Origin of the sequence: Streptomyces sp. NPDC127097, from assembly GCF_042724075.1 — a bacterium.
Classification (GTDB): domain Bacteria; phylum Actinomycetota; class Actinomycetes; order Streptomycetales; family Streptomycetaceae; genus Streptomyces.
This window is the reverse complement of the sequence record NZ_JBHXFI010000039.1, coordinates 1-40,414: the sequence shown is the minus strand read 5'-3', so window position 1 is coordinate 40,414 and position 40,414 is coordinate 1. Positions and strand designations below refer to the sequence as shown.

General features: G+C 73.1%; 25 protein-coding genes. 12 read left to right on the top strand and 13 right to left on the bottom strand.

Annotated features, from left to right (window positions below):
* Positions 1-94: 94 nt before the first annotated feature.
* The 4 genes from ACFWJW_RS25895 to ACFWJW_RS25880 all read right to left on the bottom strand — a co-directional run bounded on the left by ACFWJW_RS25895 (position 95) and on the right by ACFWJW_RS25880 (position 5,667).
* Positions 95-910, bottom strand: a complete 816-nt coding sequence (locus ACFWJW_RS25895) for a hypothetical protein (protein WP_387245885.1) — start codon at positions 908-910, stop codon at positions 95-97.
* Positions 911-1,234: 324 nt separating this feature from the next.
* The gene (gene prfB, locus ACFWJW_RS25890) at positions 1,235-2,341 is read right to left on the bottom strand and encodes a peptide chain release factor 2 (RefSeq protein ID WP_387245883.1); all 1,107 of its coding nucleotides are present in this window, start codon (positions 2,339-2,341) and stop codon (positions 1,235-1,237) included.
* Between the two features lie 156 nt (positions 2,342-2,497).
* The gene (locus ACFWJW_RS25885; protein WP_387245881.1) at positions 2,498-3,766 is read right to left on the bottom strand and encodes a serine/threonine-protein kinase; all 1,269 of its coding nucleotides are present in this window, start codon (positions 3,764-3,766) and stop codon (positions 2,498-2,500) included.
* Positions 3,767-4,005: 239 nt separating this feature from the next.
* Positions 4,006-5,667 carry a protein kinase gene (locus tag ACFWJW_RS25880; protein ID WP_387245879.1) on the bottom strand — a complete coding sequence of 554 codons (1,662 nt, stop codon included), beginning with the start codon at positions 5,665-5,667 and terminating at the stop codon, positions 4,006-4,008.
* 513 nt (positions 5,668-6,180) lie between these two features.
* Here ACFWJW_RS25880 and ACFWJW_RS25875 point away from each other — a divergent pair.
* From ACFWJW_RS25875 to ACFWJW_RS25855, 5 genes are all read left to right on the top strand, one after another.
* Entirely contained in the window at positions 6,181-9,753 is a 3,573-nt protein-coding gene (locus ACFWJW_RS25875) for an FtsK/SpoIIIE domain-containing protein (protein ID WP_387245944.1), read from the top strand.
* Positions 9,754-10,347: 594 nt separating this feature from the next.
* On the top strand, positions 10,348-11,679 hold the full coding sequence (locus ACFWJW_RS25870) for an ABC transporter substrate-binding protein (RefSeq protein ID WP_387245942.1): 1,332 nt from the start codon (positions 10,348-10,350) through the stop codon (positions 11,677-11,679).
* 163 nt (positions 11,680-11,842) lie between these two features.
* Positions 11,843-13,210: a carbohydrate ABC transporter permease gene (locus tag ACFWJW_RS25865; RefSeq protein WP_387245877.1), complete on the top strand. Its 1,368-nt coding sequence runs from the start codon at positions 11,843-11,845 to the stop codon at positions 13,208-13,210.
* Positions 13,207-14,118, top strand: coding sequence for a carbohydrate ABC transporter permease (locus tag ACFWJW_RS25860; protein ID WP_387245875.1), 912 nt, complete (start codon positions 13,207-13,209; stop codon positions 14,116-14,118). Before ACFWJW_RS25865 ends, ACFWJW_RS25860 begins: the two co-directional genes overlap by 4 nt.
* Before the next feature lie 417 nt (positions 14,119-14,535).
* Positions 14,536-15,495, top strand: a complete 960-nt coding sequence (locus ACFWJW_RS25855) for a class I SAM-dependent methyltransferase (protein ID WP_387245873.1) — start codon at positions 14,536-14,538, stop codon at positions 15,493-15,495.
* Positions 15,496-15,631: 136 nt separating this feature from the next.
* On the opposite strand, the gene ACFWJW_RS25850 is transcribed toward ACFWJW_RS25855, so the two are convergent.
* The gene (locus ACFWJW_RS25850; protein WP_387245871.1) at positions 15,632-16,318 is read right to left on the bottom strand and encodes a class I SAM-dependent methyltransferase; all 687 of its coding nucleotides are present in this window, start codon (positions 16,316-16,318) and stop codon (positions 15,632-15,634) included.
* 249 nt (positions 16,319-16,567) lie between these two features.
* Between ACFWJW_RS25850 and ACFWJW_RS25845 the strand changes: the two genes are divergently transcribed.
* The 3 genes from ACFWJW_RS25845 to galE all read left to right on the top strand — a co-directional run bounded on the left by ACFWJW_RS25845 (position 16,568) and on the right by galE (position 23,141).
* On the top strand, positions 16,568-20,194 hold the full coding sequence (locus ACFWJW_RS25845; protein ID WP_387245869.1) for a CDP-glycerol glycerophosphotransferase family protein: 3,627 nt from the start codon (positions 16,568-16,570) through the stop codon (positions 20,192-20,194).
* A 264-nt stretch (positions 20,195-20,458) separates the two neighbouring features.
* Positions 20,459-22,111 carry a glycosyltransferase family 2 protein gene (locus ACFWJW_RS25840; RefSeq protein ID WP_387245867.1) on the top strand — a complete coding sequence of 551 codons (1,653 nt, stop codon included), beginning with the start codon at positions 20,459-20,461 and terminating at the stop codon, positions 22,109-22,111.
* 52 nt (positions 22,112-22,163) lie between these two features.
* The gene (galE, locus tag ACFWJW_RS25835) at positions 22,164-23,141 is read left to right on the top strand and encodes a UDP-glucose 4-epimerase GalE (protein ID WP_387245865.1); all 978 of its coding nucleotides are present in this window, start codon (positions 22,164-22,166) and stop codon (positions 23,139-23,141) included.
* 83 nt (positions 23,142-23,224) lie between these two features.
* On the opposite strand, the gene ACFWJW_RS25830 is transcribed toward galE, so the two are convergent.
* The 4 genes from ACFWJW_RS25830 to ACFWJW_RS25815 form a co-directional block, all read right to left on the bottom strand.
* On the bottom strand, positions 23,225-23,884 hold the full coding sequence (locus ACFWJW_RS25830) for a class I SAM-dependent DNA methyltransferase (protein ID WP_387245863.1): 660 nt from the start codon (positions 23,882-23,884) through the stop codon (positions 23,225-23,227).
* A gap of 56 nt (positions 23,885-23,940) precedes the next feature.
* On the bottom strand, positions 23,941-24,213 hold the full coding sequence (locus ACFWJW_RS25825) for a DUF1876 domain-containing protein (RefSeq protein ID WP_018091225.1): 273 nt from the start codon (positions 24,211-24,213) through the stop codon (positions 23,941-23,943).
* 122 nt (positions 24,214-24,335) lie between these two features.
* The gene (locus ACFWJW_RS25820; protein ID WP_387245861.1) at positions 24,336-24,716 is read right to left on the bottom strand and encodes a hypothetical protein; all 381 of its coding nucleotides are present in this window, start codon (positions 24,714-24,716) and stop codon (positions 24,336-24,338) included.
* Between the two features lie 186 nt (positions 24,717-24,902).
* A complete protein-coding gene (locus ACFWJW_RS25815) occupies positions 24,903-26,897 on the bottom strand; it encodes a glycosyltransferase family 2 protein (RefSeq protein WP_387245859.1) in 1,995 nt (664 codons plus the stop codon).
* A 395-nt stretch (positions 26,898-27,292) separates the two neighbouring features.
* Between ACFWJW_RS25815 and ACFWJW_RS25810 the strand changes: the two genes are divergently transcribed.
* Positions 27,293-29,596: a CDP-glycerol glycerophosphotransferase family protein gene (locus ACFWJW_RS25810; protein ID WP_387245857.1), complete on the top strand. Its 2,304-nt coding sequence runs from the start codon at positions 27,293-27,295 to the stop codon at positions 29,594-29,596.
* A 362-nt stretch (positions 29,597-29,958) separates the two neighbouring features.
* Here ACFWJW_RS25810 and ACFWJW_RS25805 read toward each other — a convergent pair whose 3' ends face one another.
* Positions 29,959-30,582 (bottom strand): TetR/AcrR family transcriptional regulator, encoded by a 624-nt coding sequence (locus ACFWJW_RS25805; RefSeq protein WP_387245855.1) that lies wholly within the window; start codon positions 30,580-30,582, stop codon positions 29,959-29,961.
* A 137-nt stretch (positions 30,583-30,719) separates the two neighbouring features.
* Between ACFWJW_RS25805 and ACFWJW_RS25800 the strand changes: the two genes are divergently transcribed.
* A complete protein-coding gene (locus tag ACFWJW_RS25800) occupies positions 30,720-31,655 on the top strand; it encodes an ABC transporter permease (protein ID WP_387245853.1) in 936 nt (311 codons plus the stop codon).
* Positions 31,648-32,451, top strand: a complete 804-nt coding sequence (locus tag ACFWJW_RS25795) for an ABC transporter ATP-binding protein (RefSeq protein WP_387245851.1) — start codon at positions 31,648-31,650, stop codon at positions 32,449-32,451. Before ACFWJW_RS25800 ends, ACFWJW_RS25795 begins: the two co-directional genes overlap by 8 nt.
* 89 nt (positions 32,452-32,540) lie before the next feature.
* Here ACFWJW_RS25795 and ACFWJW_RS25790 read toward each other — a convergent pair whose 3' ends face one another.
* The 3 genes from ACFWJW_RS25790 to ACFWJW_RS25780 form a co-directional block, all read right to left on the bottom strand.
* Positions 32,541-37,502, bottom strand: a complete 4,962-nt coding sequence (locus ACFWJW_RS25790; RefSeq protein WP_387245849.1) for an NAD-glutamate dehydrogenase — start codon at positions 37,500-37,502, stop codon at positions 32,541-32,543.
* Between the two features lie 488 nt (positions 37,503-37,990).
* Positions 37,991-38,653, bottom strand: a complete 663-nt coding sequence (locus ACFWJW_RS25785) for an HAD family hydrolase (protein ID WP_387245940.1) — start codon at positions 38,651-38,653, stop codon at positions 37,991-37,993.
* Positions 38,654-38,747: 94 nt separating this feature from the next.
* Positions 38,748-39,254 carry a DUF6912 family protein gene (locus tag ACFWJW_RS25780; protein WP_387245847.1) on the bottom strand — a complete coding sequence of 169 codons (507 nt, stop codon included), beginning with the start codon at positions 39,252-39,254 and terminating at the stop codon, positions 38,748-38,750.
* A gap of 298 nt (positions 39,255-39,552) precedes the next feature.
* Here ACFWJW_RS25780 and ACFWJW_RS25775 point away from each other — a divergent pair, with 298 nt between their 5' ends.
* Positions 39,553-40,377 (top strand): Rv3235 family protein, encoded by an 825-nt coding sequence (locus ACFWJW_RS25775; protein WP_387245845.1) that lies wholly within the window; start codon positions 39,553-39,555, stop codon positions 40,375-40,377.
* The last annotated feature ends 37 nt before the right edge of the window (positions 40,378-40,414 follow it).

Here is a 40,414-nt window from a genome sequence, read left to right as displayed (position 1 = left end):
CCGCGCGGTTCGGGGGCGGCGGCGGCGCCGGCCCCCCGGGGGGGCCGGGCCCGCGGCCCGGGCCCGCGCCCCTCCAGCTGTGACGTGCGGGCGATCAGGCCGCCGCGGCGCCGCCGCCGTTCTTGTTGATCAGGCGGGGCAGCATACGGAAGCCCACACCGCCGGCGATCATCGTGGCCGCACCGATGAGCAGGACGGTGGTGCCGGAGGAACCGGTCTCCGCCAGCTCGCCGCCCTTGGCCTGCTGCTTGGCCTGGCCGGGGGTGTCAGCGATCTGCTCCTTGCCCTGGCCGGGCTGCTCGATCGGCTTGGAGCCCTCGTTGTCCGGGCCGGTGCCGGTGTCACCGATGGAGGCGCCACTGTCGCCGGTGCTGCCGGAGTTGCCGGTGCCGCCGGAGTTCTGGTTACCGCCGGTGGTGCTGCCGGTGCCGCCGGTGGACTGGTCACCACCGGTGCTGTCGTCGCCACCGGTCGTGCTGCCGGTGCCACCGGTGGACTGGTCACCACCGGTGGTGTCGTCACCGCCGGTCGTGCTGCCGGTGCCACCGGTGGAGTCGTCGCCACCGATACCGCCGGTGGAGTCGTCGCCACCGGTGCTGTCGTCGCCACCGATACCGCCGGTGCTGTCGTCGCCACCGATACCGCCGGTGGAGTCGTCACCACCGATCTCGCCGCCGGTGCTGTCGTCGCCGCCGGTACCGCCGGTGGTCTCGTCGCCACCGGTGTCGCCACCGGAGTCGCCGCCGCCGATGATCCCGCCGATGATGCCGCCGATGATCCCGCCGTCCTGGCCCGGGGTCTCACCCGGGCTGGCCGCGGAAGCCGCGCCGGCGGCGGTGAGCGACGCACCGGCCGCGATCACCGCACCGGCCGCAATGCGCGCTACGCGCAGCCGCGTCTTCTTCGTCATGTACTGCTACCCCCAGTAGCTGAACTCGTCATTGGAGCACCGCTGTACGGGGCGACGAGCCGATGCCGGGGTACGCGAGTTTCAGCTCCGCGCCGTGGGGCGATCCGCCCCCATCCCCGTTACCGCACGCGCCCCAGACATACGCATGCCGCGCTCAGCCTTCCCAGTTCCGCGACTATCGTCAAGGTCGATTAAAGGCCGGATGCCCGAATTACCAAGTGTTGGGCGGTACATGGACATACGACTGTGACCAAACCCCCACAGCAAAAACAACTACCTCCCCAGGGGAGGCAGTTGTTTCACCTTCGGACGGGGGCGCCCCGTTTACTTTTCCTGCTGCTTCCGCCAGCGGATTCCGGCCTCCAGGAAGCCGTCGATATCGCCGTCCAGCACACCGGTGGGGTTGCCGACCTCGAACTCGGTCCGCAGGTCCTTGACCATCTGGTACGGGTGCAGGACGTACGAACGCATCTGGTTGCCCCAGGAATTGCCGCCGTCGCCCTTGAGCGCGTCCATCTTGGCCTGCTCCTCCTGGCGGCGGCGCTCAAGGAGCTTGGCCTGGAGGACGTTCATCGCGGTCGCCTTGTTCTGGATCTGCGAGCGCTCGTTCTGACAGGAGACGACGATGCCGGTGGGGATGTGCGTCAGCCGGACCGCGGAGTCGGTGGTGTTGACGCCCTGGCCGCCGGGGCCGGACGAACGGTAGACGTCCACCCGCAGCTCGGACTCGTCGATGTCGATGTGGTCGGTCTGCTCGACGACGGGCAGCACCTCGACGCCGGCGAACGACGTCTGGCGGCGGCCCTGGTTGTCGAACGGCGAGATGCGCACCAGGCGGTGCGTGCCCTGCTCGACGGAGAGCGTGCCGTAGGCGTACGGCACCTGCACGGCGAAGGTGGTCGACTTGATGCCGGCCTCTTCCGCGTACGAGGTCTCGTAGAGCTCGGTCTTGTAGCCGTGCCGCTCGGCCCAGCGCAGATACATCCGCTGGAGCTTCTCGGCGAAGTCGGCGGCGTCGACGCCACCGGCCTCGGCGCGGATGTTGACGACCGCCTCACGGGAGTCGTACTCGCCGGACAGGAGGGTGCGGACCTCCAGCTCGTCGACCGCCTTGCGGACGGCGGCCAGCTCGTCCTCCGCCTCGGCCCGGGCGTCCTCGTCGCCCTCGGCCTCGGCGAGCTCGAAGAGCACCTCGAGGTCGTCGACCCGGCCGCGCAGGTCCTCGGCCTTGCGCAGCTGGCCCTGGAGGTAGGACAGCCGGCTGGTGATCTTCTGTGCGTTCTCCGGGTCGTCCCACAGGGACGGCGCCGCGGCCTGCTCCTCGAGCACGGCGACATCGGCCCTCATCTTGTCGAGGTCCAGGACGGCCTCGATCGACCCCATGGTCGAGGAGAGGGACTTCAGCTCTTCGGATACATCGACGACTGCCACGCACCCAGCCTAACGGCTGCCACCGTCAGCGTGACCCGGCCCCGGCAGGCCGGACCCGCCCGGAGCCGCCGCCACCGGGCCCACGACGGCCCGGACGCCGGTCACCGCGCCGGTCACCGCCGGGGCCCGGCGCGGCCGCCACGGGCCCGGGGAGCGTTACGGAGTGTCGGGTTCCGACTGGTGGACGCCCGGTGTGGCGCCGTCCGGCTCGTCGTCGGCCGAGACCAGCCAGCCGCCCAGACCTGCCGCCACGAGCGCCGCGGCGGCGGCCGCGCCCAGCTTGATCCGGCGGCGGCGCACCGCCTCCGGCGCCGCACGGTGCCGGGCCGAGCCCGCCCGGCGCTCACCGGCGGCGCGCGGGGCCCGCGCGGTGCCGTGTGCGCCGCCCGCCAGCTCGTCCGGGCCCGGGACCCGCATGCTGGTGTGCGTCTCCCGGTTGGAGTCGGGGACCGCGCCCTGGACCAACGGGACCGCGCCGCGCGGCGGGGTGGCCTCGGCCGGCGCCGCCGACGGGTAGTACGCCTCCTCGCGGGCGCCGGCGCCCTCCTGCTCGCCCTCCGGGTCGTCGTCGTCCGGCTCGTCGATGTCCAGCGGCGGCATGCCCGCCAGACCGGGCAGCAGCTCGCGCAGCCGGGCGGCGAGCTCCGGGGCACGCAGCCGGGAGGCCGGCGCCTTGGCCAGGCACTGGAGCAGCAGCTGCCACAGCTCGTCGGGGATACCGGGCAGCGGCGCCACGCTCTCGGTCACATGGCGGCGCAGCACCGCGCCGGGGTGACCGCCCCCGAAGGGCGTGAATCCGGCGAGCAGCTCGTACAGGACGGTCGCCAGCGCGTAGACGTCCACGGAGGCCCGCGGCGGCAGGCCCTCGATGATCTCCGGGGCGAGGTAGTCGGGGGTGCCGATGACCTTGGTCGCCCTGGTCCGGCGCGGGGAGTCGACGAGCCGGGCGATACCGAAGTCGGTGAGCAGCGCGGGGTGCGCGCCACCGGGGCCGAGCGGGCCCTGCATGTTCAGCAGGACGTTCTCGGGCTTGACGTCGCGGTGCACGATCCGGGCGGCGTGCGCGGCGGCGAGCCCGTCGGCCACATCGGCGGCGATCGCGACGGCGGCCTCCGGGGCCAGCCGGCGTTCGCGCTCCAGACGGGTCCGCAGATCGGTGCCCCGTACGAGCTCCATGACCAGCGCCAGGTCATTGCCGTCGACGACGAGATCACGGACGCCGACGACATGGGGATGGTCCAGGCCCAGCAGCGCCGCCCGCTCCTGTACGAAGCGGCCGACGAGCTCCTGGTCGGCCGCGAGCTCCTCACGCAACAGCTTGATGGCCACGGCCCCTTCGGGACCCTCGCCCAGCCATACCGTGCCGGCACTGCCGCGCCCCAGGATCTGGTGGGCGGTGTACCGGCTGCCGATCTTCCGTGCCAAGACTGCTCCGACGTGTCGGGCCCCCGAGCGTCCTGCGGGGGCTGAGGTTGGCGTCAAAGCTACGCGGATGCCAGGGGGTTCAATGCCCCGGACGGTGGCAACCTTCACTTCTGTGAGCGAAATTCTCCGCCGGAAGTCGACAAATCCACTGGGTGGGTCTTACGGCGCCTCCGCGGACCGGCACCGCCCACGACAGCGCGCCGCCCGCGGGCTCCGGGGAGCGCGCGGGCGGCGGGCGGTCAGCGGCCGATTTTCTCGACGAACCGCTGCACTTCGTTGAAGACGTGCCCGACCTGGGAGAAGAAGCCCCTGGTCGTGCCGATCCACTCCTGGAGCGGGGTCAGCTCCCAGATGAGCCAGGCCGCCACGAACAGGAGTATCAGCGTGAACAGACAGCCCTTGAGGCAGCCCAGGCCCGGGATCTTCATCGGGTTGGCGCTGCGCTGACGGGGCTCGCGCCGGGGCCTCGGCTCCGGCGCGGGCGGCCGCTGCGGCTCGTAGCGCTGCGGCGGCGGCTCCCGGCGCCGCTGCGGGGCCGGCGGCTGCTGCTGCGGCGCCTGCTGGGCGTACGGCACCGGAGCGGGCTGCTGCCGGTACTGGGGCTGCTGCGGGCGCTGCGGCGGCTGCTGCGGGGCGGCCTGCCGCTGCGGACGGCGGCGCAGCGGGTCCTCACTGGGGTCCAGGTACTGCACCTGGGTCTGCTCGTTGCGGTCGCGGGCGGCGCGCAGCTGGGACTCCCACGGGTGGGGCCCGTCCGGCTCCTGCGGCCCGCCGGCCGGTGCGCCCATGGGCATCGGCGGCATCGCCCGCGTCGGATCGCCCTGCGCACCGGGACCACCCGGACCACCCGGACCGCCCGTGGAGGGCAGCACGCTGGTCGCCGCGGCCGGGTCGTACGAACCGGCGCCCGATGGCAGCACCTGGGTGGGGTCGGCGTCGCCGCCGGCCTGCCCGTCGGCGCCCGTCCCGGGCACCGTGGCGGGCGCCGGGTCGGGGGCGAGCAGCGCGGCCACCCCGAGCGCCGCCTCGGCCTCGGCGGGCCGGGCGTGCACCCCGATGCCGGCCGCGACGGTGCGCAGCGCCCGGGCGAGGTTCTCGGCGCTGGGCCGCTCCTCGGGCCGCTTGCGCAGACAGCGCTCGATGACCGTCCACAACGGCTCGGGCAGCGTGCCGGGGCGCTGCGGCTCCTCGCTGAGGTGCCGGTGCAGCACCTCCAGGGCGGTTGACCCGGCGAACGGGGGACGGCCGGTGACCAGCTCGTACAACAGGATGCCGGCGCCGTAGATGTCCACGGCGGAGGTCTGCGGGCGGCCCTCGGCGGACTCCGGCGCCACATAGGCGGGCGTGCCGACGAACTCGTGGGTGCGGGTCAGGCCCGGGGAGTCGGCGAGACGGGCGATGCCGAAGTCGGTCAGCATCGGGTGCATCTCGCTGCTGCCGTCCGAGCCGGCCAGCAGGACGTTGGCGGGCTTGAGGTCGCGGTGGACGACACCGTCGGCGTGGCTGGCCGCCAGCGCGTCGGCGATCTGGGCGGTGAGCAGCGCGGCGGCCACCGGGCTGAAGGGCCCGTTGTCGCGCAGATAGCGGTGCAGGTCGGGGCCGTCGACCAGGTCCATGACCAGCGCGAGCAGATCGCCCTCGACGACCAGGTCGCGGGTGCGGACGATGTTCGGGTGGGTGAGCCGCAGCAGGACGGAGCGCTCCCGCAGGAAGCGCATCACCACGTCCGCGTCGTGCGCCAGCTCCTCCTTGAGGACCTTGATCGCGACGGTCTCACCGGGCTCTCCTGCCACGGCGGCCTCGGCGCCCGCCGTCTCCCGCTGGCGGGCACGCCAGACGGTGCCCGTGGCGCCGCGTCCCAGCGGCTCCTCGAGCAGGTACTTGCTGCCTACCGGCCGCACGTCATGCGCTCCCTGGTCGTGGTGAATCCCTTGCCCGGCCCGCTGGGTCAGCTGATCATCTCCGCGCGGCCCGTCCGACCCACTGTAGTGCCGTCGCACAAGCTTTTCGGTCCGGCGGCCCAGGGCGGGCTTGTGGGAAAGACGCGGGTTCGGGACGGATGGTTGCCTGCTGCCCCCGGGAGGGCGTCTGCCGCCCCGGACGGTGCGGACGGTGCCCGCGCGTGGCCCGTGCGGAGACCTTCCGAGCTGACCACGGCGGTCGAAATCCGGCCGGGCACGGCGCGCAAGCAGGCACTTTTTCGCCCTTAGAAGACCAATCAAGATCACTGAACGGCGGTCGGCGGGCGCGTTGTCAGTGGCAGGTGCGAGGATGCATCCAGCACGATGCGGTGGGGGCGCGCGGCCCTTGTCGCGACGTGCACTTGGGACTTGTACGTGCCGATGTGCCCGGGTGCGGTGGGGGGAGTCAGCGGGCCCCCTGCCAGACCTTGGCAGAAGGGACCGTTGACGGCGATGCAGATCCGGCTGACCGTCCTCGGGCCGCGCAGCGGCCACACCACCCGGGCCTGCGATGTGCTGGTCACGGCCCCTGCCGGGACCGCGCTGGCGGCGGTGGCCGGCTCGCTCGCCGCCTCCGTGGCGGGCTCGGGTGCGGATGTCGGCGGTGCGGGCGGCGGCAGCGGCCCCGTCGTCCTGTATGCCGGATCCGAACGCCTCGATCCACAGCGCGCGGCCCTCGGCGAGCCCCCACTGATCGACGGCGCGGTGCTCTCCGTCCAGAGCCCCGGCCCCGCTCCGGCCCACGGCCTGCCGCACGGCTCCGCGCGGCTCCGCGTCGTCTCCGGGCCCGACGCCGGCGGCGTGCATCTGCTGCACGGCGGCCAGATCCGCATCGGCCGCTCCGCCGACGCCGACGTCCCCCTCGACGACCCCGATGTCTCCCGGCTGCACTGCACCGTGACGGTCGAACCGGACGGCTCGGTCTCCGTAGCCGACCTCCGCTCCACCAACGGCACCGTCGTGGACGGCACCGACCTCGGCGAACACCCCGCCCCCCTGCCCCCCGGCGCCCTCCTCCGCCTCGGCGAATCCGCCCTGCGCCTCCAGTCCGCCCCCGGCACCCCGGACGCCGCCCTGCCGACCGCACCGGATGGTGAGGGGCATCTGCGGATCACGCCGGGGGCCGCGGGCACGGCGGAGACCGCGGGAATCACGGGCACGGCCGTGGCGGGCCAGGCGATGGAGTACGGGGCCGCTGGTCCGCGCGGGGCCACTGCGGCCGTGGGCGGGGCGTATACGGGGGCGGGATCCGCGCAGGCGCCGGACGGGTCCGGGCAGACACCAGGAGCCGTGCAGGCACCGGGCGGAGCCGCATACGCACCATCCGGGTCCGCACACCCACCAGCCGGATCGGCACACCCACCGGCCGCGGCCTCGCAGGCTCCGGCCGCACCGGGCCGCCGGGACATCGCCCCGGGCCACCGGGACACCCCGGGCCGCCGGGACACGCCCCTGCGCGGCACCCCGGCCGGATACGGCAACCCGGGCGGAGCCGCATACGCCCCGGCCCCCGGCTCCGACGGCTCCCGCCGGGCCGGCGCCCCGTTGCCGGACACTTCCACCGGCCACGTCTACGACCGCACCACCGACGGCGGCAGCCCGTCCGCCGGCTGGGGGCCCGGCGTCCGGGAGCCGGCCGACGGCTTCGGGCCTGCCACCGGCCAGCAGCGGACGCACGGCGGGCAGCAGTCTTTGGCACCGGCCGACGAAGGCTCCCGTAAGGGCGGGCGGCGCGGCGGTATCGGGGCCTGGGCGCGGCGGCTGGCCGGCGGCCGGCCCGCCGTGGAGCGGCCGGACGAGGGCCGCCCGTTGGCGTACGAACCTGCCGGTGGCCCCGGGGCCACCGGCGCGGACACCCTGGACGCCGCCCCCGGCGCGGAGGCGCTCGCCGGGCCCGCCGCCGAGGAACGCTGGCCGGACGCCGCCGCGATCCTGCTCACCGCGCTGGGCCCCGGGCCACGGCTCTGGGAGCGCGGCCCGGACCACCCCGACGCGCTGGCCGTCCGGCTGGGGACGGCCGCCCGCAGCGGCGGCCGGGCCGCGCTGCCGGTCACCGTCGAGCTGCGCCGGGCGGGCTCCCTCGGCCTCGCCGGACCACGAGCGCGGCTGACCGGACTGGCCCGCTGCGCCCTCGCCCAGCTCGCCGCCCTGCACTCCCCCGGCACCCTCGACATCGTGCTGATCAGCGCGGACCGGGCGCGCCCGGCCGAGGAGCGGGTGGCGGACTGGTCCTGGCTCGGCTGGCTGCCGCAGGTCCGTCCGGAGCGTGGCCAGGACTGCCGGCTGCTGCTCGCGTACGACCAGGACCAGGCCCTGGCGCGCACGTCCGAGCTGGTGCGCCGGCTCGACGACAGCCCCCTGGGCCCCGGCTGGGCCGACGCCGAGCGGGCGGAGATCGCCGCCGCCGCGGCCCGCCACCAGGGCCCGTACACCCTCGTGGTCGTGGACGGCGACCCCGGCACCTCCGCACTGCGCGAGACCACCGCCCGGCTCGCTGCGGCCGGGGCGGCGGCCGGTATCCACCTGCTGTGCCTGGCCGAGACCCCGGCCTCCTCCCCCGCCTTCCCGCTGGCGGCGACGTACGAAGCGGCCCGGACGGCGTCGCCCGCCTTCGGGGAGTGCGGGGCGGTCGCGGTGCTCAGCGGCGATGTCGCCACGGCGCTGCGCGTCGTCCAGCCGGGCTCGGGCCCCAACGGCACCGTCGCGACGGTGGACGCGGTCTCCGGCGCCTGGGCCGAACGCTTCGCCCGGGCGCTGGCGCCGCTGCGCGAGACCGACGGGACGGCCACAGCGGCCGGGGGCGGTGCGGCGGTGCGGGTGGCCGTCCCGCTGCCCGATTCGGCGCGGCTGCTGGACGAGTTGGGGCTGGCCCGCGCCACCCCGGCGTCCCTGATGGCCCGTTGGGCCGCCGCCCTGGACACCGACCGTCCCGGCGCCGCCGCGGTCCTCGGCGCCGGCCCGCACGGCCCGCTGTACGCCGATCTCGCCGCCGACGGCTCGCACCTCCTCCTGGAGGGCGCGGCGGCCACCGGCAAGACGGAGCTGCTGCGTTCGCTGGCCGCCTCGCTCGCCGCCGCCGACCGGCCGGATCTGCTGTCGATGGTGCTGGTTGACGGCGGCGGCAGCGAGCGCGGCGAGGGGCTGCGGGTGTGTACGGACCTGCCGCATGTCACGACGTATCTCGCCGCCTCGGACCCGGTCCGGATGCGGGAGTTCGCCCAGGCGCTGTCCTCGGAACTGAAGCGCCGGGCGGAGATACTCGCCGGCACCCCGTTCACCGAGTGGCGCAGCAAGCATCTGCCGGCGCCGCGCATCGTGGCCCCGCGACGCTCGACCGAGGGGGGTCACGGAGAGCAGGAACCAATCACTCTCCGTAATCGTTGCCGTAACAAGGAGGAAGAAGGCGGCACCCCGGCGGACCCGTCAACGACCGGCACCCTACGACTCCGCCCCCGCAGCGGAACCCCCGGCGGAGCCCCCACCGATGGCCCCGCCCCCGAGTCGGCCGTACCGATGCCCCGACTCTTCGTGCTGGTCGACGACTTCGACGCCCTGGTCGCCCCTGCTCTGGGCAGCACGGGCCGGCCGGCCGCCGGGTCCGTGGTGCGCGCCCTGGAGTCGGTGGCGCGGGACGGGGCGGCGCTCGGCGTGCACCTGATAGCCGCGACCGGCCACCCGGACCGCACGGCGGAGACCGCGACCAGCGAACGGGCCGGTCTGCGCGTCCAGTTGGGCGCCGCCCCCGAGCCGTCCGAGCCGGTACCGACGGGCCGCGGACGGCTGTACCGCGCGGCGGACGGCTCCTCGACGCCATTCCAGGCGGGCCGCGTCACGGGCCGGATACCCCGTACGTCCACCCTCCGGCCGACGGTCGTCCCGCTGGAGTGGCAGCGGATGGGCGACCCGCCGGCCCGGCGCCCGCTGCGCGAGCTGGGCAACGGCCCGACGGATCTGGCCCTGCTCGCCAGCGCACTACAGCGAGCCGCCCAGTCCTCGGGCGCGGCGGCCACCCCGCCCCTGCTGTGAGACGCGGACGTGCGGTGAGGTGAGACGTGTAGGTGCGTGAGCGTGTAGGTGCCTGTGAAACGCGTACGCCACCCATAACAGCCCCGTCACGAAAGCCCGGTTGACGCGGAAGGCGGTATTGCGGACCCCGTGGCCAGGGCGTAGGACTGTCGCACACCGCACGGCAACGCACTGCGCGACGCACCACGCCGCACCGCAGCGACCTCGGCGCTCCCGTACGACGCGCCCCACGCCGCACCGGACCACGCGGCCGCACCACCGCTCGGCACCACCCGCACCACACCACCGCACACCACACCACAGCACACCACAGCACCGCACCGCACACCCGCACCGCAGGGACGCCGCAGCGCGACAGGGCGCGGTGTTCCTCGCAGTTGGCTCGGCAGGCGACGGCAGGCGCAGGGACAGGGGGCTACTGGGATGGGCAGACGACTGGACCGTATCGACCGGGCGGCTGAGCGGGCCGGGACCGGGGCCGGGCGGGCCGCGACCGGGGCTGAACGGACCGCGACCAGGGCCGGGCAGGCCACGACCGTAGCCGGGGCCGGACTGGCCGCGGCCGGAGCCGGGGTCGGGCGGGCCGCGGCCGGGTTGGCCGTGATCACAGCGGTCGCCCTGGCGCTGGCCGGATGCGGAAGTGGCGGTGGCGGGAAGAAAGGTGCGGATGAGGGGGGTGGGAAAGGGGGGAGTACTGCGCCGACGGTGCGGCTGCCTTCCTTGAAGGGGGAGAGGCTTCAGGTCACCGCCGTGTGGACGGGGGCGGAGCGGGACAACTTCGGGAAGGTGCTGGAGGAGTTCGAGAAGCGCACCGGTGCCACGGTCGACTTCGTGCCCAGTGGTGACGACATGGCCGGTTTCATCGGGTCCAAGATCGCCGGTGGTGGGCCGCCGGATGTGGCGATGCTCCAACAGGTCGGCGTGCTGAACGAGTTCGCCGGGAAGGGGTGGCTCAAGCCGCTCGGGGCGGGTGCCAAGGCGCAGCTCGCGAAGAACTATGCGAAGGGCTGGCAGGATCTCGGCGCCCACGAGGGCACCCCGTACGGGGTGTACTTCAAGGCCAGTAACAAGTCGTTGGTCTGGTACAACGCCCGGGCGTTCGACAATGCCGGTGCCAAGGAGCCGAAGACCTGGCCGGAGTTCGTCAAGGCGGCGGAGATCATCGGCGAGTCGGGTGTGGAGCCGGTGTCGGTGGGCGGGGCGGACGGCTGGACGCTGACCGACTGGTTCGAGAACATCTATCTCTCGCAGGCGGGGCCCGGGAAGTACGACCAGCTGGCGCAGCACCGGATCAAGTGGACCGATCCGACGGTCAAGCAGGCGTTGACCACGCTCGGGCAGCTCTTCGGCCGGAAGGATCTGCTGGCGGGCGGCAACTCCGGTGCGTTGCAGACGGATTTCCCGACGTCGGTGACCCAGACCTTCAGCGGTGGTGACGCTCCCAAGGCCGCGATGGTCTCCTCGGCCGATTTCGCCGCCGCCAGCATCACCCAGACCAAGGCCAAGGTCGGTACGGACGCCAAGGTCTTCCCGTTCCCGGCGGTGGGGGCCACGTCGCCGGTGGTGACCGGCGGGGATGTGGCGGTGGCCCTCAAGGACGGGAAGGCGTCGCAGGCGCTGCTGACGTTCCTGGCGTCGACGGATGCCGCGAAGATCTGGGCGCAGGCGGGCGGGTTCATCTCGCCCAACAAGGAGCTCGATCCGGCGGCGTATGCCGATGGGGTGATGCGGAAGATCGCCAGGGCGCTGGTGGCGGCGGGCGATGACTTCCGTTTCGACATGTCCGACCAGGCGCCGGCTTCGTTCGGCGGCAAGCCGGGCCAGGGCGAGTGGAAGGATCTTCAGGACTTCCTGAAGAACCCGAAGGACATCGCGGGCACGCAGGCGCGGCTGGAGAAGGACGCCGCGAGGTCGTTCGGGCGCTGAGGACGCGCAGTCGTCCGTGTATTCAGCGCGTTCGGGCGCTGAGTACGCCTAGTCGTCCGTGCACTCAGCACGCGTAGTCGTTACAGGTACTCAGCACGCGTAGTCGTCCGGGCACTGTGTATGTGCCGCCGTCCGTGTCGAGCGGGACCGGGGGACCGTCACGATGAGCGACGTACAGGTCAGCGGGGCCGGTGAGCGGCGCCGGAGGGGAGTCGGGGGCGGGGGCCGCGGGCGGGGGCAAGGGCGGGTGCGGGGCGGCCGCCGGTGGCTCGCCGTGGTGTTCCTGCTGCCGGCGCTGGTGCTGCTCGGTGCGCTGGTCGGCTACCCGATCGTGTTCTCCGTCGTCCGCAGTCTTTTCGACGCGTCGGGGGACGGCTTCGTGGGGCTGGACAACTACGGCGCGATGTTCTCGGACGAGGGCATCCGTACGGCGTTGCGGAACAACGTCGTCTGGGTGGTGGTGGCGCCGACGGTGTCGACCGTGCTGGGGCTGGTCTTCGCGGTGCTGACCGAGCGGATCCGCTGGGGCACCGCCTTCAAGCTGATCGTGTTCATGCCGATGGCGATCTCGATGCTGGCGGCCGGGATCATCTTCCGGCTGGTGTACGACCAGGCGCCGGAGCGCGGGGTCGCCAACGCGGTGTGGGTCGGCGTGCATGACACGTTCGCCGACCCGGCGCCGTTCCCCGGTGCCAAGCCGCGGCCGGGTGCCGTCCTGAAGCCGTCGGGGGGCGGTGCCTTCACCACCGGGTCGGCCGTGCGGGCGGGCGCTCCGGTGCTGCTGCCGCTGGTCGCCGTCCAGCCGGACGATCTGCGTGGTGCGCGGCCGGCGGCCGTCGCCCGGCCGCAGCCGGGCAAGGTCACCGGTACCGCGTGGCTGGACTTCACCCGGGGCGGTGGCGGCCGGCCGAATGTGATCGACGGTAACGAGAAGGCGCTGGCGGGTCTGCGGGTCGAGGCGGTCCGGGGCGGCCGGGTGGTCGCTTCGGCGACGACGGCGGCGGACGGCAGTTTCGCGCTGCCGGCCGGGCGGGCCGACGGTGCCCGGCTGCGGCTGCCCGCGGCCGATTTCGCGGAGGCGTATCGCGGTGTCGACTGGCTGGGTCCGGCGCTGGTCACCCCGGCCATCATCGGCTCCTATGTCTGGATGTGGGCCGGTTTCGCGATGGTGCTGATCGCGGCGGGGCTGGCGGGTGTGCCGCGGGAGCTGCTGGAGGCGGCGCGGGTGGACGGTGCGGGCGAGTGGCAGGTGTTCCGCCGGATCACGGTGCCGCTGCTGGCGCCGGTGCTGGTGGTCGTGCTGGTCACGCTGATGATCAATGTGCTGAAGATCTTCGATCTGGTCTACATCATCGCGCCGGGCTCCAGCATCCGGTCGGCGAATGTGCTGGCGCTCCAGCTCTTCCAGTCGTCGTTCGGTACGGATGTCGACGAGGGCCTGGGCAGCGCGATCGCCGTGTTCCTGCTGTTGCTGGTGCTGCCGGTGATGTACGTCAATCTCCGGCGCCTACGGAAGGAGCGTCGCCGATGACGACGGTGGAGGGTGTCGCACCGGCGGGGCGCTCCGGCGCCGGTGCCGTACGGGCCCGGCGGCCGCTCGCCGCGCGGCTGGTGGCGCGGGCCGGCGGCGGCGCGATGCGGGTCTTCCTGGTCCTGGTGGCGCTGTTCTGGTTGATGCCGTCGGTGGGGCTGTTGCTGTCGTCGCTGCGCAGTCCGCAGCAGATCGCCGAGTCCGGCTGGTGGCAGGTCTTCCGTGAGCCGGCCCGGATCACCTGGGACAACTACAGCCAACTGCTGTCGAACGACAAGGTGATGGGTTCGCTGCTGACCACGGCGGCGATCACGGTGCCGGCGACGGTGCTGGTCGTCGTCATCGGCTCGCTGGCCGGTTATGCGTTCGCCTGGATGGATTTCCCCGGCCGGGACGGCTGGTTCCTGGCGGTGGTCGGGCTGCTGGTGGTGCCCGTGCAGGTGGCGCTGATCCCGGTGGCGAAGCTGTTCGGCGCGGTCGGGCTCTTCGAGACGACGGCCGGGGTGATCCTTTTCCATACGGCGTTCGGGCTGCCGTTCGCGGTGTTCCTGCTGCGGAATTTCTTCGCGGAGATCCCGCGGGAGCTGCTGGAGGCGGCCCGGCTGGACGGGGCGGGCGAGCTGCGGCTGTTCACCCGGGTCGTGCTGCCGCTGGGCGGTCCGGCGATCGCGTCGCTGGCGATCTTCCAGTTCCTGTGGGTGTGGAACGACATGCTGATCGCGCTGATCTTCGCGGACAGCGGGCATCCGCCGGTCACCGTGGCCCTTCAGCAGGAGGTGCGGCAGTTCGGCAACAACATCGATGTGCTGGCGCCCGGCGCCTTTCTGTCGATGGTGGTGCCACTGATCGTCTTCTTCGCCTTCCAGCGCCAGTTCGTGTCCGGTGTGATGGCGGGTGCGGTGAAGTGATCTGCGCACGCGGGCCGGGTGCGTGAAGTGATCTGCGCACGGGGGCAGGGTGCCGCGGGGCCGCACGCCATCTTCCGTTCATTTTCGTCCGCCTACGATGCCGTCGCTGCCGTGCCACGCACGGTGCGGCCCGGCTCCGTCCTGGTGACTGCCTGAGCCGCGCCCGCACGTCCCGTGCTCCGGGGCGTGGCGCCCCGGCCCCTGCCGGGCCGCGCTCCCGCGCAGCGGCCCCGGCGCCGGGCGCGCCCACAACTACAGAGACGCACCACCGCGGAGACGCACCACCGCAGGCCGCAGCTCTCTCCCCGCGTTTCCCCGGTACATCCACGGCAGCCAGCGCCGGCACATATCGCAGCTCCCCCCACGCACGTGTCGTCTTACGCCCTACGTTCCCGACCGTCTGGAGACGGACCGCACATGACTGCCCCCATCGCAGACCAGAGTGCCGCACAACTCCCGCGCCCCACCCGGCTGTCCGAGGTCAAGGGCTGGTTCTTCACCGCGGACCAGCTGCTGTTCGACTGGTTCCTGACCCGCCAGAAGGAGCGTGCGGAGCCGGGTGATCTGCTCGAACTGGGGGCGTACATGGGCAAGAGCGCCATTTTCCTCGGTGCGCGGCAGCGGGCCGGCGAGCGTTTCACGGTCTGTGATCTCTTCGACTCCCCCGCCGAGGACTCCTCCAACTCGCAGGAGATGAAGAAGTCCTACGCGACGTTGACGCGGCGCGCCTTCGAGGCGAACTACCTGGCGTTCCATGAGGAGTTGCCCACCATCGTCCAGGGCCTCAGCTCGCTCGTCAGTGACCATGTCGACGCGGGTTCGGTGCGCTTCGCCCATATCGACGCCTCGCATCTGTACGAGCATGTGCACGGCGACATCCTCGCGGTGCGCGAGCTGCTCACCGGCGAGGGTGTGGTGGTGATGGACGACTACCGCGCCGAGCACTGTCCGGGGGTGGCCGCCGCGACCTGGCAGGCCGTCGCGAATGAGGGGCTGCGCCCGATCTGCATCACCGGCACCAAGTTCTACGGGACCTGGGGCGATCCCGAGCCGCTCCAGCAGGCCCTGGTGGAGTGGATCAAGGCCCGCGGCGACATCTGGCACGAGGTGCAGTACGTCAATGACGCCCCGCTGGTCCGGCTGAGCGCCAAGGGCGCGAAGGAGCCCGCCCACCCGGTGTCCCGGCACCGGTCCTCGGGCGGCCGCGCCCCGCAGCGGCCGGCTCCGGACCGGGCGCCGGGGGCCTCCGCGGCCCGTCCCGGTCCGCGCCCGCCGTTCCCGGCCCGCCGCATAGCGCGCCGGGTCGCCCTGGACATCCTGCCGCCGGTCCTCACCCGGGCGGTCGTGAAGGCCCGCAAGCGCGCCCGTACGCACTGACCGCGCCGCGCGGGGCCGGGCCGGCACACGTCCGCCCGGCCCCGCGCCCCGGCCCGCCCAGCGCGCGCCACCCGCCCGCCAAGCGCGGCACGGCCCGCCCAGCACGGCCCGGCCGCCCAGCACGGCCCCGGCCCGCCTAGCGCGGCACCTGCCCCACCAGAACGAACACATTGGCGCGCAGCAGCATCCCGGCCGGGCGGGGCAGCGGATGGGAGTAGGTCCGCCGTACCGCGAGCCCCGCGGACTCGGCGAAGGCGCGCAGCAGCGGGAAGTCGGTGAAGCGCACCGGGGCGGGGCCGGCCCGGTGCCCGGCCTCCTGCGCGGTGATCAGCAGCACCCCGCCGCCGGGCCGTACGTACGGCACATACGCCCGCAGCAGGCCCTCGACCTGTTCGTCGTCGAGGTGCTCCAAGACGCGTGCGGTCAGCAGCGCGTCGAACGCGCCGGGGCGGGCGTGCGGGCTCGCGAGGAAGGTGTCGGCCGTGTAGGCGGTCAGTCCGCGCTCCCGGCAGCGCGCCACGGACCGCGGGTCGTGGTCCACGCCGACGCTGCCGGGCGCGCAGCCGGCGAGGGTGTCGCCGGTGCCGCAGCCGATCTCCAGGACCCGTCCGCCGCCGATCCGCCGCAGCTGGCTGCGGAACGGGGAGCGGGCGGGCAGCAGCCGGGCCGGTCCGCGGCGTCCGCGCTCGGCCGGCAGCCGCGCGGTGGAGGCGGACGGGGCGGTGCCCGCGGGGGGCGCGGGCCGAGCGGTCCGGACGTCGCTGCCGGGCGGACCGGCGTCGGGGCTGTCGGTGGCGGCGGAGCTGTCGGTTCGGCCGGGCATCGGGACGCGGTCACCTTCCCTGGGGAACAGGGCGCACGGGGCGCCGTAAAGCTGTGCAACGGGTCTACGGCATCGGACGCGGCCCGGCGCTACGGCGCGCCGACTTCGCGCACTGAGCGTAATCGTGTGAACACGTGGTGTCGATGAGGTGTCTCACCCTTTCAGCGCAGATCCGGTGACCGTGCCGCCGTGGGCGAGTTGAACGGACCGGTCTTGTGCATCGCCAGTCCGGAAAGGCTTGGTCCGCGTATGAAGCCACGGCTCACCGTCGTCGTCCCGGTCCATCGCATCGAGGGGTCCGAGCGGAATGTGGAGGAGTGCCTGGAGTCGGTCGCGGCCCAGACGCTGACCGAGCTGGATGTGGTGCTGGTGGCCGGCCCACCGGGGGCGGGGCCCGAGGGCGCCGCCGCGGAGGCCGGCCCGGCCGCTCTCGCCCGGCGGTTCGCCGCCCGTGACCCGCGGTTCCGGATCGTCCACCACCAGGAGGGCGGCCCGGCCGCGGGCTGTGGCGCGGTCCGCAACACCGGTGCCCGGCAGGCGTATCCACACACCGAATACCTCGCCTTCCTCGACGCCGGGGAGGATGTGCTGCTGCCGCGCGCGTACGAGGATCTCGTCGGGCTGCTGGACCGGTCCGGGTCGGATCTCGCGACCGGCGGTGTCCACCGGCTCGGCGCGGCCGGCCGCAGCCGGTCCGCGCATCACCCGGCGGACCGGGAGACCGCGCTGCGCACCCGGATCGGCGACGACCTGTCCCTGCTGTCCGACCATGTCGCCCGCAACAAGGTCTTCCGCCGCGCCTTCTGGGACCGGCACGCCCTGGCCTTCCCCGAGGGCGAGTGGTGCCATGACGCGGCGGTGACGCTGCCCGCGTTCTTTCTCGCGGACGCGGTCGATGTGCTGCACGAGCACGTCTGTTACCGGCGGCTGCCGGAGGGGCCCGGCCGGCACCGGCGGCTCGATGCCCGGGGCGTACGGGACCGGTTCGCGGCGGTGGCCGGTATCCGGCGGTTCCTCGCCGACCCGGTGCGGGCGGGGCTGAGCGGCCACCGGCGCGACTACGACCGCGCGCAGCTCACCGAGGGGCTGCTCGACCTGGTGGAGGCGCTGCCGGGGGCCGCCCCGGAGTGCCGGACCGCGTTCCTGGACTGCGCCCGCGACTTCCTGTCCGGTGTGGATCCGCGGCTGTTCCCCTCGCTGCCCGTGGAGCTGCGGATGCGCTGGTATCTGATCCGCGCCGGACGGCTGGCGGATCTGCTGGCGCTGCTCACCCATGAGGCCCGTAACCCGGCCGGGTTCACGGTCGCCGGGCCGCCGCTGCGCAAGCGTGCGGTGCTGCCGCTGACCCCGCCGCTGGAGCTGCCGCCGGGCGTGACCCGGCTGGACCGGGCGGACTTCCCCGTCGTGGCGCGGGTGCGGGAGGCGGTGTGGCGGGACGGTGTGCTGGTGCTGCGCGGCTACGCCTATCTCCGCAATCTGGATGCCGCGGCCCGGCACCGCTACCTGCGGACGGCCGTGCTGTCGTGCGGGCGGCGGCGGGTCCTGCTGCCGCTGCGGCCGGTCCCGATGCCGGAGGCGACCGCCGAGTCCGGTCAGGAGCTGCACTGTTACGACTGGTCGGGCTTCGAGCTGCGGCTCGATCCGGCCCGGCTGCGCAAGGGGGGCCGCTGGGAGGAGGGCGAGTGGACCGTCGGGGTGCTGCTGGCGTCGGCGGGGGTGGTGCGGGCCGGGGCGCTGTACGCACCGGATACCGGGTCGGGGGCCGCGCCGCGCGCCCATGACGTGGCCGGGGACGGCGCGGACGACGGGCTGCGGATCACGCCCTGGTACGCGGGCGGGCGGCTGCGGCTGTCGGTGCACCGGCGCACCCGGCGGCTGGCCGGGCACGGGGCCGCGGCGGCCGGTGATCTGGACCTGACCGTCAGCGCGCCGGGCCCGCGGCCCACCGCGCTGCGGCTGATCCATCAGGGGACCGGCACGGTGGTGGCGTTCCCGGTGGAGGCGGCGCCGCCCGGGGAGGCGGGGGCCGCGGGGCCCGGGGTGGCGGGCGAGGTGTCGAGCGGCCCGCCGTCACCGCACACCTTCCGCATCCGGCTCGACGCCCTCGCCGCCGCCCGCCCCACCCGGGACGGCGCCCCGCGGGCCGTGCCGCCGGCGCACACCGACAGCTGGCTGCCGGAGCTGGTGCTGCCGGGCGGCGGCACCGACCCGGTCGCCTGCGCGCCCGGGCTGGCGCCGGTGCCGTATCCGCTGCCGCACGGCCGTGAGCTGGTGGTGGCCGCCACCCCGGCCGGGCAGCTCGTGCTGCACGACCGCGTCCCGCAGCCGTACCTGGACCGGCTGTTGTGGCGCGCGGACGGCACCCTGCTCCTGTCGGGCGGGCTGCCCGCCGCCGCGCCGCACGCCACCGAACTGGTCCTCAAACACGGGGCGCACGCCACCGAGCTGGCCTTCCCCACCACCCATGACGAGGGCCGGTTCCACGGCACGCTGCCGCTGGGCGCGCTGGACTCGCTGGCCGGGGCGGTGCCGCTGCGGGAGGGCCGCTGGTCGCTGCATCTGCGCGAACGGGGCGCGCCCGGCTCCCCGTTGGACGCCCCGGTGCGCTGTGCGCCGTCGGTCCTCGACGGGCTGCCGGCGACCCGTACGGTGCGCGGCAAGCCGTTCAGCCTCGACCGGCACCGGCACGACGAGGCGCTCGTGGTGGCGGGGCCCGCGCTGCCGGTCACCGACCGCGGCCCCTACCGGCGCCGGATGCTGCGCGAGCAGCACTACTCGCTGCACCGCTCCCGTCCGCTGCGCGACACCGTCCTCTACAGCAGCTTCGGCGGCCGCGCGTACGGGGATTCGCCGCGGGCGGTGCACGAGGAGCTGGTCCGCCGGGGCATGGAGGTGGAGCATCTGTGGGCGGTGCGCGACGCGCAGAGCGCGGTGCCGGCGACGGCCCGTGCGGTGCTGGTGGGCAGCGCCGAGTGGCACGGGGCGCTGGCGCACAGCCGCTGGGTGGTCACCAACACGCATCTGCCGCGGTGGTTCACCCGCCGGGGCGGTCAGCGGATCATCCAGACCTGGCACGGCACCCCGCTCAAGCGGATCGGTGCCGATCTGGCGGGCACGCTGTGCGCGGGCCTGGCGCATCTGGCGCCGCGGCCGCGGGTGAGCCGGCAGTGGAGTGTGCTGCTGTCGCCCAACGCGCACAGCACTCCGGTGCTGCGGTCCGCGCTGGGCTACTCCGGCCGGCTGGTGGAGACCGGACTGCCGCGTACCGACGCCCTGTTCGCGCCGGACCGCGAGCTGACGGCGGCCGCGGTGCGGGAGCGGCTGGGCATCGAGCCGGGCCGGAAGGTCGTGCTGTACGCGCCGACGCCGCGGGACGATCTGGCCTACGACGCGGGGCATCACCGGCTGCATCTGCCGCTCGATCTGGATCTGGCGCGGCGGGAGCTGGCCGACGACCATGTGCTGCTGGTCCGCGGCCATCCGCTGGTGGCCGACCGGCTGCCCGCGCACCATGCGCCGTTCGCCCGCGACGTGTCCGCGCACCCGGACGCCACCGAGCTGCTGCTGGCGGCGGATGTGCTGGTCACCGACTATTCGTCGCTGGCCGTCGACTTCGCCAACACGGGCCGGCCGATGCTGTTCCTGACGCCCGATCTGCCGCACTACCGGGACACCTTGAGGGGCTTCACCCTGGACTTCGAGGCCCGGGTGCCGGGGCCGCTGCTCGGCTCGACCGGTGAACTGATCGACGCGCTGGGCGACTTGACGGCGATCGCGGCGGCGGGCGCGGACGCGTACGCGGATTTCCGGGAAACCTTCTGCCACCGGGACGACGGCGGTGCGGCGGGCCGGGTCGCGGACCTGATGGAGCGGTGACCGGGGCCGGTCCGCCGCAAGATGAGGGTGGCTGGATCGGCATCCGGCGGCGCTCGCGTCGTTACAGCATGTGCAGGTGCCCTCACGGGCCCCGGCACACCCCGAGCCCGGCTCCCGCCCGGCAGAAACGGCAAGACGGCGGAAAAGCGGAGCGACGGGTGCAACCGTGCGACGGATTTCGCCCTCTGAATCATCGGAAATGGGTTCGGAATTCCCGCTCGCGCCAAGAGATGCTGTCGACACGAAATGTAGATTTCAGTGACTGTGAAAGAAGCCCTTGAGCCACTGCCGGGGCCCACCATCACGCCATCCGCGCAGGTCAGCATCGTCGTCATCGCCTTCAACGATGTCGGCCATGTCGGCGAGGCGGTGCGCTCCGCACTCGCGCAGGGGAAGCCCGGCGAAACGGTCACCGAAGTGATCGCGGTGAACGACGCGTCCACCGACGGCACCGGCGCCGCCCTGGACGCCCTGGCCCGTACCGAGCCGCGGCTGACGGTCCTCCACCGCGACGAGAACAGCGGCGGCTGCGGCACCCCCCGCAATGACGGACTGCGCGCCGCCACCGGGCGGTTCGTGATGTTCCTCGACAGCGACGATGTGCTGCCGCCGGGTGCGGCCCGCGCGCTGCTGGCCGCCGCGCTGGAGCATGACGCCCCGGTCGTGGCCGGGGCCTGTGTGCGCCGTGAGCTGCCCGCGCACCGCGATGTGCCCTGGCAGCCGGGCCTCTACCGCGAGCCGGCCGTCCATGACGCGCCGGACACCAGCCCCCAGCTGGTGCGGGACACCCTGTGCGTCAACAAGCTCTACGAGCGGGCGTTTCTCGACAAGCACGCGATCGCCTTCCCCGAGGGCCGTTTCACCTACGAGGACTTCGTGTTCACCGCGCGGGTGCTGGCCGCCGCCCCGCGGATCGCCACCATCCCCGAGCGGGTCTACATCTGGCATGTGCGCCGTTCGGCCGCCCGGCAGTCGATCTCCCTGGACCGCAAGGACGTCGCCAACTGGCAGGCGCGGATCGCGGCGCACCGGGCGAGTGTGCAGATCTTCCAGGAGGCAGGGCACAAGGCGCTGGCGCATGCGGCGCGCACCAAGTTCCTCGACCACGATCTGCGGATGTACGTCCGTGAGCTGCACACCCGCGGCGCCGATTACCGCGCCGAGTGGTGGCGGCTGACCCGGGAGTATCTGGCGGGTTTCGAGGAGCCCGATCTGCGTGCGGCGCGTGCCCCGGCGCGCTGGCTGGCCCGGGTGGTGCTGGCCTCGCCGGCCCCGCGGGACCTGGGGCGGCTGACGCAGTTGGCGGCCCGGCCCGGCCGGCTGCTGCCGCCGTACGCGGAGGCCGACGGGCGCGCGGTGTGGTCCGGGGACCTGCCCGAGGTGGAACTGGACGCGATCGGCACCAAGCCGATGCACCGGCTGCCGGTGACCATAGACGCGGAGCCCGCCGTCAGCAGCCCCGGGGTGCTGCGGCTGCGGGTGCACGATCTGTACGGGCGGCTGGCCGCGGCCGGGCCGGAGAGCATCGACATCGAGCTGCGGCGCCGCCGGGACGACCGGCGCGGCCCGGTCCACACCGCCGTGCTCACCCCGGCCCCGGCCACCGGCGGCTCGGAGACCTGCTGGACCGCGGAGATCGTGCTGGATCTCGGTGCGCTGGTCGAACGGGACGGCGCGCACCGTGCCGACCCCGAGCCATGGGATCTGATGGCGCGGGTCAGCTGCGCGGACGGGGCCGGTTTCCGGGCCGCGCTGCGGGCCATCGGGCCGGGGCTGCGCCGCCGGGTGCTGCCCAGCCGCCGCCATGTCCTGCTGCTGGTGCAGCCGTATGCGACGACCGGCGGCGCGCTGTCACTGCGGGTCGCGTCGGGGCTGCGCAGCGTCTGGCGGATCGCCGCCCGGCGGCTGCGCGGCTGACCGCCCCGGTCCCCTCCCCATCCGCTTCGTCCCCGAGCCTAGGATTGATGCCATGTCTTACTTGATCACGGGTGGTGCCGGCTACATCGGCTCCCATGTCGTACGGGCCCTGCGCCAGGCGGGCGAGACGGTCGTCGTGCTCGACGACGTGACGACGGGTGTGCCCGCCCGGGTCCCCGAGGACGTCCCGCTGGTCGTCGGCTCCACGCTCAACCGTGAGCTGCTCGACACCACCTTCGCCGAGCACGGCATCACCGATGTCATCCATCTGGCGGCGAAGAAGCAGGTCGGCGAGTCCGTCGAGATGCCGCTGCTCTACTACCGGGAGAATGTGCACGGTCTCCAGACGCTGCTGGAGGCGATGGCCGCGGGCGGGGTCGGCCGGCTGGTGTTCTCGTCCTCGGCCGCGGTCTACGGCATGCCGGACGTCGAGCTGGTCACCGAGGACACGCCCTGCACGCCGATCAATCCGTACGGCGAGACCAAGCTGGTCGGCGAGTGGATGGCCCGGGCGGCCGGCCGGGCGCACGGCATCAGCACCGCCTGCCTGCGCTACTTCAACGTCGCCGGGACGGCCACGCCGGAGCTGGCCGACACCGGGGTCTTCAACATCGTCCCGATGGTCTTCGAGCGGCTCACCGCGGGCGCCGCGCCGCGCATCTTCGGCGATGACTACGACACTCCGGACGGCACCTGCATCCGCGACTACATCCATGTCGCCGATCTCGCCGAGGCCCATGTGGCGGCCGCCCGGAAGCTCGCCGAGCCGGGTCCGGTGCGTGATCTGACGCTGAACATCGGGCGGGGCGAGGGGGTGTCGGTGCGCGAGCTGATCGATCTGATCACCGAAATCACCGGGCATCAGGGCGTCACCGCCGAGGTCACCCCGCGCCGGGCGGGCGACCCGGCCCGGGTGGTGGCGGCCGCCGACCGGATCGCCGACGAGCTGGGCTGGAAGGCCCGGCACGATGTCCGCGACATGATCACCTCGGCCTGGGAGGGCTGGCGGTACCACCACCCGCAGGTCTGAGCGGGCCCGTACCCCGTGTCCGGCCGCCGGCACCGCGCTCTGCGGTACCGGCGGCCGCGTCGTGCGGGCGTTTGGTGTGGCGGTCAGCCCCCGGCCGGTTTGCGGGCCATGAGACAAGCCTGCGGGGTGGACTCCCCCAGCGCCTCGTCCGGTTCCCGCAGCAGCTGGGCGCGTACCTCCAGGCCGGCGGCGGTCAGCAGGCCGGCGATCCGGTCCGGCCGGCGCCGCCGGAAGTCGAGCGCCACGGGGTGCCCGAAGGGCTGGGCCACGTGCAGCGGCTCGTCCCCGACCTGGAAGGCGAGCAGCAGCATGCCTCCCGGGGCCAGCAGCCGGTGGAACGCGGCGAACAGCTCCGGCAGTTGTTCCCGCGGGGTGTGGATGATCGAGTACCAGGACACGATGCCGCCGAGCGCGCCGTCCGGCAGCTCCAGGCCGGTCATCGCCCCCACCTCGAAGCGGAGCTGCGGATGTATCCGCCGGGCCAGCGCCACCATCCGCGGCGACAGATCGACGCCGTGGACGGGCAGGCCCAGGCCGGCGAGGTGCGCCGTGACCCGGCCGGGGCCGCAGCCGAGGTCGGCGACCGGGCCGGCGTCCGCGGCCCGTACGAGTTCGGCGAACCCGGCGAGCACCGCCCGGTCCATCGGCCGGTCCGCGAGGTGGTCGCGGAAGTGCGCGTCGTAGTCGGCGGCCACGGCGTCGTAGAACGCCCGGGTGGTCTTCAGGAAGTCCGGTTCGGTCACGGACGGGCACCCTACTCCGCGCCCCGGACCGGTGGGCGGGGCGCGACGGGTGCCGCTCAGGTCAGCGGGTGGGACGTCCGGCCGGACGCCTCGTCGATCTCGTCGTGTGCCTTGGTCAGCAGTTTCATCGCCAGTTCGTTGAGCGCTCTGGCTCCCGCGACCTCTTCGCCGACCCTCGGCTGGTTGGAGTCGACGGGGTGGCGGCTGGCGTATCCGTGGGACCGCACCTCGGTCCCGTCGGGGAGCCGTACCAGGGCGGCGGCGCGAGTGCGGTGGTTGTCCTCCTCGAATTCCAGCTCGACATGCCATCCGACAGCGGTCTGCAACATGACGATCACCTCCGGAGCCGCTGCTACCAGGGTGCGCCCGCTTGCCGTCCGCCGCACGGTGTGCGGGGGCCGGGCCTCCCGCGGGAGACCCGGCCCCGGCGTCCCTCAGCGGTGCCGCACCGCTACGGCTGGAGGGTGATCGAGTTGATCGGCGTCATGTCCTTGTCGATGTAGTTGTTGGCCGGCAGGTAGCCCTGGCAGCCGGTGCCGTTGTAGCCCGTGCAGGTCCGCATGGTCGCGCCCCCGGACTGGTTGTTGTAGATGCGGTGCACCCCGACCATGTTGCTGAGGTTGTGGGCCCCGTAGCTGTAGTAGAAGTGCGACGGGTGGCCGCCGTTCCAGCCGGCGTTCTGCGGGTAGATGCAGACCGCGCCGTAGGGGCAGCCCTGGGTGGTGGCGGCCTTGGCGGCGGCGGGTCCGGCGGTGGCGACGACCGTGCCGGCCGGGACGATGAGCGCCGCGACGGCCGCGGCCGCTATGCCGGCTCGCTTGATGACGGACATATGTGTTCCCCCTGTCATACGGCCCCGCGAGGCCCTCGCTCGCGGGTGCACCGTTGCCGGTGCCTGATAGTCGGTCAGCCTGTGGCAGCGGGGGCGGACCGGGCAACGGCATTCGGCTATCGCCGAAAGGGGCTCGCGGGGCCGGGGGTTGGCGTCCGCGGCGCGGAAGCGGGGGCGTACGGGGCGTCAGCGGCGCGCCCGGCGCAGCAGCCGCGCCCGGCGCAGCTGGCCCGCCCGGCGCAGCAGACCCGCCCGGAAGCCGCCGCCCGGCACGGTGAGGGTCAGCGGCGTGGGCCCGCCGTCCCCGCGGCCGGCCGTGCGGACCGGCAGCTCGCGGCGGAAGGGGCCCGCGGTCACCCGCAGCGCCACCCGCCAGGTGCCCGGCGGGCCGCCGCGCAGCACGGCACGCACGGTGTAACGGTCACCGGCGGCCCGCTCGACCGTGGTGCGCAGCGCCACCGTGCGGGTCCCGTCGTGGAGGATCAGCCGCAGTCCTGCGTCCGTGGGGCAGCCGGGGAGGGTGAGCCGGGCGGTGACGGTGGTCCGTCCGGAGCGGGTGCGGTCCGCCGTGCCGCGCAGCTCGCCGCCGAGGGGCCGGCGCGCCCCGTCGGTGTCCAGGTCGAGGTGCAGATGGCCGTGCGGCCGGGAGCGGAAGAGGGCGGCGACGGCCGGGCCGGCCGGGCCCCGGCCGACGATCCGCGGCACGAAGCCGGGGTCGCCCGCGTCCTCCCCGGCATCCTCCGGGACCAGCCATGCCTCGCGGCGCAGGGCGGGCCCCGCGGCGCCGCCCGGGCCGTACGCGGTGACCGCGATCTTGAGGCCCCAGACGCCGTCGGCCAGCGGTCCGCCGTCCGCCGCGGTCGCCGGGTCGACGGCGGCCCGCCAGGCTCCGTCCGCGTACCGGGCGGGGAGGCGGTGGGTGGTGCCGTCGCGGCGCAGCAGGATCTCCACGGTGTCGCCGCCGAGGCCGGGGAGGGCGGCGGTGCCCCGCAGGTGCAGCACACCGCCCACCCAGTGCTGCCGGAGCAGCCGCTGGCGCAGCACCACGCGGTCGGTGAGGTCGTAGCAGGCGTCGGGGAGGGCGCGCTCCGGGTCGCGGAAGTACGGGTAGCCGGCGTAGACGCGGCCGTCGTCGTCGACGTGCGGCGGGGCCGGGCGGGTGCCGGTGTCGGCGCGGACGACGGCGGTCAGCTCGTCGTCGCGTCCGGCGCGCAGGCAGTGGGCGCGCAGCCGGAGGCCGGGCGGGAGGGCGGTCAGTACCCGGTCGGTGAGGTGGCGTTCCACGAGGGGGCGGGCGGCGGCCGCCATCGCGGTGCGGCCCGCCGGGTCGCGGGCGAGGTAGGGAGCCCCGAAGGGCATGAGTATCTCGCCGTGGAAGTGCCGGACCATCAGCTTGTCGCGGTCGGCGCCGGGCGGTACCTCGGCGGCGACCTGGTCGAGGACGGTGCCGATGTAGCCGAGGTATTCGCACCAGTCGGTGTCCTGGCGGCTGGCGTTGCTGTTGTCCTCGCGTCCGTGCAGGTAGTAGCAGGTGCGGTCGGCGAAGACGGAGACGACGTCGGCGCGCAGCAGGGCGGTGATGCCGAACGGCAGGTCCTCGGCGAGCAGCCGGCCCTCGACGAAGCGCAGCCGGTGGCGTTCGACGAAGGACCGGCGGAAGAGTTTGTAGGCGGCCAGGGACCAGTAGACCGGGGAGTCGAAGACGGAGACCCGTTCGCTGGTGGTGCGCAGGTCGACGGGGGCGGCGCGGCCGTCGGCGCCGGCGATCCGGCCGTAGACGATGTCCGAGCGGCACTTCTGGGCCGTCCGGGTGAGCCAGAACAGCGCCTCGGGGTCGAGGCGGTCGTCGGAGTCGAGGAAGAAGACGTAGTCGCCGGTGGCGCGGGCCAGCCCGGTGTTGCGGGGCTTGCCCGCGCCGCCGGAGGCCGGCTGGCGCAGCACCGTCAGGTGGGGGTGGCGGCGGGCCTGTTCGGCCAGCCATTCGGCGCTGCCGTCGGTCGAGCCGTCGTCGACCGCGATCACCTCGATGTGGCGCCGGTCCAGCGTCTGGGCGAAGACGGAGCCGAGGCTGCGGTCGAGGTAGCGCCGGGTGTTGTGCACCGGCACGATCACGGAGACGGTCGGCGCCGGGGCGCGGGGTCCGGTGGGGACCGCGGCCGCGGACTCGTCAGGGACGGGCACCGTGCCTCCGATCTCTGGGCAGTCCGCCCGGCCGCCCCGGCGGGGCAAAGGGGACTCCTCAGACATATAACGCGGGGTGAACGTTCGCCGATCGTGGCGGCGGACCGCCGTGACTCCGGGCCCGCCACCCCCCTAGAGGCGGTGCGGCTCCCGGAGGTTGCGCGTCCGCTGCCCCTTTCCGCGCCCGGGCGGCACCGGCGGCATCCGCGCCCCGACGGAGAGCACCGCCCGAAAATTCACCACTTGACAAGATCTGTGATGAGCAGCACAGAAATTTTCGGTGAACGCACAACAACCTTTTCGGGTGAACAGTGGTCAGAAAGCTGACACCACAGGAGGCCCCTTTGGGCCTTTTTTGTGTTCTGTACTCAGCTCGCCACGAGGAGTAGCACCGCATGTCCGAGACAGGCCCCGGCGCCGGACCCCGCTTCAGCATCATCGTGCCCGTGTTCCGGGTGCAGGGCTTTCTGCGCGCATGCCTGGACTCGGTGCTGACGCAGGATTTCCCGGACTTCGAGCTGCTCGCCGTCGACGACTGCTCGCCCGACGGCAGCGGCGCCATCCTGGACGAGTACGCCGCGCGCGACGACCGGGTCCAGGTCCTGCACCTCCCGGAGAACGCCGGTCTGGGCCCCGCCCGCAACGCCGGCCTGGAGCGGGCCCGCGGCGACTACCTCCTCTTCCTCGACAGCGACGACACCCTCGTGCCCGGCGCGCTCGGCGCCCTCGCCGAACGGCTGGCCGCCACCGCGCACCCCGAGATCCTGATCTTCGACTACGCCCGGACGTACTGGGACGGCAGCACCCGGCGCAACACCCTGTCCGCACTGCTCGACGAGTCCGGCGCGCCGTCCTTCCCGCTCACCGAACGGCCCCAGCTCCTCGATCTGCTCCAGATCGTCTGGAACAAGACCTACCGCCGCGACTTCGTCGAGGAGCACGGCTTCACCTTCCCGGCGGGCTACTACGAGGACGCCCCCTGGACGTTCTGCACGCTGATCACCGCACCGCGGATCGCGGTCCTCGACCGGGTCTGTCTGCACTACCGCCAGCGCCGGCAGGGCGGCAACATCCTGCGCACCACCAGCCGCCGGCACTTCGACGTCTTCGACCAGTACGCCCGGATCTTCGACCACCTCGACGCGCACCCCGAACTGGCGCGCTGGCGCCCGCACATGTTCCGCAAGATGGCCGACCACTATCTGACCGTCCTGGACAAGCCCGGCCGGCTGCCGCGCCAGGACCGGGCCGAGTTCTTCCACCGCGCCGCCCGCGACTACCGCCTGCGGCGGCCGGCCGGCTTCGTCCGCCCCTCCGGTGTGGCGGGCGGCAAGTACGCGCTGCTCGCCAGGGACGCCTACCCGGCACTGGCCGGTCTGAAGGTCGCCGGCAGGGTGCGGCGCACGGTCCGCAAGCACGCCGGCAAGCGGGTCCGGCAGGCCAAGCGCAAGGCCATGGACCTGCGTTACCGGGCGCTGCTGCGGCAGCCGCTGGACGAGAACCTCGCGGTCTACTCCGCGTACTGGAACCGGCTGCCGTCCTGCAACCCGCTGGCGGTCTACGAGAAGGCCAAGGAGCTGGCGCCGGACGTGCACGGCGTCTGGGTCGTCAAGAAGCAGCTCGCCGACGCCGTCCCGGCCGGCATCGACCATGTCGTGCTGAACTCCCCGCGCTACTGGGAGGTGGTGGCCCGCGCCAAGTACCTCGTCAACAACGTCAACTTCGCCGACAACGTGGTCAAACGCGAGGGCCAGATCCACCTCCAGACCCACCACGGCACCCCGCTGAAGTCGATGGGCACCGACCAGAAGCGCTACCCGGCCGCCGCCAAGGGCATGAGCTTCCGCAAGCTGCTGGCCCGCGCCGACCGCTGGGACTTCTCGCTCTCCGCCAACCGGCACACCACCGAGCAGTGGGAACGCGTCTACCCCTGCGACTTCGCGTCGGTGGACGCCGGTTACCCCCGTAACGACGTCTACTACCGGGCCACCGCCCAGGACGTCCTGGACATCCGCGAGCGCCTCGGCATCGCCCCCGGCAGGACGGCCGTCCTGTACGCGCCGACGATGCGCGACTACCAGGTCGGCTATGTCCCGCGGCTCGACCTGGAGCGGATCTCCCGCGCCCTGGGCGAGAACTTCGTCCTGCTGGTGCGCACCCACTACTTCTACGACCGGGACCCCGGCCTCCAGAAGCTCCAGGAGCGCGGTGCGCTGATCGACGTGTCCGATCACCCGGTCGTGGAGGAGCTGTGCCTGGCCGCCGACGCCCTGGTCACCGACTATTCGTCGATCATGTTCGACTACGCCAACCTCGACCGGCCGATCATCACCTACGCCGACGACTGGGACACCTACGTCCGCTCCCGCGGCGTCACCTTCGACCTGCTCTCGGGTCTGCCCGGCGACACCCCCGGCGTGCTCGCCACCACGGAGGACGAGCTGATCGAGGCGTTCCGCAGCGGCCGCTGGGACGACGAACGGTCCACCGCCCTGCGCGCCGCCTTCCGCGCCCGCTTCTGCCCCTGGGACGACGGCCACGCCGCCGAACGCGTGGTACGCCGGGTCTTCCTGGGCCAGCAGCCCACCCCGGAGCCGCTGCCGCCTGAGGAGCGCACGGTCGCCCCGAGCCCGCGGGCGGCGGTGGCGGCAGCGGCCGGCCTGGTCACACGCACCTCGGACGTGGAGATGGCGGGCTGATCGGTCGGTTGGTGCGCAGACTGCCGCCCCCGGCCGAATTCCGGCGGGGGCGGTGGCCTTGGGGCCATGGGGGCGGTGGGCGCGTCTGCCCGCTCCCCCTGCGGGCCACGGGGCCCTGGCGAGACACGCCGTACGCCAACCCGCCCCACCCGTACGCCAAGCCGCCCAGCCGTACGCCAACCCGCTCCAGCCCCGTGCGCCAACCCGCCCCTCCCGCGCGCCAACCCGCCCCACGGGATGACCCGCCCCCCGGAATACCCCGCCCCACCCCACCCGTTATGGCCCCGCAGGGGGCCCTCGCGCCCCCTACGGGATCCGTTCGCCCCCGCCCTAGGTGCCGCCCCGCCGCACTCCGCCCCGCCTCACTTCGCCCCGAGCGCCGCCACCACCGAGCACGACAGTGCGTCGAGGTAGCCCTTGGGCAGTTCGTCGCGGGCGACCAGCAGCCGCCAGTACAGCGGCCCGGTCAGCAGGTCCAGGGCGAGGCGGGCGTCCACGTCCTGCGGCAGCTCGCCGCGCTCCACGGCCCGGGCCACCACGGCGGCCGCGACGCCCTCCTGGCTGTCGTGCAGCGCCGCCTTCAGCGCCTGCGCCAGCTCGGGGCTGCGGGCCGCCTCCGCCAGCAGGTCCGGGATGACCTGTGAGGCCATCGGGTGCCGCAGCGCCCGCGCCGCGACCTCCAGCAGCATCCGTACGTCGCCGGCCAGCGACCCGGTGTCCGGCGTCGGCATCCCCGCCGCGGCCACCGCGGACACCACGTCCAGGACGAGGTGCAGCTTGGAGCGCCACCGCCGGTAGACGGCGGTCTTGCCGACGCCCGCCCGCCGCGCGATGCCCTCGATCGACATCCGGGCGAAGCCCGCCGCGGCCAGCTCCTCGAAGACCGCGGCACGGATCGCCTCGGTCTTGTCCTCGCGCAATACGGCGGCGCCTGCCGGGGCCCGGCGCGCCGCCGCGGGTTCGCTCCCGCTGCCGTCTTGTGCCATGGCTGGAGCCTACCGTTACGACGCTACGGTTGCGTTTCGACGCGAGCTCCCTTTAGTGTCGGCGTCGCGACGATACGGACCCGTCCCGTCGTCGCGCTCCGTTCCGCTTCCCCCGTCACGCAAGCGAAAGCGGCTCCATGCCCCAGACCCTCGCTCCCCCGGCCCCGGCGCCCACCGGGGCGTCCACCCCCGGCACGGCCCCCGACCCGGAGCTGCGCGCCCTGGCCGAGCGCCATGGACTCACGGTGAGCGGCGCCCGCCCCTCGCTGCCCGAGTACGTCCGCCGGCTGTGGCAGCGGCGGCACTTCATCAGGTCGTTCGCCGGCGCCAAGCTCACCGCGCAGTACAGCCAGGCGAAGCTGGGCCAGTTGTGGCAGGTGGTGACCCCGCTGCTCAATGCGCTGGTCTACTACTTGATCTTCGGCCTGCTGATCGGCACCAACCGGCACGTGGACGACTACATCCCGTTCCTGGTCACCGGCGTCTTCATCTTCACCTTCACGCAGAGCTCGGTGATGGCCGGTACCCGGGCGATCTCCGGCAACCTCGGCCTGGTGCGGGCGCTGCACTTCCCGCGGGCCTGTCTGCCGATCTCGTTCTGCCTGATGCAGCTCCAGCAGCTGCTGATGTCGATGGGCGTACTCATCGCCATCCTGCTGGCGTCCGGGCAGGTGCCGACGTGGTCGTGGCTGCTGGCCGTGCCGGCGCTGGTGCTCCAGTTCGTGTTCAACACGGGGCTGGCGATGGTGATGGCGCGGCTGGGTTCGAAGACCCCGGACCTGGCGCAGCTGATGCCGTTCATCATGCGGACCTGGATGTATGCCTCCGGCGTCATGTACAGCATGAGCGCGGTCACCGCGGGCAAGCATGTGCCCGCCGTCGTCCAGCTCCTCCTGGACCTCAATCCGGCGGCCGTCTACATCGACCTGATGCGGTTCGCGCTGATCGACAGCTTCCTCGGGAAGCAGCTGCCGCCGCATGTGTGGGCGCTCGCCGGGGGGTGGGCGCTGGTGATGGGCGTCGTGGGCTTTGTGTACTTCTGGAAGGCTGAGGAGCGGTACGGACGTGGCTGAGCAGAAGAACGGCGTCCAGCCGACCGAGGCGGCCGCGGAGCGGATCCCGACGGTGATCGCGGACGATCTGCACATCGTCTACCGCGTCTACGGCACCGGCGCGGGCAAGGGCAGCGCCACCGCGGCCCTCAACCGCATCGTGCGCCGCAAGCCCTCCTCGGGCGTGCGCGAGGTGCACGCGGTCAAGGGCGTCTCCTTCACCGCCTACCGGGGGGAGTCGATCGGGCTGATCGGTTCCAACGGCTCGGGCAAGTCGACGCTGCTCAAGGCGGTGGCGGGGCTGCTGCCCGCGGAGCGCGGCAAGGTCTACACCCACGGCCAGCCCTCGCTGCTGGGCGTCAACGCGGCCCTGATGAACGACCTGACCGGCGAGAAGAACGTCCTTCTCGGCGGGCTGGCGATGGGCATGTCCCGTGAGCAGGTGCGTGAGCGCTACGAGGGCATCGTCGACTTCTCCGGGATCAACGAGAAGGGCGACTTCATCTCGCTGCCGATGCGCACCTACTCGTCCGGTATGGCGGCCCGGCTGCGGTTCTCCATCGCCGCGGCCAAGGACCACGACGTGCTGATGATCGATGAGGCGCTGGCCACCGGCGACCGCAGCTTCCAGAAGCGCTCCGAGGCCCGCATCCGCGAGCTGCGCAAGGAGGCCGGCACGGTCTTCCTCGTCAGCCACAACAACAAGTCCATCCGCGACACCTGCGAACGCGTGCTGTGGCTGGAGCGCGGTGAGCTGATCATGGACGGCCCGACGGACGAGGTCATCAAGGCGTACGAGAAGCAGACGGGCAAGTAGTCCGCGCCGGACACGACGGAGGGGCGCACCCGCGACGGGTGCGCCCCTTTGCCGTACCGGAACCCGGGCCAGGCGGTGGCCCGGCTCCGTCAGTTGTGCGTGCGCAGCAGCGTACGCATGGTCCGCATGGCGACGGACAGGTTCGCCAGATCGAAGCCTTCCGACCCGTGGATCTCCTCCAGCGTCGCGCGGGCGCGGCTGAGGATCGCCGCGTTGGCCTGCTCCCACGCCTTGAACCGCTGCTCCGGCGTCGAGGAGCCGTTGCCCACCGACAGCACGTCCGCGGTCAGCGCAGCGTGGGCGGCGAAGAGGTCCTCGCGGATCGAGGCGCGGGCCATCGACTGCCAGCGGTCGTTGCGCGGCAGCTCCAGGATGCGGTCGAGGAGCTGGTTGATCCGCAGCCGGTCACCCAGGTCGTAGTAGACCTCGGCGACATCCAGCGGCTCCTTGTCCAGCCGGTCGGCGACGGCGACGATGTCCAGCGCCGGGAAGACCGAGGAGAAGCCGGACACCTGGACGGCGAGCTGCTCGGGCACGCCCGCATCGGTCAGCTCCTCCAGGATCGCCTGGAACCATTCCAGGTCGCCGCCCTGGAGCAGCTTCGGCAGCTCCGACCACACCTGGGCGACCCGGTCCGCGAAGAAGTCGATGGTCTCCGACAGCTCCAGCGGCTGCGGGCGGTTGTTGAGCAGCCAGCGGGTGCCGCGCTCGACCAGCCGGCGCGAGTGCAGCCGGATCCGGGTCTGGACGTCGGCCGCGACGACATTGTCGAGCGCCTCGACGTCGTCCCAGACCTGGCCCAGCCGGAAAATGGCGCGGGCCGCGGTGTGTGCCCGGACGACCTCTTCGAGGGAGGCGCCGGTCTCCTCCCGCATGCGGTGCAGGAAGCTCGTACCGCCGGTGTTGACGGTGTCGTTGACCAGCACCGTCGTGACGATCTCGCGGCGCAGCGCATGCCCGTCGACCTGCTCGGGGAACCGGTCGTGCAGCGCCGAGGGGAAGTAGGCGTGCAGCAGCCGCTGGAGGTAGGCGTCGTCCGGCAGCCCGGTCTGGATCAGCGCCTCGGAGACCGTGATCTTGGTGTACGCGAGGAGCACCGCGGTCTCGGGCTGGGTCAGTCCGCGGCCGGCGTTCAGCCGCTCGCGGATCTGCCGGTCGGTGGGCAGGAACTCCAGCGCCCGGTCGAGATCGCCGTCGCGCACCAGCCGGCGCATGAAGCGCTGCTGGGCGTTGAGCATGCTGGAGGACTGGGCGAGGGCCAGCGCCAGCGCGGTGTTCTGCGCGTAGTTGTTGCGCAGCACCAGCGCGCCGACCTCGTCGGTCATCTCGGCCAGCAGCTTGTTGCGCTGCTTGACCGTCATGTCGCCGTCCGCGACCACGGAGTTGAGAAGGATCTTGATGTTCACCTCGTGGTCGGAGGTGTCCACACCGGCGCTGTTGTCGATCGCATCGGTGTTGATCTTCCCGCCGGCGGTGGCGAACTCGATCCGGCCCAGCTGGGTCAGGCCCAGGTTGCCGCCCTCGCCGACGACCTTGACCCGCAGGTCCTCGCCGTTGACCCGGATGGCGTCGTTGGACTTGTCGCCCACATCGGCGTTGGACTCCGCCGAGGACTTCACATACGTCCCGATGCCGCCGTTCCACAGCAGGTCGACCGGCGCCTTGAGGATGGCCTGCATCAGGTCGGCGGGCGTCATCTTCTTCACCCCGGCCTCGATGCCGAGGGCGGCCCGCACCTGCGCGGTGATCTGGATGGACTTGGCCGAGCGCGGGTGGATGCCGCCGCCCTGCGAGAGCAGCTCGGTGTTGTAGTCCGCCCAGGAGGAGCGGGGCAGCTCGAAGAGCCGGCGGCGCTCGGCGTACGAGGTCGCCGCGTCCGGGGCCGGGTCGAGGAAGATGTGCCGGTGGTCGAAGGCGGCGACCAGCCGGATGTGCTCGCTGAGCAGCATGCCGTTGCCGAAGACGTCACCGGACATGTCGCCGACGCCGACGACGGTGAAGTCCTCGGACTGGGTGTCCACGCCCAGCTCGCGGAAGTGCCGCTTGACCGACTCCCAGGCGCCGCGGGCGGTGATGCCCATGCCCTTGTGGTCGTAGCCGGCGCTGCCGCCGGAGGCGAAGGCGTCGCCCAGCCAGAAGCCGTAGGACTCGGCGACCTCGTTGGCGATGTCGGAGAAGGTCGCGGTGCCCTTGTCGGCGGCGACGACGAGGTAGGTGTCGTCCTCGTCGTGCCGGACGACGTCCTTGGGGTGCTCGACCTCGCCGCCGACCAGGTTGTCGGTGATGTCCAGCAGACCGGAGATGAAGGTCTTGTAGCAGGCGATGCCCTCGGCGAGCCAGGCGTCGCGGTCCTGCGACGGGTCCGGCAGCTGCTTGCCGACGAAGCCGCCCTTCGCGCCGACCGGCACGATGACGGTGTTCTTGACCATCTGCGCCTTGACCAGGCCGAGGATCTCCGTACGGAAGTCCTCCCGGCGGTCCGACCAGCGCAGACCACCGCGCGCGACCTTGCCGAACCGCAGGTGGACGCCCTCGACCTGCGGGGAGTACACCCAGATCTCGTACGCCGGGCGGGGCGCGGGCAGGTCGGGGATGGCCTGCGGGTCCAGCTTCATGGACAGGTAGCCGTGCGGCCTGCCCTGGCTGTCCTTCTGGTAGTGGTTGGTGCGCAGCGTCGCCTTGATGACCGTGAGGAAGGACCGCAGGATCCGGTCCTCGTCCAGGGAGGCGACCTGGTCGAGCGCGCCGTCCAGTTCCTCCAGCAGCCCGTCGGTCAGCTCCGTGCCGGCCCGCTGCCGGTCGGGGGACATCCGTGCCTCGAAGAGGGAGACCAGCAGCCGGGTGGTGTGGACGTTGTTGGCGAGGGTGTCCTCCATGTACGTCTGGCTGAAGGTCGAGCCGGCCTGCCGCAGGTACTTGGCGTAGGCCCGCAGCACCATCGCCTGGCGCCAGTTGAGGCCGGCCCGCAGCACCAGGGTGTTGAAGCCGTCGCTCTCGGCGGCGCCGGTCCACACCGCGGTGAAGGCGTCCTGGAAGCGCTCGCGGGCGTCGTCGCCCTTGATGTGCTCGGGCATCCGCAGCCCGAAGTCGTAGACCCAGGCGATGGTGGCGTCGGCGCAGCGCAGCTCGTGCGGGCGCTCGTCGACGACCTCGACGCCCAGGCGGTTCAGGCCGGGCAGCACCCGGGACAGCGAGACCGGCTCGCCCCTGCGGTAGATCTTGAAGCGGCGCTCGCCGGGGCCCGCGTCGACCGGCTCGTAGAGGCTGACGGAGAAGTCGCGGCCGGGCTCGCCGGTGAGCTTCTCCAGGTGCTGGACGTCGGCGACGGCGCTGCGCGGGCTGTTGTCGGCCTTGTACCCCTCGGGGAAGGCATGGCCGTAACGGCGCAGCAGCTCGGCGGCGCGCTCCTCGCCGACCTCGGCGTTCAGCGCCTCGGAGAAGCCGTCGGCCCAGGAGCGGGCGGCCTCGACCAGCCGGCTCTCCAGGCGGTCGGCGTCGGCGTCGGTGAGCTCCGGCAGACTGGCGCCGGGCTCGACGCGGATGACGAAGTGCAGCCGGGAGAGGATCGACTCGGTGTTCCAGGCGGTGAAGTCGACGCTGGTGCCGCCCAGTTCCTCCTTGAGGATGTCGATCAGGCGCAGCCGCACACCGGTGGTGTAGCGGTCGCGCGGGAGGTAGACCAGCGCGGAGTAGTAGCGGCCGTACTCGTCCTGCCGGAGGTAGAGCCGCAGCCGGCGGCGCTCTTGCAGGTAGAGGACGCTGGTGGCGATGGACCGCAGTTCGTCGACCGGCGTCTGGAACAGCTCGTCGCGCGGGTAGGTCTCCAGGATCTGGAGCAGGTCGCGGCCGTCATGGCTGTCGGGGCTGAAGCCCGCGCCTTCCAGGACCTCGGCGACCTTGCGGCGGATGACCGGCACCCGGCGCACGGACTCGGTGTACGCGGCCGAGGAGAACAGGCCCAGGAAGCGCCGCTCACCGACGACATTGCCCTTGGCGTCGAACTTCTTGACGCCGACGTAGTCGAGGTAGGAGGGGCGGTGGACGGTGGCGCGGCTGTTGGCCTTGGTGAGGATGAGCAGCTTGTGCTCACGGGCCTTGGCGCGGGCGTCGGCGGGCAGCCGGTTGAAGGACGGCGAGACGGGGTGGCCGTCGGCGGTCTCGCGGTGCGGCGGGTCGGCGCGCAGTATGCCCAGGCCGGTGCCGGGCACGGCGCTCAGCACGTCCTCGTCGACGCCGCCCTCACCGGGCGCGGTGGTCAGCTCGTACTCGCGGTAGCCGAGGAAGGTGAAGTGGTCCGCGGACAGCCACCGCAGCAGCTCCTGGGCCTCCTCGATCTCCTGGTCGCCCAGGTCACCGGCGACCGGCTCGGAGGGCAGCTCCTCGGCGATGCGGCCGGCGGCGGCCCGCATCTTCTCCCAGTCCTCGACGGCCTCGCGGACGTCGGACAGCACCCGCAGCAGATCGGCGGTGATCTGCTGGAGGTCCTCGCGGTCGGTCTCGCGGTCCATCTCGACATGGATCCAGGACTCGGTCACCGCGTCGTGCGGCAGCTTCGTGGCCTTGCCCTTGCCGGTCGTGCCGTGGGCGTCGCAGTTGGAGTCGAAGACCTCGATGAGCTTGCCGGTCACATCACGGCGGACGATCACCTGCGGGTGGATCACGACATGGATGCCGCGGCCCTGCCGGGAGAGCTCATTGGTGACCGAGTCGACCAGGAACGGCATGTCGTCGGTGACGACCTCGACGACGGAGTGGCTGCACGTCCAGCCGTTCTCCTCGACGGTCGGGGTGTGCACCCGGACGTTCGCGGTGCCCTGGGGGCGCATTTCCGCAAGGCGGTAGTGCGAGAGCGCGGCGCCGACGACATCCACCGGGTCACGGTCGGTGAGGTCCTCGGGGGCGGTGTGCAGGTAGTAGCGCTGGAGGTATCCCGAAAGGGTGTCCGGGTCGAGGCCACGTCCGGGGTGCTTGCCCCCGGCCTGGCTGCTTTCAACGACCCGGGCGGCCCTGGCGAGCAGCTCGGTTTTGGCTTCGTCCAGCTTGGTCTGCATGTCCTCTGGCTCCTGTCGCGCGCCGTTGCGTGACGTTGTGGAAGAACGTGGTGGAAGCCGCACAACGCCGCGACGTGGGGTGTCCCGTCGCTGTCGACGCTATGCCGCGTGGAGAGAAGGCCGTGCCGATATCGGCAATCTTTGACAATGCCGACATGGGTGGGTGGCCGCAAAGACCAGCGACCGCCCGGTCACGGTGGTGCCCCGGGCGCACGGCAGGGGCCTCGACGCCCCCGCGGGTTATCGCGCTGATCACGGTGCAAGGCTATCGCTCCCCACATGGGTGCCGTCATGGGCCGTGGGGGAACAAATCCTCGGCCCGAACTTAGACCTTCTGGACAACGAAACGCCGGGGTGCGGTGTGTGTGCCGCCACGGCGCCCGGATGCCCGGCGGACCACCGGAGGACCGGGGAGTGGGAAAGCCGTGCCCAGGAGACACGCAACGGCCCGGAGCGACTTCCACCCTGGACGGCCGGGGCGCCTCGCCCTAGAAGACGATCTCTCCTGCCAGCCCGACCGCCTCGGCGAGCGTGTCCACCACCGGGACCCCGGCGGTCTCCAGGCTCCCGCGGCTGTGCGAGCCGCCCGTGTAGAGCACCGCGTACGCACCCGCGTCCTGCGCCGCCACCGCATCGTCCACGGCGTCACCGATCACGACCGTACGGCCCGGATCGACGCTCTCCATCGCCGCCAGATGCCGCACCATGTGCGCGCTCTTGGTGCCTCCGGACGGCCCGGTCCGGCCGTCCACCCGCACGAACCGTGACTCGATCCCGAAGTCGCGGACGATCGGTATCAGCTCGTCGTGCCCGTACATGCTGAGGATCGACTGGCTGCGCCCGGCCGACTGCCACCCCTCCAGCAGCGCATGCACCCCCTCGGCGAGCTCACAGCCCAGCCGGTGCGTGCTGTAGTGGCGGTGGAACGCCTCGTCCATCACCAGCCACTCGGCGTCCGTCGGCAGCCGCCCCATCAGCCGCTCGTAGAACCGCGGCACGGGCACGCAGTACAGCTCCCGGTACGTCTCCAGCGTGATCGGCTCCAGCCCGATCTCCGCGAAGGCGGAGTTCGTCGCGCCGATGACGGCGTCGATGTCATGGAACAGCGTGCCGTTCCAGTCCCAGACGATGTGCGTGGCGTGCTTCCCCATGCGGTCCCCCAGATCGGTGCCGGTGCGCTTCCCCATGAAGAAAAAGTACCCGCACCCACCGACAACGCGTCCGGACCGGCCCACGTCCCGCCGTTCAGCCGAGCAGCTGCGGGATCTCCTGCACCCCGAACCACATCAGGTCGTGGTCCTCGGCACCGTCGACCGTGAACCGGGCGTCGTCATCGCCCTGGTCCGCCGCGCCGAGCGCCGCCGCGGCCGCCGTGATGTCCGCCTCCGCGTCGTCGGCGTCCACATGCACCGCCGCGGCCTTCGACAGCGGCACCGGCCCGGCGACCCGCACCTCGCCCAGCGCCGACGGGTCGAGCCCGCGGTCCGGGTCGGCCACCGCGGCGCCGTCCGGCACGTCCACGGCCACCACGACCCGCCGCCGCGCGGCCTCGGGGTGCCCGGCGAGCAGGCGCAGCGACGCCTGGGCGGCGCGGCCGAGCGCCGCGTACTCCAGCTCCTCGATGTCGTCCGAGACATACCACTCGCGCAGTGCCGGGGTGACGGCGTACGCACCGAGGGGGCCGGGGCCCAGCTCACCGTTCTTGTGCGCCTCTGCGAGACCGGAAAGGGTCAGGGGGACGTAGACGCGCATGGCAGCCGCTTCCGCTCGATTCACTCGACTCCGAAGATTGTCCCGCCAGCATACGGGCGTGCGTCCCCCATCGTGGTGCCCCCGCGTCCCCCGCGCCGCCCGCCCGGGGCCCCGCCACCACCCCGCTCCCACGGCTTGATCCCGGGCCCGCGCCACGGACGGGTGAACTCTTCGCACCCCTGGTTCCGGCCCGTTCGCGCCTTGCTGCCGTCCAGGCCCCGCCGATAGAAGATCCCCACCACAAAAAAGCTACCGCCCAGTAATTCACGGGCCCGGCACCACGGGGGCGATCACGAGCATGACCGGCACCGACCACACGACGGCACTCACCACACCCACGGCCGGCACCGTCACGGGGCGCGTCACCCGACCCGCCACGCCCCCGGCCCCCGGCGGCACCACGGCCGGCGGCGCCCCGCGCACCCGTCCCGTCATCGCCCCGGGCACGCTCCCGGCCGTTCCCCGACCGCGACGGTCCGCCGCCGACCGCCGCCCCCTCGGCCCGGCCGGCAGCGGCCCGGGGCCGTCCGGACACGGCCCCGGACCGTCCGGCCGGAGCGGCCACGCCGGTCGTGTCCCCGCCGGACGAGGCGGCTCGGGCGGCCGGAGCCCCGGCGCCGCCGGCCGCGGCCCCACCCGGACCACTCCACGCCTCGCCCACCCCACCGCGGCCGCCGCCGAGAGCCGCCGGATCCGCACCGGCACCCCCGTCAGCGCTGCCGGCGCCCCCCTGCCGTCCGCCGGCGCACGGCAACGGGCCCAGGAAAGCCGGCCGCACCACTGGTTCGCCCAGCAGCTGGTGCTCGCGCTCAGCGGGCAGCGCCCCGTACACGCGCTGCTGGGGCATGCGCTGCCCGCCGCCTACGACCGGCTGGCGGAGCTCGCCCCGCAGGCACCGCTGCGGCCCGCCACAGGTTCCGGGCGGCGCGGCCCGGCCCCCACGGTGCGCGACTGCGGGCTGTGCCGGCCGCGCCGCGGGGTCATCGAGGCATTCGCCAGGATCGCGGCGGGCGAACGGCTGCGGGCGCTGGCCTTCCGGCTGGAGCTGGGCGCCGACTCCCGCTGGCGCTGCGCCGCCCTCGACATCGGTCCGACCCCGGCCCTTGGGTGCTCGGCCTCATGACCGGCACGCAGAAGGGCGCCCCGGCCGTCCTCCGGCC

Bases quoted from the DNA above. Each gene is read 5' to 3' on its own strand.
- galE (WP_387245865.1), top strand. From the start codon at position 22,164: ATGTCTTACTTGATCACGGGTGGTGCCGGCTACATCGGCTCCCATGTC.
- ACFWJW_RS25785 (WP_387245940.1), bottom strand. From the start codon at position 38,653: ATGGGGAAGCACGCCACGCACATCGTCTGGGACTGGAACGGCACGCTG.
- ACFWJW_RS25825 (WP_018091225.1), bottom strand. From the start codon at position 24,213: ATGTTGCAGACCGCTGTCGGATGGCATGTCGAGCTGGAATTCGAGGAG.
- ACFWJW_RS25775 (WP_387245845.1), top strand. From the start codon at position 39,553: ATGACCGGCACCGACCACACGACGGCACTCACCACACCCACGGCCGGC.
- ACFWJW_RS25845 (WP_387245869.1), top strand. From the start codon at position 16,568: ATGAAGCCACGGCTCACCGTCGTCGTCCCGGTCCATCGCATCGAGGGG.
- ACFWJW_RS25895 (WP_387245885.1), bottom strand. From the start codon at position 910: ATGACGAAGAAGACGCGGCTGCGCGTAGCGCGCATTGCGGCCGGTGCG.
- ACFWJW_RS25810 (WP_387245857.1), top strand. From the start codon at position 27,293: ATGTCCGAGACAGGCCCCGGCGCCGGACCCCGCTTCAGCATCATCGTG.
- ACFWJW_RS25805 (WP_387245855.1), bottom strand. From the start codon at position 30,582: ATGGCACAAGACGGCAGCGGGAGCGAACCCGCGGCGGCGCGCCGGGCC.
- ACFWJW_RS25865 (WP_387245877.1), top strand. From the start codon at position 11,843: ATGAGCGACGTACAGGTCAGCGGGGCCGGTGAGCGGCGCCGGAGGGGA.
- ACFWJW_RS25790 (WP_387245849.1), bottom strand. From the start codon at position 37,502: ATGCAGACCAAGCTGGACGAAGCCAAAACCGAGCTGCTCGCCAGGGCC.
- ACFWJW_RS25850 (WP_387245871.1), bottom strand. From the start codon at position 16,318: ATGCCCGGCCGAACCGACAGCTCCGCCGCCACCGACAGCCCCGACGCC.
- ACFWJW_RS25855 (WP_387245873.1), top strand. From the start codon at position 14,536: ATGACTGCCCCCATCGCAGACCAGAGTGCCGCACAACTCCCGCGCCCC.
- ACFWJW_RS25780 (WP_387245847.1), bottom strand. From the start codon at position 39,254: ATGCGCGTCTACGTCCCCCTGACCCTTTCCGGTCTCGCAGAGGCGCAC.
- ACFWJW_RS25820 (WP_387245861.1), bottom strand. From the start codon at position 24,716: ATGTCCGTCATCAAGCGAGCCGGCATAGCGGCCGCGGCCGTCGCGGCG.
- ACFWJW_RS25875 (WP_387245944.1), top strand. From the start codon at position 6,181: ATGCAGATCCGGCTGACCGTCCTCGGGCCGCGCAGCGGCCACACCACC.
- ACFWJW_RS25860 (WP_387245875.1), top strand. From the start codon at position 13,207: ATGACGACGGTGGAGGGTGTCGCACCGGCGGGGCGCTCCGGCGCCGGT.
- ACFWJW_RS25800 (WP_387245853.1), top strand. From the start codon at position 30,720: ATGCCCCAGACCCTCGCTCCCCCGGCCCCGGCGCCCACCGGGGCGTCC.